Source organism: Kurthia sp. FSL E2-0154 (assembly GCF_038003625.1).
Taxonomy (GTDB): Bacteria; Bacillota; Bacilli; order Bacillales_A; family Planococcaceae; genus Kurthia; species Kurthia gibsonii.
Genome location: NZ_JBBOPO010000001.1, coordinates 1,095,754 through 1,153,424 on the forward strand (window position 1 = coordinate 1,095,754; position 57,671 = coordinate 1,153,424).

At 35.3% G+C, this 57,671-nt stretch carries 65 protein-coding genes, 3 riboswitches and 1 other annotated feature (2 of these 69 only partly in view); of the genes, 22 read left to right on the top strand and 43 right to left on the bottom strand.

The window, feature by feature from the left end; translation table 11 throughout:
- The 11 genes from MHB75_RS05305 to MHB75_RS05350 form a co-directional block, all read right to left on the bottom strand.
- A protein-coding gene (locus MHB75_RS05305; protein WP_340996304.1) for an ABC transporter ATP-binding protein crosses the window boundary here: on the bottom strand, positions 1-283 show its 5' portion. Its footprint begins 1,373 nt before the window's first position; only the first 283 of its 1,656 coding nucleotides appear in the window; it begins with the start codon at positions 281-283; its stop codon lies beyond the left edge, outside the window.
- Positions 256-1,137, bottom strand: coding sequence for an energy-coupling factor transporter transmembrane component T (locus MHB75_RS05310; RefSeq protein ID WP_141273991.1), 882 nt, complete (start codon positions 1,135-1,137; stop codon positions 256-258). The genes MHB75_RS05305 and MHB75_RS05310 overlap by 28 nt, the downstream gene beginning before the upstream one ends.
- Positions 1,138-1,141: 4 nt before the next feature.
- Entirely contained in the window at positions 1,142-2,041 is a 900-nt protein-coding gene (locus MHB75_RS05315) for a DUF4430 domain-containing protein (protein ID WP_340996307.1), read from the bottom strand.
- 81 nt (positions 2,042-2,122) lie between these two features.
- Positions 2,123-3,667 carry an Ig-like domain-containing protein gene (locus MHB75_RS05320; protein WP_340996309.1) on the bottom strand — a complete coding sequence of 515 codons (1,545 nt, stop codon included), beginning with the start codon at positions 3,665-3,667 and terminating at the stop codon, positions 2,123-2,125.
- Positions 3,668-3,791: 124 nt separating this feature from the next.
- Positions 3,792-3,973: riboswitch (cobalamin riboswitch) on the bottom strand.
- Between the two features lie 125 nt (positions 3,974-4,098).
- The gene (locus MHB75_RS05325; protein WP_087680783.1) at positions 4,099-4,260 is read right to left on the bottom strand and encodes a transcriptional regulator; all 162 of its coding nucleotides are present in this window, start codon (positions 4,258-4,260) and stop codon (positions 4,099-4,101) included.
- A gap of 207 nt (positions 4,261-4,467) precedes the next feature.
- Positions 4,468-5,223: a cyclase family protein gene (locus tag MHB75_RS05330; protein WP_141273988.1), complete on the bottom strand. Its 756-nt coding sequence runs from the start codon at positions 5,221-5,223 to the stop codon at positions 4,468-4,470.
- Positions 5,224-5,295: 72 nt separating this feature from the next.
- A riboswitch (SAM riboswitch) is annotated at positions 5,296-5,399 on the bottom strand.
- A gap of 65 nt (positions 5,400-5,464) precedes the next feature.
- The gene (locus MHB75_RS05335) at positions 5,465-6,430 is read right to left on the bottom strand and encodes an NAD(P)H-dependent flavin oxidoreductase (protein ID WP_340996315.1); all 966 of its coding nucleotides are present in this window, start codon (positions 6,428-6,430) and stop codon (positions 5,465-5,467) included.
- Positions 6,431-6,876: 446 nt separating this feature from the next.
- Positions 6,877-7,725, bottom strand: coding sequence for a MurR/RpiR family transcriptional regulator (locus tag MHB75_RS05340; protein ID WP_141273986.1), 849 nt, complete (start codon positions 7,723-7,725; stop codon positions 6,877-6,879).
- Between the two features lie 316 nt (positions 7,726-8,041).
- Positions 8,042-8,302: a phospho-sugar glycosidase domain-containing protein gene (locus tag MHB75_RS15085; protein WP_445667019.1), complete on the bottom strand. Its 261-nt coding sequence runs from the start codon at positions 8,300-8,302 to the stop codon at positions 8,042-8,044.
- 219 nt (positions 8,303-8,521) lie between these two features.
- On the bottom strand, positions 8,522-10,216 hold the full coding sequence (locus MHB75_RS05345; protein WP_340996318.1) for a sensor domain-containing protein: 1,695 nt from the start codon (positions 10,214-10,216) through the stop codon (positions 8,522-8,524).
- A 169-nt stretch (positions 10,217-10,385) separates the two neighbouring features.
- Positions 10,386-11,330, bottom strand: a complete 945-nt coding sequence (locus MHB75_RS05350) for a tyrosine recombinase XerC (RefSeq protein ID WP_141273984.1) — start codon at positions 11,328-11,330, stop codon at positions 10,386-10,388.
- A gap of 917 nt (positions 11,331-12,247) precedes the next feature.
- Here MHB75_RS05350 and MHB75_RS05355 point away from each other — a divergent pair.
- Complete coding sequence (locus MHB75_RS05355) at positions 12,248-12,634, top strand: DUF485 domain-containing protein (RefSeq protein WP_340996320.1); 387 nt, start codon at positions 12,248-12,250, stop codon at positions 12,632-12,634.
- An 8-nt stretch (positions 12,635-12,642) separates the two neighbouring features.
- Positions 12,643-14,187 carry a solute symporter family protein gene (locus tag MHB75_RS05360; protein WP_141274014.1) on the top strand — a complete coding sequence of 515 codons (1,545 nt, stop codon included), beginning with the start codon at positions 12,643-12,645 and terminating at the stop codon, positions 14,185-14,187.
- Between the two features lie 328 nt (positions 14,188-14,515).
- On the opposite strand, the gene MHB75_RS05365 is transcribed toward MHB75_RS05360, so the two are convergent.
- The 8 genes from MHB75_RS05365 to MHB75_RS05400 all read right to left on the bottom strand — a co-directional run bounded on the left by MHB75_RS05365 (position 14,516) and on the right by MHB75_RS05400 (position 20,593).
- Positions 14,516-14,716, bottom strand: a complete 201-nt coding sequence (locus MHB75_RS05365; protein WP_141273982.1) for a cold-shock protein — start codon at positions 14,714-14,716, stop codon at positions 14,516-14,518.
- A gap of 174 nt (positions 14,717-14,890) precedes the next feature.
- Entirely contained in the window at positions 14,891-15,028 is a 138-nt protein-coding gene (locus MHB75_RS05370) for a hypothetical protein (protein ID WP_170214747.1), read from the bottom strand.
- A 112-nt stretch (positions 15,029-15,140) separates the two neighbouring features.
- Positions 15,141-15,926: a tryptophan synthase subunit alpha gene (gene trpA / locus MHB75_RS05375; RefSeq protein WP_141273981.1), complete on the bottom strand. Its 786-nt coding sequence runs from the start codon at positions 15,924-15,926 to the stop codon at positions 15,141-15,143.
- Complete coding sequence (trpB, locus tag MHB75_RS05380; RefSeq protein WP_340996326.1) at positions 15,919-17,118, bottom strand: tryptophan synthase subunit beta; 1,200 nt, start codon at positions 17,116-17,118, stop codon at positions 15,919-15,921. Before trpB ends, trpA begins: the two co-directional genes overlap by 8 nt.
- Entirely contained in the window at positions 17,119-17,736 is a 618-nt protein-coding gene (locus tag MHB75_RS05385) for a phosphoribosylanthranilate isomerase (protein ID WP_141273979.1), read from the bottom strand.
- Positions 17,736-18,518, bottom strand: coding sequence for an indole-3-glycerol phosphate synthase TrpC (gene trpC / locus MHB75_RS05390; protein WP_340996327.1), 783 nt, complete (start codon positions 18,516-18,518; stop codon positions 17,736-17,738). The genes MHB75_RS05385 and trpC overlap by 1 nt, the downstream gene beginning before the upstream one ends.
- Positions 18,515-19,540, bottom strand: a complete 1,026-nt coding sequence (gene trpD, locus MHB75_RS05395) for an anthranilate phosphoribosyltransferase (protein WP_340996329.1) — start codon at positions 19,538-19,540, stop codon at positions 18,515-18,517. Before trpD ends, trpC begins: the two co-directional genes overlap by 4 nt.
- A gap of 75 nt (positions 19,541-19,615) precedes the next feature.
- Positions 19,616-19,833 (bottom strand) — a binding site (T-box leader).
- Positions 19,834-19,948: 115 nt separating this feature from the next.
- Positions 19,949-20,593 (bottom strand): alpha/beta hydrolase, encoded by a 645-nt coding sequence (locus tag MHB75_RS05400; protein ID WP_340996330.1) that lies wholly within the window; start codon positions 20,591-20,593, stop codon positions 19,949-19,951.
- 149 nt (positions 20,594-20,742) lie between these two features.
- Between MHB75_RS05400 and MHB75_RS05405 the strand changes: the two genes are divergently transcribed.
- Positions 20,743-21,195: a hypothetical protein gene (locus MHB75_RS05405; protein ID WP_340996332.1), complete on the top strand. Its 453-nt coding sequence runs from the start codon at positions 20,743-20,745 to the stop codon at positions 21,193-21,195.
- A gap of 136 nt (positions 21,196-21,331) precedes the next feature.
- Here MHB75_RS05405 and MHB75_RS05410 read toward each other — a convergent pair whose 3' ends face one another.
- The 6 genes from MHB75_RS05410 to MHB75_RS05435 all read right to left on the bottom strand — a co-directional run bounded on the left by MHB75_RS05410 (position 21,332) and on the right by MHB75_RS05435 (position 26,721).
- On the bottom strand, positions 21,332-21,805 hold the full coding sequence (locus MHB75_RS05410) for a hypothetical protein (protein WP_141273974.1): 474 nt from the start codon (positions 21,803-21,805) through the stop codon (positions 21,332-21,334).
- A 53-nt stretch (positions 21,806-21,858) separates the two neighbouring features.
- Positions 21,859-23,271 (bottom strand): DHA2 family efflux MFS transporter permease subunit, encoded by a 1,413-nt coding sequence (locus tag MHB75_RS05415; RefSeq protein WP_340996334.1) that lies wholly within the window; start codon positions 23,269-23,271, stop codon positions 21,859-21,861.
- Between the two features lie 64 nt (positions 23,272-23,335).
- Positions 23,336-23,917 carry a TetR/AcrR family transcriptional regulator gene (locus tag MHB75_RS05420; RefSeq protein WP_141273973.1) on the bottom strand — a complete coding sequence of 194 codons (582 nt, stop codon included), beginning with the start codon at positions 23,915-23,917 and terminating at the stop codon, positions 23,336-23,338.
- A gap of 199 nt (positions 23,918-24,116) precedes the next feature.
- Positions 24,117-24,977, bottom strand: coding sequence for an RsiV family protein (locus tag MHB75_RS05425; protein ID WP_340996339.1), 861 nt, complete (start codon positions 24,975-24,977; stop codon positions 24,117-24,119).
- A gap of 1 nt (position 24,978) precedes the next feature.
- Positions 24,979-25,488 (bottom strand): RNA polymerase sigma factor, encoded by a 510-nt coding sequence (locus tag MHB75_RS05430; RefSeq protein WP_087680805.1) that lies wholly within the window; start codon positions 25,486-25,488, stop codon positions 24,979-24,981.
- Positions 25,489-25,599: 111 nt separating this feature from the next.
- Entirely contained in the window at positions 25,600-26,721 is a 1,122-nt protein-coding gene (locus MHB75_RS05435; protein ID WP_255314749.1) for a sensor histidine kinase, read from the bottom strand.
- Positions 26,722-26,867: 146 nt separating this feature from the next.
- Between MHB75_RS05435 and MHB75_RS05440 the strand changes: the two genes are divergently transcribed.
- The gene (locus tag MHB75_RS05440) at positions 26,868-27,269 is read left to right on the top strand and encodes a PadR family transcriptional regulator (RefSeq protein ID WP_340996342.1); all 402 of its coding nucleotides are present in this window, start codon (positions 26,868-26,870) and stop codon (positions 27,267-27,269) included.
- The gene (locus tag MHB75_RS05445) at positions 27,244-27,399 is read left to right on the top strand and encodes a hypothetical protein (RefSeq protein ID WP_340996344.1); all 156 of its coding nucleotides are present in this window, start codon (positions 27,244-27,246) and stop codon (positions 27,397-27,399) included. The genes MHB75_RS05440 and MHB75_RS05445 overlap by 26 nt, the downstream gene beginning before the upstream one ends.
- 45 nt (positions 27,400-27,444) lie before the next feature.
- Here the strand turns inward: MHB75_RS05445 and MHB75_RS05450 are convergent, their stop codons facing one another.
- On the bottom strand, positions 27,445-27,903 hold the full coding sequence (locus MHB75_RS05450; RefSeq protein ID WP_340996346.1) for a hypothetical protein: 459 nt from the start codon (positions 27,901-27,903) through the stop codon (positions 27,445-27,447).
- Positions 27,904-28,002: 99 nt separating this feature from the next.
- A riboswitch (TPP riboswitch) is annotated at positions 28,003-28,100 on the top strand.
- A gap of 143 nt (positions 28,101-28,243) precedes the next feature.
- On the opposite strand from MHB75_RS05450, the gene thiM reads away from it, so the two are divergent.
- The 8 genes from thiM to MHB75_RS05490 all read left to right on the top strand — a co-directional run bounded on the left by thiM (position 28,244) and on the right by MHB75_RS05490 (position 34,004).
- A complete protein-coding gene (gene thiM, locus MHB75_RS05455; RefSeq protein ID WP_340996349.1) occupies positions 28,244-28,999 on the top strand; it encodes a hydroxyethylthiazole kinase in 756 nt (251 codons plus the stop codon).
- Positions 28,999-29,823, top strand: a complete 825-nt coding sequence (thiD, locus tag MHB75_RS05460; RefSeq protein WP_340996351.1) for a bifunctional hydroxymethylpyrimidine kinase/phosphomethylpyrimidine kinase — start codon at positions 28,999-29,001, stop codon at positions 29,821-29,823. The genes thiM and thiD overlap by 1 nt, the downstream gene beginning before the upstream one ends.
- A gap of 25 nt (positions 29,824-29,848) precedes the next feature.
- Positions 29,849-30,463 (top strand): thiamine phosphate synthase, encoded by a 615-nt coding sequence (gene thiE / locus MHB75_RS05465; protein WP_340998576.1) that lies wholly within the window; start codon positions 29,849-29,851, stop codon positions 30,461-30,463.
- Positions 30,464-30,726: 263 nt separating this feature from the next.
- Positions 30,727-31,614 (top strand): LysR family transcriptional regulator, encoded by an 888-nt coding sequence (locus MHB75_RS05470; protein ID WP_340996353.1) that lies wholly within the window; start codon positions 30,727-30,729, stop codon positions 31,612-31,614.
- Between the two features lie 81 nt (positions 31,615-31,695).
- Positions 31,696-32,073: a CidA/LrgA family protein gene (locus MHB75_RS05475; protein WP_340996354.1), complete on the top strand. Its 378-nt coding sequence runs from the start codon at positions 31,696-31,698 to the stop codon at positions 32,071-32,073.
- Positions 32,057-32,728 carry an LrgB family protein gene (locus MHB75_RS05480; protein WP_141273966.1) on the top strand — a complete coding sequence of 224 codons (672 nt, stop codon included), beginning with the start codon at positions 32,057-32,059 and terminating at the stop codon, positions 32,726-32,728. Before MHB75_RS05475 ends, MHB75_RS05480 begins: the two co-directional genes overlap by 17 nt.
- A 403-nt stretch (positions 32,729-33,131) precedes the next feature.
- Positions 33,132-33,878: a pirin family protein gene (locus tag MHB75_RS05485; RefSeq protein WP_340996355.1), complete on the top strand. Its 747-nt coding sequence runs from the start codon at positions 33,132-33,134 to the stop codon at positions 33,876-33,878.
- 9 nt (positions 33,879-33,887) lie between these two features.
- Positions 33,888-34,004, top strand: coding sequence for a pirin-like C-terminal cupin domain-containing protein (locus MHB75_RS05490; protein ID WP_340998577.1), 117 nt, complete (start codon positions 33,888-33,890; stop codon positions 34,002-34,004).
- A 75-nt stretch (positions 34,005-34,079) separates the two neighbouring features.
- Here MHB75_RS05490 and MHB75_RS05495 read toward each other — a convergent pair whose 3' ends face one another.
- Both MHB75_RS05495 and MHB75_RS05500 read right to left on the bottom strand, forming a co-directional pair.
- Entirely contained in the window at positions 34,080-34,373 is a 294-nt protein-coding gene (locus MHB75_RS05495; protein ID WP_340996356.1) for a hypothetical protein, read from the bottom strand.
- 67 nt (positions 34,374-34,440) lie between these two features.
- On the bottom strand, positions 34,441-34,854 hold the full coding sequence (locus MHB75_RS05500) for a hypothetical protein (protein WP_340996358.1): 414 nt from the start codon (positions 34,852-34,854) through the stop codon (positions 34,441-34,443).
- A gap of 403 nt (positions 34,855-35,257) precedes the next feature.
- Between MHB75_RS05500 and MHB75_RS05505 the strand changes: the two genes are divergently transcribed.
- Positions 35,258-36,019, top strand: a complete 762-nt coding sequence (locus tag MHB75_RS05505; RefSeq protein WP_170214746.1) for an alpha/beta hydrolase — start codon at positions 35,258-35,260, stop codon at positions 36,017-36,019.
- A gap of 65 nt (positions 36,020-36,084) precedes the next feature.
- Here MHB75_RS05505 and MHB75_RS05510 read toward each other — a convergent pair whose 3' ends face one another.
- The 3 genes from MHB75_RS05510 to MHB75_RS05520 all read right to left on the bottom strand — a co-directional run bounded on the left by MHB75_RS05510 (position 36,085) and on the right by MHB75_RS05520 (position 39,767).
- Entirely contained in the window at positions 36,085-36,723 is a 639-nt protein-coding gene (locus tag MHB75_RS05510) for a LysM peptidoglycan-binding domain-containing protein (RefSeq protein ID WP_285216108.1), read from the bottom strand.
- Between the two features lie 411 nt (positions 36,724-37,134).
- On the bottom strand, positions 37,135-38,535 hold the full coding sequence (locus MHB75_RS05515) for a YfcC family protein (RefSeq protein WP_340996361.1): 1,401 nt from the start codon (positions 38,533-38,535) through the stop codon (positions 37,135-37,137).
- A 200-nt stretch (positions 38,536-38,735) separates the two neighbouring features.
- Entirely contained in the window at positions 38,736-39,767 is a 1,032-nt protein-coding gene (locus MHB75_RS05520; protein WP_340996362.1) for a glucosaminidase domain-containing protein, read from the bottom strand.
- 199 nt (positions 39,768-39,966) lie between these two features.
- On the opposite strand from MHB75_RS05520, the gene MHB75_RS05525 reads away from it, so the two are divergent.
- Together MHB75_RS05525 and MHB75_RS05530 are read left to right on the top strand one after the other, a co-directional pair.
- Positions 39,967-40,536 (top strand): undecaprenyl-diphosphatase, encoded by a 570-nt coding sequence (locus MHB75_RS05525; protein ID WP_340996364.1) that lies wholly within the window; start codon positions 39,967-39,969, stop codon positions 40,534-40,536.
- Between the two features lie 177 nt (positions 40,537-40,713).
- Entirely contained in the window at positions 40,714-40,911 is a 198-nt protein-coding gene (locus MHB75_RS05530) for a hypothetical protein (protein WP_068453309.1), read from the top strand.
- Between the two features lie 168 nt (positions 40,912-41,079).
- Here the strand turns inward: MHB75_RS05530 and MHB75_RS05535 are convergent, their stop codons facing one another.
- The 8 genes from MHB75_RS05535 to MHB75_RS05570 form a co-directional block, all read right to left on the bottom strand.
- A complete protein-coding gene (locus MHB75_RS05535; RefSeq protein ID WP_068453307.1) occupies positions 41,080-41,346 on the bottom strand; it encodes a hypothetical protein in 267 nt (88 codons plus the stop codon).
- Positions 41,347-41,456: 110 nt separating this feature from the next.
- A complete protein-coding gene (locus tag MHB75_RS05540) occupies positions 41,457-42,092 on the bottom strand; it encodes a DsbA family oxidoreductase (RefSeq protein ID WP_340996367.1) in 636 nt (211 codons plus the stop codon).
- A 9-nt stretch (positions 42,093-42,101) separates the two neighbouring features.
- Complete coding sequence (locus MHB75_RS05545) at positions 42,102-42,452, bottom strand: rhodanese-like domain-containing protein (protein ID WP_340996370.1); 351 nt, start codon at positions 42,450-42,452, stop codon at positions 42,102-42,104.
- Between the two features lie 13 nt (positions 42,453-42,465).
- Positions 42,466-43,239 carry a sulfite exporter TauE/SafE family protein gene (locus tag MHB75_RS05550; RefSeq protein WP_340996372.1) on the bottom strand — a complete coding sequence of 258 codons (774 nt, stop codon included), beginning with the start codon at positions 43,237-43,239 and terminating at the stop codon, positions 42,466-42,468.
- A 29-nt stretch (positions 43,240-43,268) separates the two neighbouring features.
- On the bottom strand, positions 43,269-43,496 hold the full coding sequence (locus MHB75_RS05555; RefSeq protein WP_141274377.1) for a sulfurtransferase TusA family protein: 228 nt from the start codon (positions 43,494-43,496) through the stop codon (positions 43,269-43,271).
- 56 nt (positions 43,497-43,552) lie between these two features.
- Positions 43,553-44,674: an MBL fold metallo-hydrolase gene (locus MHB75_RS05560; protein ID WP_340996375.1), complete on the bottom strand. Its 1,122-nt coding sequence runs from the start codon at positions 44,672-44,674 to the stop codon at positions 43,553-43,555.
- A gap of 84 nt (positions 44,675-44,758) precedes the next feature.
- Positions 44,759-45,154 (bottom strand): DsrE/DsrF/DrsH-like family protein, encoded by a 396-nt coding sequence (locus MHB75_RS05565; RefSeq protein WP_340996378.1) that lies wholly within the window; start codon positions 45,152-45,154, stop codon positions 44,759-44,761.
- A gap of 19 nt (positions 45,155-45,173) precedes the next feature.
- On the bottom strand, positions 45,174-45,728 hold the full coding sequence (locus tag MHB75_RS05570) for a sulfurtransferase TusA family protein (RefSeq protein ID WP_340996380.1): 555 nt from the start codon (positions 45,726-45,728) through the stop codon (positions 45,174-45,176).
- 250 nt (positions 45,729-45,978) lie between these two features.
- Between MHB75_RS05570 and MHB75_RS05575 the strand changes: the two genes are divergently transcribed.
- The gene (locus MHB75_RS05575) at positions 45,979-47,673 is read left to right on the top strand and encodes a methyl-accepting chemotaxis protein (protein WP_340996382.1); all 1,695 of its coding nucleotides are present in this window, start codon (positions 45,979-45,981) and stop codon (positions 47,671-47,673) included.
- A 99-nt stretch (positions 47,674-47,772) separates the two neighbouring features.
- Here the strand turns inward: MHB75_RS05575 and kdpC are convergent, their stop codons facing one another.
- Genes kdpC through MHB75_RS15090 form a run of 4 tightly spaced genes read right to left on the bottom strand, consistent with a single transcriptional unit; the run spans position 47,773 to position 52,224 of the window.
- Complete coding sequence (gene kdpC / locus MHB75_RS05580; RefSeq protein WP_340996383.1) at positions 47,773-48,375, bottom strand: potassium-transporting ATPase subunit KdpC; 603 nt, start codon at positions 48,373-48,375, stop codon at positions 47,773-47,775.
- A 12-nt stretch (positions 48,376-48,387) separates the two neighbouring features.
- Positions 48,388-50,424, bottom strand: a complete 2,037-nt coding sequence (gene kdpB, locus MHB75_RS05585) for a potassium-transporting ATPase subunit KdpB (protein ID WP_141274382.1) — start codon at positions 50,422-50,424, stop codon at positions 48,388-48,390.
- A 12-nt stretch (positions 50,425-50,436) separates the two neighbouring features.
- Positions 50,437-52,137, bottom strand: a complete 1,701-nt coding sequence (gene kdpA / locus MHB75_RS05590) for a potassium-transporting ATPase subunit KdpA (protein ID WP_340996385.1) — start codon at positions 52,135-52,137, stop codon at positions 50,437-50,439.
- A 12-nt stretch (positions 52,138-52,149) separates the two neighbouring features.
- Positions 52,150-52,224, bottom strand: coding sequence for a potassium-transporting ATPase subunit F (locus tag MHB75_RS15090; RefSeq protein WP_368634018.1), 75 nt, complete (start codon positions 52,222-52,224; stop codon positions 52,150-52,152).
- Positions 52,225-52,489: 265 nt separating this feature from the next.
- Between MHB75_RS15090 and MHB75_RS05595 the strand changes: the two genes are divergently transcribed.
- The 5 genes from MHB75_RS05595 to MHB75_RS05615 form a co-directional block, all read left to right on the top strand.
- Positions 52,490-55,102 (top strand): sensor histidine kinase, encoded by a 2,613-nt coding sequence (locus MHB75_RS05595; RefSeq protein WP_141274384.1) that lies wholly within the window; start codon positions 52,490-52,492, stop codon positions 55,100-55,102.
- Positions 55,102-55,800, top strand: coding sequence for a response regulator transcription factor (locus MHB75_RS05600; RefSeq protein ID WP_087680842.1), 699 nt, complete (start codon positions 55,102-55,104; stop codon positions 55,798-55,800). The genes MHB75_RS05595 and MHB75_RS05600 overlap by 1 nt, the downstream gene beginning before the upstream one ends.
- Before the next feature lie 4 nt (positions 55,801-55,804).
- Complete coding sequence (locus MHB75_RS05605; RefSeq protein ID WP_340996387.1) at positions 55,805-56,503, top strand: response regulator transcription factor; 699 nt, start codon at positions 55,805-55,807, stop codon at positions 56,501-56,503.
- A complete protein-coding gene (locus MHB75_RS05610) occupies positions 56,500-57,483 on the top strand; it encodes a sensor histidine kinase (protein ID WP_340996390.1) in 984 nt (327 codons plus the stop codon). The genes MHB75_RS05605 and MHB75_RS05610 overlap by 4 nt, the downstream gene beginning before the upstream one ends.
- 80 nt (positions 57,484-57,563) lie before the next feature.
- Positions 57,564-57,671, top strand: partial view of an ABC transporter ATP-binding protein gene (locus MHB75_RS05615; protein WP_087680822.1) — the 5' portion only. Its footprint extends 654 nt past the window's final position; only the first 108 of its 762 coding nucleotides appear in the window; the start codon lies at positions 57,564-57,566; the stop codon falls past the right edge of the window.

Here is a 57,671-nt window from a genome sequence, read left to right on the forward strand (position 1 = left end):
TTTGTAGTTCAGGTTTTTGAAGTACATAACCAATTTGACTGGCTGCTTCACGCTGAGGCAAGTCTTGTAAAGCGACACCATTGAAATGAATCGTTCCAGACGTTTGACCATGTGGCGTTAATTCACGTTTTAAATGCTTTAATAATGTACTCTTACCACATCCTGATGTTCCGCATAATACGACGAATTCACCTGCTTCAATTTCAAGAGAGATGTCTTTTAAAGTTGGTTTTGTTGCAAGTGGATAACTAAACATTAATTGATTGATTTCAATGAGCGCCATTTGAATGCCTCCAGTACTTCAATAAAAATAGGTAGTGACACGAGTATACCATAACTAATGGTCATGAAAATCATCGGACCATTCCAAACGATTGGTGAGAACGTTGGATAGTAGTAGAATTCATTCCAACCGAAATAGCTACATAGTAATTGAATGATAAATAAAATAAAAATACCGCTGAGTGCAAATCCATCTAATCGATCAAAGCGAAATAATGAAAAAGTTGAGCGCCCCTTTAATCCGTAGCCGCGTGCTTTCATCGAATCGGCTGTTTCAATTGCACTTTCTAAAGCCCAAGAGATAAGGATGGATAAAATACGAGTTCCAGCTTTAATACGATGCCAAACCGAACCTGAACTAGGGTCCATGCCAATCGCACGCTGCGCATACATAATCTTCTTAATTTGATGACCAAATAAAGGAACGAGGCGCATCGTTAATGAGATCAGTAATGCCACAGCAGGGGATATTTTCGTAAATAAATATAAAAATTTATCAGATGTCATGACCGCATTAAATGCACTAAACCAAAAGATAATGGCGATTAACATGACAGAAGCAGCAAATCCATAAACAATAGCTTCGACTGTAATCGGTTGTTCATTGATATAGAGAATCGCTGTTTCGCCTTCATGAATGAGTAAAGGGTTTAAAATAGCTGCTACCAACATGAATGGAAGCAGCCATTTAATCGATTTCAAAAAACTTTTCTTTAATAAAAGAAAGCTTGTGACAGTTGCACCCGTAAAACTAATTATAAGCAGAATAGGATGCATATAAAACATTGTTAAACCAATAACAGCGAAAAAGTAACTGAAAATAACGAGCGGGTGAAAATCATGAAGTGATTTCATCTAACTACCACCCTAAGTCCGTTCCACCATTAGTTGTATATTGCAACTCAATGCGGTCACCATCTTCAAGTTGATAATTACCTACGCCAACAGGTGCTTTTACACCGTTAACTGTATACATCCAGCCACTTAATGAACCTGCTTGTTTTTCGTTTATATGATTAATCCCGATAATATAAATACCGTACATTGGATTTTTTTCGTAATTAATATAAATACCGTATTTTGAACGTAGTTTTGAAATGGCATCCCAAGCTGTATCGCCTTCTTTAATTTCAATTTTTGCGTTATTTAGTAGTACGCCACTTGCTGGTACATATTGTTCACTTTGTAGGTTTTTCGGTAATAGCTCATAATGATCAGGATTTAGTAATGTACGCATGCCAATTGTAATCGTTGCATACTCTTTTTTCACTGGTTTTTCTATAGGTTTTTCAGGTGTTGACGGTTTTGGTGTCGATGGCTTCGGTGTAGAAGTCGTTGCCTCCGGTTTTTTCGTTACCGTCGTTTCTTTTTTCGCTTCGTCTTTTTTGACTGGTTTTTCTTTTTTTGTTGGTTGTTCTTTAGAGGTCTTATTAGATGTTATTATTTCCTTTTTTGCCTCTGTTTTTTGTGTTTGAGATGGTGTCGATGTTGGTTTCTCTACTGTAGAAATGGACGAATTCGTTGACGTTGTCGTGTCGTTTTCAGATGTAGTAGCCACTTCTTTCGTTACAGAACCTTTATCATCTTGCGCCGTTTCTTTTGTTTTTTCTTTTACTTTTTTCTGTTCTTCGTCATTTAGAACAACGACTTTTTTCGCTTCTTCCTCTTGCTCATTTTCATATTGCTGTGCGGTTTGCACTTTACAGCCTGTTAAAAGTAAGGTTGCAGATAGCGCAAATAGTATAATTTTACTTTTCATGTTGTCCCTCCTTTTAAGATAGCAATAGGGCTGTTCCAAGATTTACATCTTAGAGCAACCCTTATTCGCTATGTGTAAATCTTATTTGCTTTTTACTGCAACTGTAACGGATTTACTTGTGTAATTTGATTTTTTCGCATACACTTTTACTTTTGTTTTTTCTTTTAATGTTGGCACTTTAATTGAGAAAGAACCTGTTTTTGTGCTGGCAGTTGCTTTATATGTTTTGTTTCCAATTTTCGCATATACTGTTGCACCTTTTGTTGTTGATCCGGTTACTTTTTTAGCGCCTTTTACAAGTTTACTTACTTTTGGTGTTGCAGGTGTTAAACGATCAGCCACTTTTTGTGTAATGGCTTTGCTCTTATTACTAGCTAAGTCGGTTACATAGAATTTCACTGTCGCATTCGCCTTGAACGCAGTTTTTACTGGATATGAGAATTTACCTTTTGCATCTGCTTGAACTGCTGCTAATTTTTTCGAACCATTATAGATTGTAACCGTTGCATATGGTTCTGTCGTACCTGAAATTGTTTTTGTTGTGTTCGCCACTTTTGTAACACTTAATGATTTTGGTGCAGTTGTATCATACTTTAAAGAAGAAGCTTTTGCATCTGTTAAATCAAAGAATGTATTTTTATCTGATGCATAGCGATCATACGCAACAAGACCTAAAATTGCACTTGTTGTTGCAAATAGTTGTGGACTTTTTTGATCTGGTGTTATTTTAAAACCACCTGTTGTTGCATCAAAGTTTAATAACATATTTGACACAGCCCATTGACCATTTTTAATAAATGAACGTGCTGTTTTTGGATTAATGCCATTCTCTGTTAGAGCGATGACCACTTGTGCTTGTGAATCGACACTATTACCGCCCCATGGACTGTAACCTGCAACATCTGTTAATTGACTTGACATATAATCTAAACCTTTACGAATTGACGCTTTAACGGCTGGGTCTGAATCATAGTTCGCAAGAGCACTTAACACCATAGCAGTCATGTCGACACTCACGCCGTTTTCAACGTCTTCAGCCCATGAGAAGCCGCCATTTTCAAATTGTGTGCTTACTAAATAATCAACCATAGATTTACGTGAGAAGTCAGCGTATTTTGTACCTGCTGGGAAGCTATAATCTTTCGCTTCTAAAGCACGTAATACATATAAATAATCTGTGATGTATAAACTTTTCGCTGCTTTACCTGCTACTAATTTATCACCTAATAAGTTAATTAAGTTATAACCCGCCACATTTTTCGGATCTTTACCGATGGCAGTAATCGCTAAAATTATTTTTGATAATGCGCCTGGCGAGCTATTAAATTGACCTTTTTGCTTCTTTAATTCACGTTCAACATCTTTATAGAATGTTGTGTAGTAATCTTTACTTACAGCGTAATTTGAACGCGCAAAATTAAGTACTGCATCTGAACTTTGGTAAGTTGGTGTTGATACATCTGGTAATGAATAATAATAGTTCGATGTTGCTTTTAATGTATTCGCTACATCAACTTTTTTAACTGTTGGTACTTTTGCTTCTGCTTGTAAAGCCGTTGCTGGTACAGCTGAAACGACTAAAGCTGCTGATAATGTTGCTGGAATCACCCATTTTGATTTAAACATAAAAATAACCCCCAAATGGTTTTGATTTGGAGGATTAGCTAACACGAAAAGCTCACGTTCCGAAGACATGAAGAATTATGTAACAACAATTATACATACGTGCGTCTAATCCACCCCTCGAAGATTGAAACGAATGATGAAAGCAGGTCTCCTGGCTCTATGATCATATTACTTTGACAACTTCCCGTATAAACACAGTGTTTGTATGTCATTTCATCCCATATTACAGTAGCGGGGCTGCATCGGATTTTCACCGTTTTCCCTATTATCTAGCCTAAAACTAGTACTCTCACCTGAAAGAATATTCAATTATCTTAATAGAAAGTATTCCATACTCTATAAAAAAAGTAAATAACTTTTCGTAAAAGAAGGTCTTAGGACATACAAAAACCTCTACTTTACACATTAAGTGGAAAATAGAGGTTTAATACCTAGCTAATCTCTTGAATTGTGGCGTCTCTCTTATACTCATTAAATGCATACAATTGCTCCTCTGTTAATTGTTTGACATATAAATGGTAATTCATCGACTCCAACCCATAGTTTTCGCAAGCTTGACAATACGTCTGATAACCTTCCATAAAGTGTTCCATTAAACATCTCTCCTTTTGTTATATAACAGTTTTACTTGTTGTATTTAATATATAACAGAAGAAAAGAGGTGTCAACTAATTTTCTGAAAATTCAACAAAATATTTAGTTTACATAATAATATTATTTTTAAAACAAAAAAACACCTTGAGATGACAAGGTGTTCCACGACAAATGAGTCTGTATAGTTTAAGGCGAATGAGCCATTATTAATTCGGTGTAATCGCAAATGAGCGTACGGGAAAACCGGATGCTTTTTCAGGTTTAGCCACGATATTAAAGATAACTGCCCCCTTTGCCGGAAGTTGATCTAAATTCGTTAAAAGTTCGACTTGATACGTATCTTGTTCTAAAACGAAATACTCTGCGGCTAATGAGCCATGTTTTCGATATTCTTCACTCGAATCTGTATCAAATGTTTCATGACCAATCGCTTTAATGCCTCGTTCTTTGAATAAAAAAGATAATACTTCGACAGACCAACCTGGCACATGAGCCACGCCTGCTTCATCAATATTATTAAAGGTATCATGGTCGGGCCAGCGCTTCGACCAGTCTGTGCGTAATGCGACAAATGAGTCGGCTTCAATGATGCCATTTTGATCCTCAAATGAGAGGATGTCTTCAATCGTTACCGTGTGACCTGGATTCTTTTGTACTTGAGCTGTAATATCTACAACAATAAGTGGCAGTACTAATTCCTGAAGATGAAGTTCCTCAATATAGCGTGTATCTCGTACAAAGTGTATCGGTGCATCAAGATGTGTTCCATACTGACCTGCAAAAGAAAATTGTTGTGCAAAAAAGCCATCATCATGTGTAAAAAGTGTATCAAATTTTGCTGGATTGAATGCATGGAAGTGAGGTGACTGGCTATTAAATGTATGTGTCAAGTCCACCCATTTCTGCTTTTTCAATGTTTGTAATGCTTGTAAAACATCTTGCTGTAAAACCGATTCGCTCATAACATCACTCCTTTTTAATCTACAAAAAAACCTCTCCTGATAAGAAGAGGTTTTGAATAGTCAAAGGAACTCTTCTTATCTTTTAGCTTACGCTACAGGATTTAGCACAGTTCATTTTAACATTGTCTGTTGCTGAAGGGTCAACGGGCCAGTCCCTCGCCTTCTCTTGATAAGAGATACGATTTTTTTGTTAACTTTATATTACAGTAAGCAAATCGGAATTGCAACTGTTTTCTGAATATTATTTTATTTTTAGATTTAATTGCGTTCTTGCTTCTTCAATTTGCTGTTCAAATTGCTCAAATAAAGCTGCAACAGTTGGAATGGAATGAATGAAACCAATACTTTGACCTGCATATCCAAAACCATCTTGCTGCTCTTCATAAATATAACGACGATTTGCTGCGCCGCTAATATAATCTTTTAATGCCTCATATGTAGGCGTCTTTTGTTCAATTTCTAAAATTTTATCTGTGAATGGTGTGTGTAATACACGCGCTGGACCACCAATGGAACGTTTAATAACGACCGTATCCATTTCATCATGTTCAATCAATGCTTGTTTGTACAGTGGTGCTGCATCTACACATTCTTCTGTCGCAATAAAACGTGTCCCAATCTCAACTCCGTCTGCTCCTAGTGCAAAAGCAGATAAGATACCACGACCATCTGCAATGCCTCCTGAAGCGATTACAGGGATGTTGACAGCATCGACAACGCGCGGAACGAGTACATGTGTCCCTAAATCATTTAAACCGAGGTGACCGCCCCCTTCTTGTCCAACAACGACAACAATATCTGCCCCTTTTTCTTCGGCCTTTAAAGCCAATTTAACAGAAGAAACGAGTACAAGCTTCTTCATATCGGTGTCTTTCACCATTTCTAATATAGGACTTGGATTTCCTCCTGTAATCGAAATGATTTGAATACCTTCTTCTATTGCTACTTGTACAAAAGGTTCGTAATGTTCACGGTGTCGTCCAATCGCAAAGTTCACACCAAAAGGACGATCTGTTAATGTGCGTGTTTTATGAATTTCTTTTCGTAAATCTTCTGGAGAATCTAAACTGAGTGCTGTCACTTGGCCCAGTCCTCCAGCATTCGAAACTGCTGCTGCTAAATCTGCATAACCAAGATAGGCGAGACCTCCTTGAATAATTGGTTTTTCAATTCCTAATAATTCCGTTACACTTGTTTGCCACTTCATCTCAAAATCCCCCTTATGCTATTCTAAATAGAAATCTTAAATATCTTTTTTCGTTTGTTCATCAATATGATATTCTTCTTTTAAATACATCTCAATCGTACCATATTTTTTAAAATCTCATCATGTACTTGGTCGAACAATATTTGATTGACTCCTGCTAATACCTGCAGAATTTCTGAATCCTTTACAGCTAATTCAAGAGGTTTCTACCAATATATGTCATACTATTACCTGCTTTTATAGTTCAATCCATGTATAAACACTAATTGTATATACCCCAAAATCATTATTGTAAATAAAAACCCTTCCTTGCAATCTATTAATGATTTTAGATCTTTGTAAAAGACGTGCATAATAGCTCCATATTACATAGTTTTTTAGTTTACATAATATAATTATTTATTAATAAAAAAGAATTACAAAACTGCAATTCTTTTCACATCTGATTATTCAAAGTGATGATGTATAATTTGCTTAGTTTGATGTAACATATCCGCATGTATTTCATAATTATCGATAAAATAATGATAATACAATAAATTTACAATATACTGTTGAGCAATAATTGATGTAATCGCAGCAGTACGAATAATATCAATACCTTCTATTTGACTATGAACTAAAACAACTGTCGATTTGGAAGCTAAACGACTTGAAGGGTTAGATACAATACTAATGAGCGGAATGCCTAATTCATTACACACTGTAGCCAATGTATTCGTTTCTTCTCTTTCTCCTGAATTCGAAATGAAAATTCCTACTTTTTTCTTCTGCTTAGCAGTTAATGCTGTCGCAATCAAATGTGCGTCCTCTGTGTGAAGTACGGATTTTCCAAGTCGAATAAATTTTTGAGCTATATCTTGTGCGATAAGATTAGAAGAACCTACACCATAGACGATAAGTTCATCAGCATTCTTTAATAACTTCGTACAAGATTCAATGATATGATCACTCATTAATTGTTCTGTTTCATTTAGCGCTGCAGTCATACGAAGATTCAATTGGTGTTTAATTTGCTTAAGTGAATCGGTCGTTTTAATCTCTTGTTGTACTTGATTCCCATGTGAATTTTCTGCGGACAATATAATTTTTAAATCTGGAAACCCTTTTACCCCAACTGATTTACAAAATCGTGTAATCGTCGCATTACTTACTCCTACGCGTTTTGCTAATTCTTGTGTTGATAAATAAATGACTTCTTGTGAATGAGCTATTACATATTGTGCAACAGCTTGTTCTGCTTCGGATAGTGTAGATAATTTAAATTGTATTTGAAAAATTAAGTTATTTGACATCTCAAAAGTCCTCCTTACAAAACTGCTCGTTCTACATGATTTCTAACTTCTCTGCATGAATCAGTAAATGTAAACCTACTATAATATGCATACATAATCCTATTATATAGGACAAAGTATGTCCTTGTGTAATGAAATTAAATTTACTCTAATGTGAAAAAGGAATCTCTTACGCAAAAGCGACTCCTTTTCTTATAGACGTATTCATTTCTTCTAGCTTAATCTTCTGATTACGTGGGCAAATTGATAATAAGGATTGATTTTTTTTCGAATTTTTCCGATTGTAAAGACATGCTCACTCTATGGTAAATATCCTTTAACTGAGATCTACTTCCCTAACATACGAACCCATGCCAAGTATATCCATCGTAATATCTCCCGCTTTTTTCCCTCTAGATTTACCAAATAGAACATTTTCGGAAACATAAGAGCGACTCTCTTGTAAGCAAATAACGTCGCTTGAAAGATCAGAACGCGTATGAAAGGTGAATTGATGTATTAACTGGATTGCATGCGCGAATATAGAGCTTGTACGATGTTTTTCGAGCGTTGGTGCATTGTTTAAGGTAGTAGAGATATCGCTCTAGAGGAATATTTTCACGCTGTATCAACTGATACTACTGTTAAAAGAATGAATCATCTAACACGAAGGATTGAATGGGGATTTCTTTTAGTCCAGATAGTAAAGCTTTTGCTTGTTTTGTCATTTGTACATATCGTTGTAAATCGAATTAAGGATTTTTCATAAACATAAAAAAACAATTCATCGCTACTAAAAGGATGAATTGCTTTTTTATTAAACAAGTAGTGCTTCAATTTCTTTGGCTGGAAGTGGTTTTGAGAATAAATAGCCTTGTAGATAATCACAATTTGATTTTTCAACAATGCTTTGTTCCATAACCGTTTCAATACCTTCAGCTACCACCTTCATATTAAAGATTTTAGCTAATCCTATAATGGCACGAATCATATTTTCCTCATTCGTATTTTCATGGATACCACGTATAAAGTCACGATCAATCTTCAATGTATCAATCGGAAACGTTTTTAAATAACTTAATGAAGAATAGCCCTTTCCAAAATCATCTAGCGCAATTGTTACCCCAAGTTTTTTTAATTCACTAAATGTTTTTGTTAAAATGTCGCTATTATGCATTAAAGAATTTTCCGTAATTTCAATTTCGATTAATGTAGGATTACAATTATTTTTCTTTAGAATACACTCTAATGTATCGACGAAATTTTTCTCTTTTAAGTGTAGTGGTGAAATATTAATCGCGATTTTTATTGGTTCTGGCAAGGTCTTTTGCCATAATACAGCCTGTCTACAAGCTGTCTCAATTACAAACTCATCAATTGCTGTTGAAAGCCCTAATTGCTCAGCGAAATGAATAAATAACTCGGGAGAAACCCAACCAAAATCTTCATCATACCATCTAATCAGTGCCTCTACGTCCACTATCTTTTTCGTATGTACATGGTACTTTGGTTGGTAGTAGAGTAAGAAGTCTTGATTACGAATGGCATTGCGCAATTTTTTTTCAAATAAAATATGATTTTGAAACTTTGTATTCATGATTGTTTGATATTCTACATAGTAATTTCCTTTGCGTTCTTTTGCATTCATAAGTGCGATGTTAGCTGTACGAATCACTTCATCAAACGATGCAACTTCAAGGACAGAATAACGAACGCCAATACTAACCGAACTATAAAATTCAAACCGATCTACTTCAAATAAATCATTAAAACGAAATAAAATAGCATTAATTAAACGAAGTGCGTCTTTATTTTTACACATTACTACAAATTGATCGCTACCATAATGATAAACTTGTCCATATATATTCACAATTTCTGTAAGAATCGAAGCGACATTTACTAAGAATAAATCGCCAATATGATGACCAAAGCTTTCGTTAATAATCTTAAAACGATTAATACCGATTAGTAAGAAGGCGTAACCTTCTTTACGCTTTGAATTTTTCATCATTTGTTCGTAAGTCATACGTAATTTCCGGCGATTTTGTAGTCCAGTTAGTTCATCATGGTAAGCTAAATGCTCATAATGTTGTGCATTCTTTTGTTCTGTAATATTTGTGCGAATCGAGATATATTGATAAGGCTTACCCTTTTCATTTAAAAAAGGCACAATGGTCGTCTGTACCCAATAAAGCGCCCCATCTTTTGCACGATTACAAATCTCACCTTTCCATACCTTACCGTTACCGATTGTTCGCCACATTTCTTTAAAGAATGTTTTAGAATGATAGCCGGAATTGACAATTTTATGGTCTTGTCCAATCAATTCAGAAGTTGAATACTTCGAAATTTCGCAAAAGGGTTTGTTGACAGAAATAATTTTCCCTTGCGCATTTGTAATCGCAACAATGACAGATTGATCAATGGCTGCTATGATATCAGCCATTACTGACTGATCAAATTGTGCATTGTCTAATAGTTCTAAAGTAGCGTTCATTGAAACATCCATCTGCAACCCTCCCCTAAGTGACGTATAATCGAACCTATTTTACCATAAACTTACGTATAAATGCTCATTTCACATTTAATTTTTAGGAAATAAAATATTTATTTATATTTATTAAATAAATAGACCCGCAACTTTTTACTTATTTTTTACAAATGGTGGTTTTTAATTTTTATTTCTTATTCAAAGGATGTTCCGTCATTACACGCTGAATTTCTTTATTTTCAACATGTGTGTAAATCTGGGTTGTTGAAATATTCGAATGCCCTAAAATTTGTTGTAAACTTCGAATGTCTGCTCCTGATTTATAAAGGAGTGTGGCCGATGTATGGCGTAATTTATGCGGCGTGAGTTTCTTTTTTTCAAGACCAGAATCTTGATTGATTTTTCGTACCAAATTCGATATGGCTTGTCTTGTTAAACGCGTCCCTTTTTGTGATAAAAATAACGCCTGCTGTTCTCCTCTTACTTGTAAATAGCGTGAGCGAATCTTCATATAAGAAGAAAGAGCTTCTAAACATTGCTCATTCAAATATAAGTTACGTTCTTTATCCCCCTTTCCACGTACTGTTAGAATATCATTGTGTACGGAATCCATATCTAAAGCGCATAACTCGCTCACACGTATTCCTAAATTCAAAAAGAATGTCATCATGCAATAATCACGTTCAGGGTGTCTCGAGTGTTCTACGCCCTCTAAAAACTGATGTGATTCTGTAATATTCATATAAACAGGTTGTTTTTTACTTAACTTAGGTGCCTCTAATTCATCTGCTGGGTTTTGCGTAATTAAACGTTTTTTCGATTTTAAATAGTTGAAGAATGATTTAAGTGTCGCTACTTTGCGCGAACGCGAAGCAGCTCCGTTCCCTCGTTTCACTTCACAATACTCTAAAAACAGATAGAGATCTTCCAAGGTTAATTGTTGTAAATCCTCTATTGTAAAAAGATTCGAATCTACTTCATTTATTTTATCTAAATCTAAATCATGTGAGATTGCAATTTGAAATCGTAAAAATAATCGTAAATCATATTCGTATTCTTTTCTTGTTCTTTGGGATTTTCCTTTAATCGCTGTTAAATAAACTAAGAAGTCGCGTACATATTTCGGAAGCATTCTTCCACCTCTTTTACTAAATTCTAGTCTATTATATCATTAAAAAACTTTCCCAAATGTATATTTGGGAAAGTTTTTGTGTTTTAAAGCTCTTTTAACCTATTTCCCCGTAAAATGGTGCGTTAAATACAGTAAATCTATTGCATCCAAATGAACTCTGTTTTACTTATATGTGATGTTTTTCACATAGTGATTTACTTTTTCTAAAACCACTATCTAATTTAGCAAGTAGTATTACCTTTCATTTAACGAATGATTAGTAATTCGTTAAATGAATCATATTCCTAAAAAGTATACACAAAGAGCAACTCTATTATATGAAGTTGCGTTTAAAAGTAATCCACGCAACTTCATTTGAATATTCAGATAATTTATCGTGGAAGATAATAATTTTAAAATCAACATATATGGTAATAAATGTTTTATGGAAAATAGATAAAGGGTATGTAAAAAGAAAATAATTTTTCTTTTTACATCTATCGATTTAAAAAGTTACTTTTCCTTTAATTAGTAAATAAATCAAAAAAATATCATTTGTTGTTTTCGTTCTTTTATGTCTTTTACAATAAATAAAATACGTTCATTCGATTTTTTTATGCTTAGAACTATAAAAATCTCGTTAAAAACAATTTTTTCTCTGATTTTTTTCGTTTTTGATACAAAACAGGGAGTGATCGAAAAACTGTCATAAAACAGCTAAAATTTGCTTTTTCGACTAACAGACATCATAAAAACATCATATATTTTGAGATATTTTTCTCTTTAAATAGAATTTTAAGTACCTATTAAAGAAAATTTTTAATTTTTTAAAGAAAAAAGTGTTGCATTTTAAAGCGCTTTCAAATAATATTAACTCAGAGCTAGGAAATAATTACCTTGCTCGCCAAAAAAACTATATAAAAAGGAGGCATACTTTTATGGATCAAAACTTAAACGGTTCTGATGTTCTAAATGTAAAAGCAACATCAACTGAAGTTGATAAAGCAGTTGAGTTAACAGAGCAAGAGTATGTGAAAATTTCAGAAAGCTCAGAATATCATGCGCTTGTGAAAAAGAAAAACAAATTCCTTGTTCCAATGACGATTTTCTTCTTAGTATTTTACTTCACGTTACCATTACTAACTTCGTTTACAAAAGTATTACACGCAAAAGCAATTGGAGGTATCACTTGGGTATGGATTTTTGCTTTAGCGCAGTTCATAATGGTTTGGGCATTTGCTATGATTTATGTGAAAAAAGCAAACGCATTCGATAAAGACGCAGCAGTTATTATCGAAAAGGCTAAGGATGGTGGATACAAATGACAAGTGGCATGAGTGGAATTGGTATCGCGTTTTTCGTCGGTATCGTAGGGGTTACATTACTTGTAACATACTTTGCTTCTAAAAACACAAATTCAGCACAAGATTTCTACACAGCTGGTGGTGGATTAACAGGTTGGCAAAACGGGATTGCAATTGCTGGTGACTATCTATCAGCTGCTTCATTCCTAGGTATCGCAGGTGCGATTGCTTTAACAGGTTTCGACGGTTTCTTCTATTCATTAGGTTACTTAGTAGCTTATCTAGTTGTGCTTTATATTGTAGCTGAACCTTTACGTAACTTAGGTAAATATACTTTAGCAGATATGATTACAGCTCGTTTCAACCAAAAGAAAATTCGCGGAACTGCAGCAGTAAGTTCAATCGTTATCGTTTTATTCTACATGATTGCACAATTAGTAGGTGCAGGCGCTCTTATCCAATTATTATTAGGTATCGATTACAAATTTGCTGTATTAATCGTAGGTGTAATGATGACAATCTACGTATTATGGGGCGGTATGGGTGCCACTTCTTGGGTACAAATTATTAAAGCCGTTCTATTAATGTTAGGTACTGTTATTATCTCGGTATTAGTTCTTGTGAAGTTCAACTTCAATATCTTAGAAATGTTCTCTTATGTAAAAACACATCAACCACATGGTGAAGCATACTTAAATGCAGGTGTAAAATATACAAATGGTATTGACACAATGTCAATGATGATCGCACTTGTACTTGGTACAGCAGGTCTTCCACATATTTTAATGCGTTTCTTCACTGTAAAAGATGCAAAAACTGCACGTAGCTCAGTTGTTACAGCAACTTGGATTGTAGGTATCTTCTATATCTTAACAATCTTCTTAGGTTTTGGTGCTGCAGCATTCGTAGGTACTGATGCAATCTTAGCTGCTAACCCAGCTGGTAACATGGCCGCACCACTGTTAGCGGAAGTATTAGGTGGCGACATTCTAATGTCCTTCATTTGCGCGGTAGCGTTCGCAACAATCTTAGCCGTAGTAGCAGGTCTTGTATTATCAGGAGCTTCTGCATTCGGACATGATATTTATGGTCAAATCATTAAAAAAGGTAAAGTAACTGAAAGACAACAAATGTTAGCTGCTCGTTGGGCTTCATTAGGAGTATCAGCATTCTCAATCCTTTTAGCACTTGGTGCACAATCATTAAACGTAGCATTCTTAGTATCACTTGCATTCTGTATCGCCGCTTCTGCGAACTTACCAGTAATTATTTACACAATTTACTACAAAAAGTTCAATACAACAGGTGCGATGGCAGCAATGTTAACAGGTTTAATCACTGCATTAGTTCTTGTAGCAGTAAGTCCGAATATCTGGAATCCTGAAGGTACTGCAATTCTTACAGGTACACCTTTATTCCCTCTTACTAACCCAGCAATCGTATCAGTTCCACTTGGTTTCTTGGCAGGTTGGATTGGTTCATTAGTTGGCGCGAAAGCAGACGCGAAGAAATACGCTGAAGTTGAAGTACGTGCAAACACTGGTATCGGTTCTTCTGGTTCAGTTGATCACTAATTCAACGCAAAAAAGGAATCTCCTCGGAGGTTCCTTTTTTAATATACGAAAATGATTTATCTACCATACACAGGATTACTAATTGGTTACATCAATGAAACGTATAACGATTCCCTACCGAACATGACCTTGTCTCCTACTACAAGCAAGATACAAAGCTCTCTTGATTTTACTTCAACTGTTAAAATAGACTGTAAATATACAACCGCATTTCATTTAAAGATCTATAATGATTATTTTCGCTTTATTGTGTAGCATTTTAATAAAAGAAAACACAAAAAAAGGAAACTGCCGAAGCAATTTCCTTTTTGATTGTAACTCGTTAAAATTAAAATTTTACGATGTTTACTGCTTGTGGTCCGCGTTGGCCGTCTTCGATTTCGAATTCAACTTTTTGACCTTCGTCTAAAGATTTGAAACCTTCGCCTTGGATTGCTGAGAAGTGAGCGAATACGTCAGAACCGCCTTCAACTTCGATGAAACCGAAACCTTTTTCTGCGTTAAACCATTTTACTGTACCTTGTGTCATTTAAATGACCTCCAATTAAGTTATTAATACATAAGCTTTTAAAAAACAAAAAATTCACATATTACAAAAAGTACCGAACAAACACGATTACTCTTTGTAATATGCGAATTCATCTCTAATAAGAACTATTTGATTAATCTTATTATATAACACTTATTACGGTTTGTAAAGCATTTACTGAAAGTTAATTATACCAAAGTTTTTTCTAATATCCATTCCATCTTGAATTGCAATTTGATTCGTAGAAAATAATGGAATGGTCGGTTTGATTAAACGTGCACGCTTAACCGCATCTAATCGAATCTCTGTCACGCGATACCCTTTCTTTTGATAATCGCGAATTGTATGTAAATTATCATTTTTGCATACTTCGAAGTCCCTTTAATAGAAAAAGAACCGCATAAATGCGATTCTCTCCTTTTATCTATGAATTTGTTTCGACTGGTTCTTTTTGAAAGAATTGCTCAATTGTATCATAATCTTTACGGTGCAATGCGTCAACAATCGCACTTCCTACAATCACACCATCAATTCCTTCACTCATTTTCTCTGCTGTTTGTCGATTCGAAATACCGAACCCTGCAAGGACAGGTAAAGATACCAACGATTTAATCTCTTTTAGGTGTTGCATAACATGATCTTGGAAATCTCTTTGTTCCCCTGTCGTTCCATTGACAGTTACCGCATAAATAAATCCTTCTGCTGCTTCCGCAATTTCTTGAATACGCGCTTTAGAACTTGTTAATGATACAAGCTGTACAAGTGCGATATCCGTTCCTTCTAAGAATGGCTGAATTATGTCGCATTCTTCCAGTGGCATATCAGGAATGATTAATCCTTTTACCTTCGCTTTTGTAGCTGCCTTCACAAAATCTTGTAAACCAAAATGAACAAGCGGATTTAAATATGTCATCAAAATAACTGGTGTTTGCACATCTTCTTTTATTTCTTCTAGCATCGCTAAAATAGTACGTAAATTCGTTCCTTCTGCTAAAGCACGCAATCCTGCTTTTTCGATAACAGGCCCATCTGCAACAGGGTCCGAAAAAGGAATCCCTACTTCAATAGCAGTTGCACCCAGTTGTTGTAGATAGCGAATCGTTTCTTTCGTGTGCGTTAGTCCCTCGTCTCCTGCCATAATGTAAGGAATGAATGCTTTTTCACCTTGTTCATTTTTTTGTTCAATTACTTGTTGTAATGTTTTAGTCATGTACTCGTCCTCCTAATGCATCACGTACTTGTGCAACATCTTTATCGCCACGGCCTGATAAGCAAATCACCATGATTTCATTTTTTGTCATCTCTTTCGCTAACTTACTTGCAAAAGAAATCGCATGCGATGTTTCTAAAGCAGGAATGATTCCTTCGATTTTCGATAATAGTTTAAAACCTTCTAATGCATCTTCATCAGTAGCAGATTTATATTCAACGCGTCCAATATCATGTAAATAACAATGCTCTGGTCCAACACCTGGATAATCTAAACCAGCTGATATCGAAATTGCTTCTTGTACCATCCCGTGATCATCTTGTAGTAAATACATATAAGAGCCGTGTAAGACACCTTCTTTTAAATCAGCAAATGCAGCTGCATGTTCCCCAGTTGCAATACCATGACCTGCAGCTTCTACACCATATAAACGAACATTCTCATCTTCTACAAAAGGTGTGAACATACCAATCGCATTACTTCCCCCGCCAACACATGCGACAACTGCGTCTGGTAGGCGTTGTTCTTTTTCTAAAATTTGACGACGTGTTTCGTCACCAATAATACGCTGGAAATCGCGTACAATCGTTGGGAACGGATGTGGTCCGAGTGCCGAGCCTAAAATATAATGTGTGTCTTCTACATTTGTAACCCAGTAGCGCATCGCCTCGTTACATGCATCTTTTAATGTAGCAGAACCTGAATCAACTGGTTGAACTGTCGCGCCAAGTAACTCCATACGAAATACATTTAATTCTTGTCTTTTGACATCTTCTCGCCCCATAAATATTACACATTCCATATCGAACAATGCACAAACCGTGGCAGTTGCTACACCATGTTGTCCTGCACCTGTTTCAGCAACAACTTTTTTCTTCCCCATACGTTTTGCGAGTAAGACTTGCCCTAGTGCATTATTGATTTTATGTGCGCCGGTATGATTTAAATCTTCGCGCTTAAAGTAGATTTTTGGTCCACCTAGATGTTCTGATAATCGCTTTGCAAAATAAAGTGGATTTTCACGACCTACATAGTTGTGTAAGTAATCTTGTAGTTCTTCTTGGAAGCTCGAGTCTTGTCTTGCTTCTTCATATGCTTGTTCTAATTCATTTAAAGCTGTCATTAATGTTTCGGGTACAAATTGACCACCGAATTTACCAAAACGCCCTTTTTTCTCTGTTGTTGTTACCATTTATACCACTCCGTTTCTTGTTTGATTCATAAATGCGCGCATACGCATTTCATCTTTTTGTCCGTCTATTTCAACACCACTTGATACATCAATTCCGTAAGGTTCTACTTGTTCAATCGCACGTCCTACATTCTCAGGGCTTAATCCACCTGCTAGGATGATGTTTTGTCGATTGATTTTCGTATTTTCTAATAATGTCCAATCAAACGTATTACCACTACCACCTTCATATTCAATGCCAGGTGCATCGAATAGATAGTAATCGACGTTATATTGTGCTGCTTTTTGTACATCTTCTTTTGTTCGGACTGAAATGGCTTTAATAGTCGTATATGGTTTTAAAGCTTCAACGACTTGTTGGGGTTCTTGACCATGTAATTGAATCACGTCTAGAGGCACTTCTTTTGCAATGTGTAACATATTCTCCACTGTTTCATTGACGAATACTCCCACTTTTTGAATGGGTTCAGGAATCGACTGAGCTAAAACTTTTGCTTGTTCAACGGTTACTTGGCGTTTACTCTTCGCGAATACAAATCCGATATAATCCACTTGTTCTTCAACAGCTACTTGAATATGCTCTTTTTTAGTTAATCCACAAATCTTCACGCGTACCATTAATAAACACCTTCTTTTTGAACTTGAAAACTTCGAAGTGTTGATTCAACATCTTCTGCGCGCATCAATGTTTCACCAACTAGGATGGCATCTGCACCGTCTTTTGACACAAGTTCTGCATCAGCAATAGTTTGAATACCACTTTCGCTAATAAATACATGTTGATCCATTTCATTACGTGCTGATGCAATTGTTTTTGTATGTTCTAAGTCCACTTCAAATGTTTTTAAATTTCGATTATTAACTCCGATGATTTTTGCACCGATTCTTTTAGCAATCGCATATTCTTCTAAATCATGTACTTCGACCAGAACTTCTAATTGTAATGATGTTGCATAATCATGTAGTTTTTTTAATCGCTTTTCAGGAAGAGTCGCCACAATAAGTAGAATAACGGATGCACCTGCTGTTCTTGCATCTTCAATTTGTACCTCATGTAAGATGAAATCCTTTCGTAGAACAGGTATCGTCACTTCATTTGCGACAGCTTCTAAATCATCTAATGAACCTTTGAAAAATTGCTCATCTGTTAGTACCGATACACATGCTGCTCCCGCACGCTCATATTTTTTCGCTTGCTCAACAGGATTGATATGCGATTGAATCATTCCTTTAGAAGGTGATGCTCTTTTAATTTCTGCGATGACTTGTAAATGAGGTGTTTGAAGCAGTTGATTATATAAAGAATAGACCGGTTTGTCTGTTCCTACTTTCTTTTCCGTGCGTAATCGCTTTTGAATTTCAATCTCTTTTTGTTGTAAGATTTTATCTAAAATCGTCATTTCGTCATCTCCAGTCGTTGATGGTACTGTCGAACTGCTTGTAATTTTTCATATGCTTTTCCTTGTTCAATCGCATGGTTTGCACGATGAATTCCTTCTTGAATCGTCTGTACTTTACCAGCTGCATATAAACCAAGTCCCGCATTAAAAAGTACTGCATCATAATAAGCATCCTTTTTACCAAGTAACAATTGTTCTAATATTCTGGCATTTTCAACTGGCGTACCACCTTTAATTGCTTCGAGTGGATACTCGGGTAAGCCAATTTCTTGTGCGGTAATGGTAAACGAAATAATTTCGCCATCATCGAGTAAGGCGCATGTCGTTTCGCCGCAAAGTGAGGCTTCATCCATTCCTTGTTCACCACTAACGACTAATGCACGTTTTCTTCCTAACTTCTTTAAAACTTCTGCATAGGGAATGACAAAATCAGGACGATTAATGCCTGTTAGTTGATACGTTAAATCAACAGGATTCACAAGAGGACCCACTAGATTAAAAATTGTAGGTGTTCCTAATTGACTTCGAATTTGTCCAATTCGCTTTAATTTTGGGTGCGCAGCAGGTGCGAAAATAAAAGCTAATTTCTCTTGTTTTAATAAAGGACTTACTTTTGACAAGTCCATCGTAGCTGGAATGCCTAGTTCTTCTAATAAGTCTGTACTGCCAGAAGCACTCGATACTTTTCGATTACCATGTTTTGCGATTGGAACATCACAAGCAGCTAAGACAAAAGCGGCTGTTGTACTGATATTAAAACTTTTTAAACCATCGCCACCCGTTCCACAGTTATCTAAATAAGCTAGTGACTGTACACCTTGAACTTCATTTGCATGTTCTTTCATCGTTTTAGCGAGAGCAGCGAGTTCTTGTGCTGTCTCTCCTTTTTTAGCTAGTGCTACTAAGAACGACATAATCTCTTGTTCGGGTGTTTGTTCATCCAACATCTTATGTGCTGCAATCGTCATTTCTTGATTTGTTAAGTGTTCTCTCTGTTCCACTTTTTCAATGAATGCTTTCATACACTTCTCCACTCTCCTCAACTCAACTTTACTTTTGAAAGAAATAAAAAAAGTCCCCATGAAGGAAAAAACCTTCATGAGGACGATATTATTCGCGGTGCCACCTCAATTTCAGATTGCTAAACAATCTGATCTCGACATCCGTAACGAGGATGATTCGTTATCTACTACTACAAAATGGTTCATAGATACTCTCATAAGTCCATTCATATAGCGACTAGATCAGTTTTCACCAACCACTGATTCTCTATAACTAGCTTAACTATACTACTACTCTTACTCTTCAATTTCTCGGCTCTGCTATTTTGATGAGACTGACACTGCTCTCAGTGCCTTCTGCTCATATACGTTCAAAAGTATTGCTTACATCTTATTCCATAGAAAATAGAATGTCAAGTGATTCATTTATTAAGATATATGTTGTTTTAAGAAACGAATAATTTCACGTTGTACTTCAGGTGTAACACCGTGACCGTCTTCAAATGCCATAAATGTTACATTAGCTTGTTGGTCTTTATAGAAGTCGCGTGCTTCTTCACCCCATTGATATGGTAGTACATAGTCCATCTTACCATGTGAAATAAAGACTGGTAGCGATACAACGCTACGTTTACTATATTCTTCTTTGACATGTCCTGGTAAATAACCACTTAATGCGATGGCTCCAGCTAAGCGTTCTATTCCTAAAACAAATGGTAATGTTTCAGCTAATGCTGCACCTTGGCTAAAACCGAGTACGAAAACTTTTGTTGCATCAATTGAATACGTTTGAATGGCTTCTTCAATAAATGCTTGAATATGTAAGACGATTTTATCGAAAATTTGACGATCTGGTTTGCCGAAATCTTCATCAATGAAGAACGCATAACCAGGTGCTTGTGTAATTGGTCCACGCAAGCTGAAAATATGGTATTCATCTTGAAGTTCTGTTAATAAGCCTGGTAAATCCTTCTCGTTACTTCCCATACCATGTAACAAGAAAACGGCTGGATATAACTTTCCTGCTTCTTGTTCTTTTGGTGCAGTGTGTTCAAATGTAAATGGCGATTTCATCTATAAATCTTCCTTTCAAAACGAATTACTTGTATCATAGCATATCGCTCGATTCCACGTAAATCCATTATGCACCAGACACAAAATACCGTATTAAGTGCAAACTTTTTGCTTGGTTCATGCGTCTAATGTATAAAGGAGGGACTCTTGTGGTGAGAAGATGGTTTTCAAAGCGAAAAAAACAGCAGCGTATGGTTGAGCAGATATTACAAAATAATCGTCACATGCTATATAAAATTCTCTATTTGTATGTAGGTGATGAGCAGACAGCACTTTCTATTTTAGAGCAGAGCCAGACAGCTTGTTTGAATGCGCACTGGTCAATTGAACAACCCGACTTGTTGTTTAGAAAGATTGTGCAAAAGCATATCGAGTATGCGATGAAAGCTGCACCACTTCCAGCAACCCAAGAGCCATATCGTGCAATTGCTTATTTATATTTTGGCGCACAGTTACATGACGAATTGTTAAGTCGCTTACTGCATTGCGATGAAGATGCACTACAACAAATGATTTTACAAGTGATGGTCAATGCAGAGGGTAAACCACAAAAGATCCAACAAGCTTATGAACATATTCAAGTACCAGCAAATCTTACATAGCAAAAACAAGCTGGGATATCGGTGTAAAAAACACCATCCCACATCATATAAGCATAAGAAAAACTAGAATCGCGCTTTGGTGCGATTCTAGTTTTTCTTTGTGAACTCTTAGTGAGATATTTTGTCCCAGCTTGTTTTATTTTTCTTTCGCATTAAATGCATCTACTAAACGCTGAATCGCTTCATGTTGTGAGAACATCATTGGGTAGCCTTGCCACTTCACAAGTAAATGTTCATTCATTAAAAAGTCATTCAACCGATCATTCGGTAACTTCTTTTTCAATTGTAGCAATTCTACTACGTAAAGTGTTTTACCCTTTACTTTATAACTCACAATAAAGCGTGGCTCTTTCTCAAAATAATTATGGTCTGTTCGTTCATACTTTTCAATATGAACAAGTGGTGTAGACTCAATAAAAGGTGTTGCTTCTTTCCCTTTAAAAGTCATGCTTTTTTCACCATTTGAAATCGTTACCTCATCTACTTGTTGTACGTGATTCAGAATATCTTCTGTGGCTCTTTGTTGTTTTTGATTCTGATTGTACATATTCCAAGCAGCAATTCCAATAACAACAAGTATCGAGATAAAGATCATCCATCTTCTTTTCATTCTATCTACTCCTATATGTAACACATCTTTTACGATTGTATCACATCTAGTCGTTATTCAACATGCACACGTTTTACAAAGAATGTTGAGATGAAGCCAATTAACGCAATTCCAGCAATATAATGGAATACATGGTTTGTTCCAGCTGCAATCATCTCTGTTGGTAGTGATTGTGGATTTTCAGACATGAAGATTTTTTGACCTTGTACCATTAAAGTAATCGCAACTGCTGTTCCCGCTGCACCTGCGATTTGCTGTAATGTGTTCATCACGGCTGAACCATCTGAATAAAGCTGTCTCGGTAATTGATTTAAACCGTTTGTTTGAGCAGGCATAATAATAAATGAAATACCTGCAAAGAAAACAATATGCGAACCAATTACTTGCCATAATGCTGCATCTGCTTTTAGTGAGAAGATGAATAAGATACTGCCGATAAAGGCAAGTGCAAAACCAATTGTTAGTAGCGTTTTTGCACCGATTTTCTCAAAGTTTTTTCCAATGAATGGAGCTAAAATGGCATTAATTGAACTACCTGGTAATAAGATAACTCCTGCTAGAGCAGCACTGTATAGAAGTGCTCCTTTTACATAAAGAGGTAGTAAAATCGCTGTTGATAAAATAAGTAACATCCCAATGAATAATTGTAATGTACCCAGTGTAAACATCGGTTGCTTAAAGACAGCTAAATTTAACATTGGAATCTTCATTGTAAATTGTCGAACGACAAATAACATGATTGCGATGACACCTGTTACAAGTGTTACCCATACTTCAGGTGCTGAAATTGATTTTTCAGCAATCGTACTTAAACTAAAGATTAGACCACCGAAACCAATCGTTGATAATACAATCGATAAAACATCAATCTTCGGTTTTGTAATCGTTGCGACATTGTCAATTTGCTTTACACCGAATACCCCTAAAGCAATAAATAAAATAACGCTTAGCCAGAAAATATAAGCCCATCCAAGTGAATCGACAATTAAACCGGCGATTGTAGGACCTACAGCTGGTGCTGTTGTAATAACAAGTCCCATTAAACCCATAACAATGCCGCGTTTATAAATCGGAAAAATTAATAAAATAACGTTCATTAAAAGCGGTAAAAGAATACCCGTTCCTAACGCTTGTATAATACGTCCGATTAATAAAATCGCAAAGCTCGGTGCTAACGCTGCGATAATTGAGCCAATAATTGAGAAAGTAAATGATGCGATTACGAGTTGGCGTGTCGTAAACCATCTTAAAATAAGTGCGGATACAGGAACAAGAATTCCAAGTGTTAATAAATATCCTGTTGTAAGCCACTGTGCGGCAGATGCATTAATCGAGAAATCTGCCATAATATTTGTTAATGCCATGTTTAATGCTGTTTCACTGAATAGACCAATGAAAGCTCCTAACATCAGCACAAATGCCATTCCTTTTGGACTTCTTACTTTTACTACTTGTGATTGTGTCAATTGTATAACCTCTCCCTTGTAATTAGACCAGTCTATATAATTCGATGGAAAAATGTTACCTTTACTATTTTTGTAATAATAAAGGTAACATTTTTACGATATCTTGAAGTGGTTGATTTGATTTTTTAGTGAGGCTAAGTGTTACTGCCCCCTCAATCAACGCATTCAATGTACTGCTAATTAAACGAGCTTGTTCTTTTGAATAATCAGATGCGACTAGTTTTTCAATATAAATTTCTTCAAAACGTTCAAAAACAGCTTCACATTTTAAACGAAGACGTTCATTCACTAATGCTGTTTCGGCAGCCATCAATCCAATTGGCAATGAATCTGCACAAAGCGGTATATTTTCAACCACTGCAAATTTATCTGCAATTTTTAAAATATGTGCTTGAAAAGCTTTTAATGGCTCTACTTCGTTTTGTGTGTCTTCTAAAATATTTGCGGCAACCATCGCACCGAATCGTTCGATTGCTTCGCTCGCTAACTGTTCTTTACCATTTGGGAAGTGGTAATAGAGCGAACCTTTTGGCGCACCGCTCTCTTTAATAATCTGATTTAATCCTGTTGCATGATAACCATTCATATGAAAAAGACGCGTAGCTGTTTGTAAAATTCGTTCACGTGATTGATTTTTACTTGTCATCGTAAGGCACCTCGAAATTATAGTGATTGGTCTAATTAATGATATTAAATACTTTTTAAATGATTGTCAATGTGCTTTTCTTTAGTACGTTTTTTTTAATTTTTATATATAGACTAGAGAGGTTTATTTATATTTAAAATAAATATGTAATATAAAAACCTATCACTTGTTTTAAAAAGTGATAGGTTTGCGTTTGAATTTATCGAATATATTGGTTTGATACAAGTAATGATTGAATAGCTTTTGTTGGAATAACAAATTTCACTGGTCCCATACTACCTGGAGCTACTTCATATTCGTTGAATGAAATAACTAATTCATGTTTCTTGTTAATATAGAACGATTGATTTGCTTGAATTTGATCAAAACCATCTGTTGATTCTGAGTTCATCCCTTTAATAAAATAGACTTTTTCGCCTTTGCTATCAGCCATTTGTTTTTTCATTTGTTGCTTAATTTCATCTGAAATCACTTGAACATAGTCTTTATTTTTAAATAGTGACGGTAATGTAATCACTTGTTTTAATGTAGGATCTACTACATCATACTGTAATGTTGTTGCACTACTTGCTTCTGTCTCCGTTGTTTCACGTTCAATTACAAGTAATTGTTTTGTATCTTGTAATACACGATAATCACTTGTTACACTCGCATGTCCTTCACCTTTTAATGCTTTCATACGTTGTTCAAACTTTGTATATTGCTCTTTTGCTTCTTTTTCATATTTTTCATTCAATGTTTGTTCAACGTCTTTATTTTCTAAGTCTCGTACTTTTGGTGTTTTAATGTCTGCTGCATACTGTTCATCTTCATATTGGAACGTCATCGCTTGGAACACATGACCAACGACAGGCATTCCTCCCATCGCACGTGCAACTGATGCATTGGTATTTAATGTAACGAATAAAGCAATAATAGCTGCTGCAATTGCTGCACTCATCCAATACGGACGATAGTTTTTCTTCTTTGTCCCTAATTCTTTTCTCACCATTTGTTGTAGTTCTGGTGGAATCGGTGTATTTTTATAAGCTGTTTGCTCTTTTTTTAATTTTGGATTCATATTAGAATTCCTCCTCCGTTTTTAAATCAGCACGTAATAGGCGTAATGCCTTATATAAACGTGTTTTAATCGTATTTGTATTTTCTTCTAAAATAAAAGCAATGTCTTCAATTTTTAAGTCTTCAAAGAATCGTAAAATTACAACTTCACGATAAATCGTCGGTAAGTCGTCAAGCGCGTGCTCTAAATCAACATTTTCATAAGCATCATGAAAATTTCTTTGATTCGCTTGTAATTGTTCATCTTCCATCACTTGAACTCGTTTATGTTTTCTTAAAAAATCGAGTGATGTATGTACAACAATTTTATAAAACCAACTTTTTAATTTTTCTTTTTCGATTAGCTTTTCATAAGACTGCATTGCTTTTTGGATACTATCTTGTACGACGTCCAATGCATCTTGCTCATTTTTTGTATAACTATAAGCAAGGCGATAAAAATCGTTTTGATAGCGTTCGATTAATTGGATCAGCTGATCATCGTAGTGTAGCTTTTTACGCGTAAATTTCATGCTAAGGGCTCCTTCTATGTTTGTATACGTGTAATAGACGTATGTCCTTCTATAAAAAGTTTGCATTTAATATAAAAAAATGAGGTACGCTTTTCTGCGCCCCTCATTTCTTTATATTTCCTGATACACAATAACAAAAGGTACAATGATTGTAACCGTTGTTCCTTTGTTTTGTTCAAACTTCACTGTACCATTGACGAATTGAATCCGTTCTTGGATGCCTTTAATTCCATTCCCCTGCTCACCTTGCTCTTGATTATAACCAATACCATCATCTGAAATCGTCATACGAATTTCTTTATCTGTTTGTTCAATACGAATCGTACATTTTTTTGCTTGACTATGACGCACGATATTATTAACGACTTCTTTTAAACACATACTTAATGTATTTTCTAAAATGAGTGGTACTTCTTCAAGTTTTAATTTTCCTTTAACTTTTAAATCGATATTAGCAATTTCTAAAATCTGTTGGACATGCAATAATTCATCTTCAATTTTTATTTTTTTCATATCGGATACCATTTCACGCACTTCTTTTAATGCCATACTTGCCGTTTTACGAATATCTGATAGCTCATTTTTCGCTTGTTCTTGATTTTTATCAACTAAACGAATCGCTAAATCGAGTTTAAGACCAATCATTGATAATTTCTGTCCAAGTGTATCATGTAAGTCACGTGCAATTCGTTGTCTTTCTTCTACAACACTTAATTCAGAAATACGATTCTCTGCTGATTTCAACTTATTTTCTAAGCGGTCACTCTGTGTACGGCTGAATAAATAGAATGGTGCTAAAATCGTACCGAACACGATGACAACCATGAATGGAATTTGCTGAATATAAATAGCCGTTTCAATGAAAAAGCCACCAATAATCGCACCAACTGTTGCCGCAATGTGTAAGCCATACATAATATAAAAGCCGACTTTACTACGAATACGTCCAATTAAAAATGACGTAAAAATAGAAAAATAAAAATAGCCATATAAAATCGACATAACGGCATTTATAATCATCTCAAATGATAGCCACATATACGTCAAACCACTTGGTAGTTTGAAATCTAAATACACACAAATCAAATATGTAATCAGAATGGCTGCTGCAATGCTTTGCGTCGTATGATCTTGATTTTTAAATACTGAATAAAATGGAATAAAGCAAATAAATACCCATGCTAAAATACTTTGAATGGGATGTTTCGGTATAATAGAATACCATTTTGACACACGCGTTCAACTCCTTAATTCTCTGTCTATCATATAACAAAATACTGTTTCAAGCTAGAAACATCTTGTTTTCTGTAGTTTCCTTTTACAATATCGTGTACTATTAAAATGACGACGTAAATTTCATTTATTGGAGGCATCAAGTGATGTTAATTCAACTTTTTATTTTAGGGATTTTATCTGAAAATAATTACCATCCCTACTTTATCAAAAAGCTCTTCACAAATATTGTTGATATTGATCCAAGTTTTAAATTAAGTGATGGAAAACTTTATTATCATTTCGACTCGTTAGAAAAAAAAGGATATATTAAAAAAATCGAAGTCATTCATACAGAAAATCGTCCTGAAAAATCCGTTTATGCCATTACAAATGCTGGACGTGCGTATATGGTAGAACTCATTTATAAAACATTCGACTCGATTAATTTAGCAGATGTACAAAGTCTCTATATTCCTATTTTATTTTTAAAGTATGTTGATTTAAAACGTGTAATTGGTCTATTAGATCAGGCAATCGAGCGTGAGAGTAAGCGAATCGATTATTGAAGCTGGTTCACATCCTTCTGTAAAAGATGTTGATTATATTCAATTAATTATCCGACATGCAGATCGACAATTTAACGAAAACTTAAAATGGCTACAAGATATTCGTGACGCAATTGCAGAACATATTTAAGCATACAAAAAAGACTTAGGTACTGAGCCCAAGTCTTTTTGTTATTTAATCTGTCACTTTACTACGGAATAAACTTCCTAACGAAAAAGCAATTGTATGAATGATTAAAAAGACAGATTCATTAAAATACCAATCATTTGTATAACTATTAAACGGTGAACGACCGTAAATAATCGATTTCGGATCATTCCATGTTCCGCCAAAAACTTCAATTTGGCTTGTTACATATTGATATTCTGTACCGCCTGCTAAAATAAAAATCACGACTATAATAAGAAGTGCTGATGCCAGCTTACCTTTTGTTGCTGTTTCAAAAAAAGATACGCCAACGCTCCACGTAATAAACAGACTGACACACAGGAAAGGCACTAATAAAACAATTAAAAAGAAAGCGGGATTTAAGTTTCCAACTTTTTCAGTAGGGCCCAACGTAAAATAATAATTGATGACCATGAAACCTAAAAAACTAATCCCTAAAGAAATATACCACGATAGATTTTTCACACAATTTCCCTCCATACTTGTTCTCATTATACAAGACAACCTATTTTTACTAAAGCGGAACCTTGCAAAATGATCTAAATATGGTATGCTCTAACCATACTAGATTTGCGGGGGGACTCTTAGGAGTTGAGAAGGTAAAACCTGACCCTTTGAACCTGTCAGTTAATACTGGCGTAGGGAGCAGCTGTTTTTCGCATGTAATGCTGTTCTACGATTAATTCGTTGAGCAGCTTTTTTATTTTTATAGTGAAAAAGCAGAAACCCGTCCTCTAATTTAGTGAAACTGAGTATGAGAAGCTTCATGAATTTGCTTTTCATTCATCAATGGAGGTAACTAAAAATGAGTATCCAATCAATTCATTCAACGAAACCAATTGTTCACTGTATTACGAATTATGTCGTAACAAACTTTACTGCAAATGGACTTTTAGCAGTAGGTGCATCGCCCATCATGGCGGATGAAATACAAGAAATGCATGATATTGTTCAAATCGCAAATGGATTATTAATTAATATCGGTACGTTAAATACACGCACAGTCGATGCGATGATATTAGCTGGACAAGCTGCAAATAAAAAAGGGATTCCAGTCGTTTTAGATCCTGTAGGCATCGGTGCTTCTAAATATCGTAAACAAACAGTCGAACAACTATTACAACATGTACAATTTACAGCCATTCGCTGTAATGCTGGTGAGTTAGCGGCTCTTGCGGAAATTAAAGTCACCTCTCGTGGTGTCGATGCAGGTGAGGTGTCTTTTGAAATTGAAGAAGCAGCTAAACAAGTCGCAACACGCTACAAAACGATTGTTGCTGTAAGTGGTGTAGAAGATTTAATCACAGATGGCACGACGGTGCACATAATAAACGGCGGACATGCATGGATGGAACAAATTACAGGAGCTGGTTGCTTATTATCTGCTCTAACAACTGCTTCAATCGCATCACATACAGACGCACTACAAAGTGTTATCACAATTCACAAAGACTATAAACAAGTCGCAGAAACTGCTCATCATCACAGCAATGGTATTGGCGATTTTCAAATGCACATCCTAAACCAATTACAACAAATGAGTTTTGGAGGGATTAAATAATGTTTCCAATTACACTGACGATTGCCGGATCTGATTCAGGTGGTGGTGCTGGTATTCAAGCTGATTTAAAAACATTTCAAGAATTGAAAACATTCGGTACATCTGTTTTAACAGCTGTTACAGCACAAAATACGTATGGCGTACAAGCTGTTCACGCGTTACCCGAAGATTTTATTGTGGAACAATTACAGTCGATTCAAAGCGATTTTAATGTGAATGCACTAAAAACGGGGATGCTTTTTTCAGCATCTATTATTGAAGCTGTTTCAAAACAACTAGAGAATATACAAGCACCTATTATTGTCGATCCCGTCATGATTGCAAAAGGTGGTGCTACACTACTGCAACAAGAAGCGGTTGATGCGATGATTACTCACCTATTCCCACTAGCGACTGTTCTCACACCGAATATTCCAGAAGCAGAGACACTGACAGACATGAAAATTCAAACTTATGATGATGTTGAACAGGTAGCTAAAAAATTACTCGCTATGGGACCTGAAGTCATTGTGATGAAAGGTGGACATTTTGCACCTGAACAACAAGCTGCGATTGACCATATTTTCTTTAAAAATGGCGATAAACTATCCCTTTCTACTCCGCGTGTTCAAACGAAAGACACTCATGGTACAGGATGTACGTATTCAGCAGCACTAACTGCCTTCTTAGCAAAAGGTCTACCAATGAAAGAAGCACTCATTGAAGCAAAAAGATTTATCCATGCGGCTATTTCACATGGTTTAGGTATTGGGCATGGCCATGGTCCGACGAATCATTTCGCTTATAACACAAAAGCAAAAGTGGAGGTCGAGATAATTGAATAAACAATTACTTGAAACGTATTTTATTATGGGAAGTCAAGATGTTGTAGGTGATCCTCTATTAGTTTTAGAAGCTGCATTACAAAATGGGATTACTTTATTTCAGTGGCGAGAAAAAGGTGAACAGTGTTTAACAGGTGACGCTTATCTTCAATTTGCAAAAGATTGCCAAACTCTTTGTAAACGCTATGACGTTCCCTTTATCGTAAATGATGATGTTGAATTGGCAATCAGACTCGATGCAGACGGGATTCATGTTGGACAGAATGATGTCGATGCAAAGAAAGTACGTGAACAACTACCGCATAAAATACTCGGTGTGTCTGTTCATACACAAGATGAATTACAACGAGCAATTCAGGACGGTGCTGACTATGTTGGAATCGGCCCTGTTTTTTCAACACAATCTAAAAAAGATGCAAAAAAACCTGCTGGCACAACATTTTTAACAGAAGCTGCAAAAACTACTCCTACCTTACCGATTGTCGCAATCGGTGGTATTCAACCCGAGCATGTTTACGATTTACGTCAAGCTGGCGCTGATGGTGTATCAATTATTTCTGCCATTTCAAAAGCAGAAAACCCTGGTGAAGCGACACAGGCTTTTCGTAAAGAAAATGAACGCTTTTTACAACAACTTTAATACTTATGTAAACAGAATGGGACAAAGCATTTCAGCTCCTTCTCAGCGTTTACAATAAAAAACTGGAACCATAACTACAGTGTGATTCCAGTTTTTCTTATGCTCATGTAGGATGGTGTTTTTTACACTTATGTCTCAGCCTGTTTCTTTTTCATCCAAAAGTCTTAAATAAAATATTTTTACAGAAGATTTAGAGCATTTCATTATTTTTTCTATACAAAATGTTACAATAAATGTATTCTAATGCATTTGGAGGCTTACATATGGACGTTAGACAATTAATTTATTTTACAGAAGTAGCAAGACAACAAAGCTTTACAAAAGCTGCTGCTTCCCTGCATGTAACACAACCAACACTGAGTAAAGTTGTGAAGCTACTTGAAACAGAGTTGAATACGACTTTAATTGATCGTTCCCAACGAAAAAGCGTACTAACAGATGCAGGCGAATTAGTTTACGAGCGAGCACTCAAAATTATTCAAATGGTCAATGAAGTACATCTCGTATTAGAGGACTTAGAAGATTTAAAAAAAGGACATATTAAACTCGGTATGCCACCGCTTATTGGCATTTTATTTTTCCCTGAAATGATGAAAGCTTTTCAAAAAATCTATCCTGAAATTACGATTACACTAGACGAAGTGGGCGCAAATATCGTAAAAGAGCGTGTATTTGATGGTGATTTAGATGGTGGGTTTGTTATGTTACCTGCACATGAAGAAGATTATGACTTACTTCCATTCACTACAGAACAAGTACAGCTTATTGTTCATCACGATCATCCTCTTGCTGCAAAAGCGAATGTATCAATGCTCGATTTAAAAAATGAAAAAATGTTGTTATTTAGTGACGACTTCACAATTCATGACCGTATTACCGAAGAATGTGAAAAAGCAGGATTCATGCCAGATGTCGCATTTATTAGTTCACAGTGGGATTTCATTAGTCAAATGGTCGAACATAATTTAGGGGTAGCTCTTTTCCCGGAATCCATCGCTGCAAAAGCGAATGCAGACGTCATTAAAACAATCCCTGTGTACCCTGTCATTCCTTGGGAGATTTCATTCATTACGAAAAAAGGACGCTACTGTTCACATGCAATGAAAAAGTTTATCGAATTTATTAAAGATAATTATTCCGAAATGGAATAGAAAATATAAAAATATTTAATTTTACGAATGGTTAAAACAGGTGTACAATTAATATAGACTTATTAGATAGAAGGAAACTATATGAAAATTATACAAATTTGTGTGCAAATTTTAATCATTACAACTTTTTTACTCATAGGGAATACGATACATTCGTATGCACACTTACCAATTCCGGGAAGCGTCATCGGTCTCGTACTTCTTTTTTTAGCACTGTACCTCCGTATTATTCCATTAAAAGCAGTAGATGTTGGTGCGAAATTATTAACTGCGGAATTACTTTTATTTTTTATCCCTTCAGCAGTGGGAATTATGAATTACCCTGACTTATTCGGTATAGTGGGTATAAAACTTATTATTATTATTTTTATAAGTACAGTTTTTGTCATGATGGGTACAGGCGTGACAGCTCACTTTCTTTCCAGAAAGAAGGTGCAAACAGATGATTTCAAGTCTTAGTCTCGGTATCGTTTTAACTTTATTTATTTATATGCTCAGTAAAATGCTCGCAAAGCGTTATCCATATCTTTGGCTTTCACCTCTTATTATCTGTCCTGTTACGCTCGTACTATTTTTAAGTGTGTTTCATGTTAACTATACGACATACGCGCGTGGCGCACACTATATTAGTTTATTATTAGGTCCTGCAACAGTGGCTTTTGCAGTTCCTATTTATAAAAATCGCGCGTTAATTAAACAATATGCTACTGCTATTCTTGGTAGCCTCGTTATTGGGGTAATCATTGCTTTCACATCATCTTATTTTTTAGCAAAATCATTAAATTTTTCAAGTCAGATGGTTCATAGTATGATGCCACGCTCAATTACAACACCGATTGCCATGGATCTTTCTACCATGCTAGGTGGACAACCCAATCTAACAGCGATTTTCGTTATTGTCACTGGATTAGCTGGTAGCATTGTTGGGCCGCTAGTTATTCGATTCATGCGAATTCGCAGTGCTTCAGCTCGGGGTTTATTACTCGGTATGGGTGCGCATGGTTGTGGCACATCAACTGCTTTTTCCATTGGTGAATTGGAAGGATCTTTCGCTTCTGTTGCGATGATTTTAGCAGCGCTTGTTAGTATTATTTTATCCATCTTTTTCTTTTAAAACTAATATCCAATAAGAAAGAAGTCGCCCTAATATACAAGGCGACTTCTTTCTTATTAATATATATTAATTTTTCAACAAGATTCTCAATTCATTCTTCTTGAATAATTTTTCAAGTAAATTATATTGATTTCCGAAGTATCAACAAAAAGTCGCACGATTAATCCTCACTTTTTTGTTATTTGGTCAAACTTAACTTCTTCTAACATTTGTAGATACTTTCATTCTTTATACGTCTCTATTTCTATTTTCTTCAGATTAATGATGTAAATTGTAGCTTATACGACATATCTGAAGTTTTGTTGCTAGGTTATTTAATCAATTCAAACTATAATAAATTAAACGATGGCTATTCAAATAAAAAGTAGAAATAGCACTACTTTATATCGAAAGAAGGAATTTCATGACACAAACATCACGCTTCATACGAGAAATAAAAGACTTTTGGTATCCTACTTATAATCAAAATGGTTACCCGCATGTACAACAAGCTTTTCTTTTACCACCTGAAAGACAAACAGAATTTGATCCCTTTATTTTATTAGCTGAAGATTGGTTTAAACGTGGCGTATTCGGTGATCATCCACATCGTGGTTTTCAAACTGTAACGTATGTAGTAGATGGACGTTTAGAGCATATCGATAATGGTGGAGGATACAGTATATTAGATGCTGGTGACATACAGTACATGAATGCGGGATGGTCAGCACGTCACGCTGAAGAGGCTTATGAAGATGATTTAATTCACACTTTACAGCTTTGGTTGAATTTACCCAAGGCTTTAAAAAATACCGAAACAAGCTATCAAAATATTCGTTTAGAAGATGCACCAGTTGTTGCCATCGAAAAAGGCTTCATTCGAATTTATTCTGGTGAGTTTTTAGGTGTAAAAGGTCCCATGAATAGTTTAGTTCCGATTACAATGACCGAAATTACGTTATATGAAGGAGCTGAATATACCCATATTCTTCCAGAAAACCATAATGCTTTTCTTTATATGTTAGCTGGTGAGATGACTTTTGGTGAGTCATCTACTTCTCTTAACAAAACAGGTGTTGCAACGATTTCTTATAATGAAGATATAAATGCTTCAAAAGAAAGTGAATTAAAAATAACAGCGAAAACACGTGCAAAGGTACTGATTTATTAAGGTGTACCTATTCGTGAACAAGTGGCATTAGGTGGTCCTTTTGTGATGAATACACGCGCAGAGATTATGGAAGCTTTTCAAGACTTACAGCGTGGCGTATTTGGTCCACCTGCTATTAAAAAATAATCGTTTGAATCAGAAAAAGAGCAGAAAGGCATATGCCCTTCTGCTCTAAATTTTCGTTCTGTATTTATTATTTCTCTACTTATTCTTTTTGCGTTGATCGGCATGTGTTGCTTGTTTACGATTTCGATCATTTTTATGCTCAATTGCAGTAGCTTGTAACTCAATATAGAGTGATATGACGACAATGGCAATAACCGAAATGATGACAATGATTTGGAACCAAAACGGCCAATCAAAACCTAGAATATACAATGTTGCTGAAATAATAAAGAAAAAGTAAGCGATAATTCGTGCTTTTTGTCTCCACCAAATCTGTAGTACAACAAATACTAGAAATAATATGAGCGCAATCACTTTTACATATTCCATATCAACACCTCGTATTCATCATACCATGTTTTAATACAGGAAGCTAAAGTTTTAAAATTGATACACACTATGTAAAATATGAATTGGCTTTTAAATATGAAAATGACTCAGCAAATGACTTTCTCAGTTCATCTCGCATAGAACCGTTTGTTGTTTTAACAATTTGTCCAAAAATTTTATACTGTGTTAATTCTGGGTCTTTTAACTTTACGATATCTGTAGACATTACATGAATTAGTGCTTTTTCATTTTGTTCACGGATTCCTTTAATTAATTCAATTGCTGGCATTGTTTCAACTAAATCTAAGCTGATGTAATACAACTCTGCTTGATCTGCCCCTAAAAAGCGTATAATGCTTGACGGCTTTCTTGTTGTCAAATTAAATTCTGCATTGATACCTTTTACTTTAGCAAATTTAAATAATGTACTATGTACCAATTCAATATATGAGTAATCTTCTTCACAAATTATTACTTTCATATTACTTTCCCCCAAAGCGATGTTAAATCGTGCTTTCTCTATATACAATCTATATCATAATATCGTTAATATTATCACTAAGATGGTATTTCTTTCAACAAAATTCGACAAATTAATCTTTTATTTTTTATTTTTTACATTATATTACACTTTTTTTAACAATAAAGGTTATAAAAAGTTATTTTATAATTATTTACGTTTATAAAGAAAGAAAATCTAACCATTTATTTTATAAGATAAAAGTTAAAAAAACTCTTGTTTTTATAGGTGTTTTTTTTATTTTTCAATAATTTTTAATTACCATAATGCAACTTTATATTAAAAATACATTTTTCGACAATTCCATTTCGTTAATAATTCTCTTTTTTGGGGTATAATAATGAAAAGAGGAGGGATTATTCGTATGACTGAATCAACAAAAATTCATGCACAACCTTTCGAAAAGACCGGGAAAGATGTAGGCATCTTTTTAATTCATGATTTTGGTGGCTCCCCTGCACATTTATATCCAATCGCCACTGCTTTTGCAGATGCGGGTTATTCTGTTAAACTTCCTCGCTTACTTGGACATGATACGTCCCCAGAGGAATTAAATCAAGTAAATTATACGGAAATTTTAACATCTCTTGAACTAGAATTTGAACCATTCTTTGAAGAAATGGAATACATTATTTTACTCGGCTTCGCAACAGGTGGCGCACTTGCTCAACAACTTGCTACAAAATATGAAGTTGAAGGACTTATTTTAATCAACTCTCTCTTCCAACCACCTTTAAAATTAATGGAGGATGCTGAAACAGCTTTAAAACGAGATGTTGACTATGTTCCACGTGGTACAGTAGATGTTAAAAATGAACGTGCTGAGCATGCACTTTATGCTAAATATCCAACACGACTCATTTTAGAATTAAAAGAAGTAAGTGAAAAAATTCAAGAACAAGCTAATCTCATTACAACACCCGTCTTAGTATTACAGTCTATTGAAGATCATGTATATCCACCTTCGAATGCAGATCACCTTGTGAACGCTTTTAACTCACGTGAGAAGCATTTAATTATGTTATATGATAGTTATCACTACGCTGTAATTGATTATGATCAACAACGCATTTTTAAACAGTGTTTATATTTCGTGAAGGGATTGGACCCTACACGCGAAGATTAAATAGTATGTAACACAAAATGAGAAGTGGCTAAAAGCCATTTCTCATTTTTTCTATGGAATTTGAATTAGTACCAGCCGTTTGAAACCCAGAATTGTTTTGCTTTTTCCCATGAACCATAACGTTGTTTTACATAGTTATCCGCTACACGTTCTTGGTTAGCTGCTGAATAGTCACCATTTAAATAGGATTTATCTAATTGGTATTTACCAATATATTTACCTGTTGCACTTCTTGCTTCATATGAGTTGCTTGATTCTTTTTGTGCAATCCATGATTTCGCTGAAGATGATGAACCTTGGTATGATGATGCATTACTTGCTTTTTGTGTTGATTGATATGACTTTGTTTGTGTTTGTGCTTGTTGTTTTTGTTGTACTGGCGCTTTATATGTTGATTTTGCTTGTGTTTGTTGTTGCGCTGGTGCTTTATATGTTGATTGTGTTGTTTGTTGTTTTACAGGAGCTTGGTAAGTTGCGTTGCCATTGCCGTCACCAACTTCTAGTTGAGCGCCTGCATAGATTAAGTTCGCTGATTTAATATGATTCATATTTTGAAGCGTACGCACTGTTGTATTGTGCTCTGCTGCTAATTTCGATAGTGTGTCACCTGATTGGATCGTAATTGTCTTCGCTGACGCTGTACCTGCGAATGCTGCTGTTGATAATGCGATGGCACCTGTCAGTGCGATAATTTGTTTTTTCATAATGTGAAATGTCCTCCTCGGTTTTTCTAACTGTCACTACTATACCAAACATAAATTTCAATCAGATGTCAGTTCATTCTCACGCATGTTACAACAACATTACACATAGTGGTATAATTTGGATGCAAAAACCTTGGATTGCTGCATTTTCACTAAAAACCGTATAGAATCAACATTTTAAACATCCATTTTTTTACTTCAACATTCTTTTCATTCAAAAATAAAACTACTTTTTTTATTTATTTTCTTATAAAATAATCGAGATTTCATAAAATTTTATCGTATTTTTTATAAATAACGGACTCTTATATGACAAAAACAGCTTCTATTTCAGTACATATAAAAAAAGATGAAAGGGAAATCCCTTCATCTCTTTTCTACATTATTTGAGTTTCTACTATTATATATTGGTTAAAACGGGCCGTAATTCATCGCATGTGCCACAATTAAAATAATAATGCTGACAATTACTTGTGCGATAAAGAATGGCATATACCATCTTACCCATTTATTCCACTGGATTCCCGCAACTGCAAGTGCAGCGATTAATGCACCATTTGTCGGGAACAGTAAGGCTGCAATCCCATCGCCTAGTTGGAAAGCGAGAACTGCCGTTTGACGCGTAACATTCACTAAATCAGCAAGCGGCGCCATAATTGGCATTGTTAAAGCTGCTTGTCCACTTTGTGATGGAATTAAGAAATTAATCACCATTTGAATAAACATCATCGCAACTGCTGTTAAAGCAGATGGAACACCTGATAACATATTGCTCATATAATGAAGGATTGTGTCTAATAAACCGCCTGATTGGAAGATAACAAGGACTGCCTGTGCTAAACCGATAATCAATGCACCACCAAGTAGTTCACTGGCACCTTTTACAAAGCTGTTCGCGATTTCTGATGGAATTAAACCACCAACAATCCCCATAATAATACCTGTCAATAAGAATAGACCTGCTAATTCAGGAATAAACCACTCATACAGTTTGACACCTAAAATAAGTACAACAAAGTTTAGCATGAATACGGTTAATACTAATTTATGACGTAATGTCATTTTTAACGTTTTGTCTTTATCTTTTGGACTAAACTGACCGAACTTACCGTAAATACCGAGTTCTGGATTTTTTTGGACTTTTGAAGCATGACGATAAATGAAAAAGCTCGCCATTAATACAAAAATAATAAATACGACAATACGAAGTCCCATACCTGAGAAGGTTGGAAGTTCTGCAATGCCTTGTGCAACTGCGGTTGAGAATGGATTTAAAAACCCGGCTGTGAAGCCCATCCATGCACCCATTACAACAATTGCAAAACCAGTCACTGCATCAAAACCAAGTGCAATGGTCAAAGGAACGATGAGTGCTACATAAACGGCAACTTCATCACTCATCCCCATTGTTGCACCACAAATCGCAAAGAATAGTACGAATACAGGGATCATCAATTTTTCTTTACGCTTCATTTTTTCAGCAAATGTCACAACAAATGTATCAAGCGCACCTGTTGCGTTCATAATACCGAAAACACCACCGATAATTAGTACAAAGAAAATCGTTCCTGCACCATTTACCATACCTGCATGAATACTTGTAAAAATATCTAGAAATCCAACAGGTGTATTGTCCACAAATTGAAAGGAATCGGCTACTAATATTTCACGTCCATCCTTCTCTACCTTATCAAACTGACCGGCAGGCACAAAATAAGTTAAAATAGCTGAAATCACAATTAAACTAAAAATTAATACATATGCATTAATCCCTTGTGCTGCTCTTTTTTTTGCTTTATCTCTCTTAAACATCTTGATGTATAACTCCTAACGATTGATTGAATATTTATGATATAAATTGTTTTTAAATGCAGTCATAATTATACATTCAAAAAATTTTTTATACAATACTATTTCAACTTTTTTCGACAAAAAACAAAAAAGAATACGTTTATACACTAATATTATCCACTTAAACGAATAATTGGCATAAACATATTCATGTACATACATTATTTTAAGGATTGTAAATAGATGATTTGCCCTTCATATACAAAAGAAGAGTCTAACTGATTCAAAATTAACAAGTTTTGTTCTGTTGTTTGATACTTTGCCGCGATACTCGATAACGAATCACCTTGCTGAATCACATAACGTAATGGTGTATTATTTTGTGCTAGATTTTTCTTATTCCCTCTTACATCAACAACTAATTTTTGTTTAATTTGAATGGTCGCATGTGTTAAACCATTCCATTTCTTTAATTGTGCTGTCGTAATACCATGTCGCGCAGCAATACTTGTTAATGAATCACCTTTTTTTACTCGATAGTATTTAGTCGGTGTATAAACAATCTTTTGAGTAGATACACCTGCTAAAACTTGTTGTCCATTTTGCTTTCCTACATTTTCTAAAATACTTTCTGGTTTCGCATTCGCTGTAGTTTCTGTTTCACCAGCTACAGTAGTCGATTTTAAATGATCAAATTTTGTTAAATCATAACGTTCAATAATTTGATTCAGCTTTTTACTATAGCTTAAGTCACTTGCATATCTTCCTGCTAAAATAGCTGTCGCATCTCTGTAACTTTTTGTATTCTCCTTCCAAGCTCCTGCATAGTATCTCGGGTTATGCGTTAACCCATTTCGAATTAGTTTTGCATAGTCTTCTAGAGATTCCGTATAGGATGTATATTTTTTGAATGTAGAACGTATTTGATATGTGCCGCTATCTTTATACTCTTTCGTTTGGAAGTTTGCACCTTGACCATTGTATTTTCCTTTCATACCAAAAAGATTATAAATCGGTGCTTGGCTTAACCTACTATTGCCATAATTACTTTCTAAAATAGTTTGTGCCAACATAACAGAAGCATAAATACCATATTGATTACTTAATCTGACAACCTCAGGTGAGATTTGATTGATGAATGGATGACTTGTAGATATTGGTGAGAGGCTTTGCTTTGGGGTAGCTTGCGCGTATAAAGATGAAGTCGTTAATGGTACAGCTAAAATACTGACCGATAATATCAAGCTAGACAACCTTTTTTTCTATACAATTAAAATACCACCTTTTTTACAAATAATGTATCATTCCACTTGTTTACATACCCGATATTTTTTTATCTTAACCTTTTTTACAAGAATGGAACCTTTCTCAAATTTTATAGTCTATGTAAAGAGATTGGCTATAAACTATGCTACAATAGCTATTGAAATTTAAAGGAAAAGAGTGACATCATTGAATTATGAATTACTAAAAGCCATTAATGATTTGGCTGGAAAATCTTCTATTGTAGATGCAATCATGATTTTCGCAACAAACTACGCAGTTCCTGTTTTTGCAACCGTCTTACTAATGATGTGGTTCTTTGGAAAAGAGTATATGAAAAAAACCGTTGTTTACTCCGCTCTTTCAGGTGTTCTTGGCATTTTAATAAATGTACTAATTAGTAAAATTTATTTTGAGCCACGTCCATTTGTGACACATGATGACTTAAATGTATTAGTAGATCACGCAAGAGACGCTTCATTCCCAAGTGACCATACGACAGGTGCAATTGCACTTGCTTTTGCGATTGCACTACGCAACAAACGAATCGGTATTGTCATGATGGTATTTGCACTTATAACAGGCTTTTCTCGCATGTATGTTGGAAACCATTATCCTGGTGATGTAGTAGTAGGTATCGTAATCGGTTTATTAGTCGCCTATACTATAAATAAACTGGCATTTTTAGTTGAACCACTTGCTAACTTTATTGTTACAGTTTATCGTGCGTTACCATTTGTACCAAAGAAAACAATATAATTGTTTTCTACTACAAAAGGGTAAACAATTTTCATACCGAAAGTTGTTTACCCTTTTTTATATGTTTTGTCAAATAAAAAAACTGAATTAATTGACAATTCTAACGATTAGATATATGATTAATTCACAAAGTTGACACAGTTTACGGAATGCTTCATACAAAAGGAGGAAATCATCATGAACATCTATGACATTATTTTAATTGCCGCAGGTTTGATTTCAATTCCCGTCGTTTGTGCAATCTGGTTAGACTTCTCTTATAGTAAAGGTAAAAAAGTTTCATTTTCTCTACCACGTATGTTAGGTTGGTACGCTGCAATCTTCGTTATTTCTTATGTACCAGCTGCATTTATGATTTACAACATGAAAAACTAAAAATGGTGATACATTTCAAACATACCTACCATAACGAAAAAAACCAAGCAGTGACTTGACGGACAAGTGACTACTTGGTTTTTTTGGCTCTTCTAACAAAAAAAGAAGCTACTTTATCGTAGCCTCTTTCATTTTATTGTTAACTTTTTCTTCCTTTGCGCTATGATTTTAAACACCAAGTGCTGTAGATAGCATAAAGATAAAGAAAATACCCCCAAGAATACCTAGAATATTTACAACAACTAATACATTTCTTTCTCCTTTATACACACTAACTGCAGTTAAAATTGCACCAATCATATATAAGAAGAAACCTAGAAAAATAAATACATTACTTGATAAAAAATCAATTGCTTGATCTGTAAATGGTGGCACTAGTAAAAATAAACCAACAAATACAAAAAAGAACGATGCTCGTGAAAATGCGCGTGACATAGTAACACTCCTTTTTTAAATCGTACAAAATCCCACTAGATAGCATACCATGAAACACATAGTAACTCCTAGTGGGATTTCAGAGATGACAAGAAATCGTACAATTTTTGTTAATTTTCACCAGCTGTTTGTTTTAACGTACGAATGAAGACTTCTTCTTGTTCCGCACCGATAATACCAAAGCGATTATCAAACACAAAGAAAGGTGCGCGGTCTACACCAATTTGTTGTGCATCATATGCATCTTGGTCAAGTTCTTGTTGGTAGTCTTGCTCATTTAAAATTCGTTTTGCTTCTTCTTTTGAATAGCCGAGTTCTTCAATTAAGGCAAATAAATATGCTCGATCTGCAAGATTTTCCCCTTCAACAAAGTGCCCTTGCATTAACCTTTCTGTCCATTCGTGTTCTTTTTGCTCTTTTGCCATCCATTTTGCAAGACGATGTGCATCTGCTGTATTGGCTGGAATCATTGTATCAAAATGATACGTTAATCCGACTTCTTTCGCATGTTGTTGTAATTCTGCTAAAAATGTATCAACTTTTTCAGCTCGTCCATCCATACTTTCAAGCAAATAATCTTTATAAGGTTGTTGAACGGCGCCTTGAATTTCTGGATGTACTTCGTAATTTTTATATTGAATTTCAATTGATTCTTGTATATTCGCTTTTTCAATTGCTTGCATAAGTTTTTGCTTGCCTATATAGCAAAATGGACACGTATAATCTGTAAAAACTTCAATTTTCATGATGTACCCCTATCTCCAGGCACTCATACCACCTCGTACATTTGTGATGTCTGAAAAGCCTAGTTTTTTTAATTGTTTACATGCCTGCATACTACGCATACCGCTCTGACAAATTACAACGACTTTTTTCGATGAATCGAGTGTACTGTAATTTGATCCCAGTGGCATATTTTTAAATTCTTTAATATGACGACTCTTATATTCTGCTGGTGTTCGAACATCTAAATAGATCGTATTTGCTGGTTTCTTTTTTAGTTGTTCTTTTAAATCGGCTGTTGTCATTTGATTTAAGCCCTTCGTCCCTTTCATACGTAGGACAAAAAATAATACAACGACAGCAGCTATAATGGCCCAAACCATATTGTTCCCCTCCTTATATTAAAATATCCAACCAAATTTTTGCGGCTGTTGCTAAAATCAGAATAGCTAGGAAAATTTGTAATGCTTTAATATTCATTTTTTTACTTACTTTTGTTCCAATAGGTGCTGCAATTAGACTTGCTACAATCATAATAATCGCGGGAATCCAGTCCACTTGCCCTGTTGTAATCTTGCCGATTGAGCCACCAATAGACGCGATAAACGTAATGGCAAGACTAGATGCAATCGTAATACGTGTTGGAATTCCTAGTACGACTAACATAATCGGTACGAGGATGAATCCTCCACCTGCTCCAACGATTCCTGATGCGACACCAACTAGAATAGCTAAAAAGAAAGCTAATCCCTTATTAAAAACAATGTCACCTTGTTGTTCAACTTTTTTCTTTGGTATAACCATCATAACAGCAGCTAATATTGCGAGTATACCATATACCATGTTGACACTTTCTTCATTAAAATAGCTTGAACCGAAGCTCCCGACAAAACTACCAAGTACAATTCCTGTACCCATCGTTAAAATGAGTGGTTTATGCAGTAAATTACTACCACGATAAGCAAGTACGCCCGCAACGGAAGCAAACATAACTTCCACTGCGCTAATACCTGATACTTGATGTGATGTAAATGCTGCAAAACCAAATAGTGGTGGTACATACAGTAATAATGGGAACTTAATAATCGCCCCGCCAATACCGAGCATACCTGAAATGAAGCTCCCAATTAATCCAATCCCAAATATGGTTAAGATCCATGCTATATCCACGGGAGTCCCTTCTTTCTAGATGAAGGTATTTATGCTTTTTGTAAGATAAATACGTATTCATCTCCATTTTCTTGTTGTTTCACAATCTTGTTGCCACTTGCATTTGCCCATGCTGGAATATCTGCTAATGCACCTTTATCTGTTACAGTTACTTCTAACACTTGACCTGATTCTAATTGGTCCATTGCTTTCTTCGTACGTACGATTGGCATTGGACAAGATAAACCTTTTGCATCTAGTTGTAAATCAATTTTCATTTTTATATCCTCTTTTCATTTTAATTATATAGAACTAGTTATTAACCCTCAAATACTTATCTTACTGCACAGCGGTTCGGTCCGATTTCCATCTCTGTTTGTTCATCAGCTGATGGCGTTAAACGTCCCATATTCACATGGCGAATTTGTGTATAAGCATTTGGTTGTGGTGGTAAGTGATCTGTTACTGTTTTACGGAATTCTTCTTCATCTTCGATATTCAAACCATGATTTTCTGCTAGTAAATCACCGAAGCGTTTACCTACTGTACCATCTTCATTTAATTCTTCAATAATCATAAAGTGCGCTGGTAACACGTATAAATCCGTACTTAATTGGCGATAATGATTGTAAAGTGTTGTACGTAAATCACCCACCCAATCTTCTGCTAAACCAGCTAAGTCTGGACGACCAATTGAATCAATGAATAAAATATCACCTGTTAAGAAATATTTTTCATCAATAATGAATGATGTAGAACCAATTGTATGTCCTGGTGAATAAATCGCTTGAATATCGATTTTAGCTTGACCGATTTTTACAGTTGTTGCATCTTCAAGTGGTACATAATCGAACACAACTTCTTCTGCATCTTTTGGCGGTAAGTAGTATGTTGCACCCGTTTTTTCTGCTAGTAAGCGACCTCCTGAAATATGGTCTGCATGTAAATGCGTATCGAATACGTAACGAATAACAGCATTTTTTTCTTTTGCAAAGTTTTCAAATACATCTGCAAAACGTACAGCATCAATTACTGCTGCTTCCCCTTCTGAAATTACCATATAAGACAGACAGCCTTTACCTAGACGAACGAATTGATACAATTCGCCACCCTTTTCTAAATCAGCTACTTTTAAAGGCTCTAAATAGCTACTCCAAGCTTTCATACCGCCTTCTAAATAACCTGCTTTTACGCCTGCTTCATCTAACATTTCAGTTACCATGACAGATGAACCTTCTTTTGCACATACAACTAAAATCTCTTTGTCTTTTGGCAATTGAGGTACTAATTTTTCGACACCATCTAGTAAATCGAAGTAAGGAATATTCATATATTCGAAGTTTTCACCGTCAATTTTCCAATCTGCAAATGCATCTTGATTACGTACATCTAAAATAAATAATTGTTTTTTATGAATGACATAGTTTGCTACTTTTTGAGCTGTCCATTTTTCCATTTTAGATTCCCCCCATAGGTATTATTTTTTCGTAAATAAAAGGGATGTCTATCTAGGGTAGACAAAACCCTGTTTGTCTTGTAATTAGAAGCTTAATGATGGTGCGGCATCTTTTGCAAATTCTAAGAATGTTACAGCACCACCTACATCGATTCCGTCAATTAAATCTTCTTTTTGAATATTCATAACGTCCATTGTCATTTGACAAGCGATGAATGTTACACCTAGATCTTGTGCCATCTCTACTAATTCAGGAATTGATGGTGCGTTGGCATTCGCAAAGCCTGCTGCTACTTGCTCACTACCTGCTGGTGCTGCTAAGTGGTGCATACCTTGTTTATGGATTAAATTTAAACCTTCGAATGTGAAGAAAATAGCTACTTCTTTTTCTGTTGCTGCTGCTGCAGTTGCGATATTGAATACTTTATAAGCGTCGAAAAGACCACCGTTACTTGCGATAATTGCTACTTTGTTGGACATAATTGTTTTCCTCCAATAATTAAATAGTTTTTTCTAATTCACCTGTGTATGCTGTCATACCAGGTAAAACATTATATACATGTTTAAATCCATGTTCTGCTAATTGTTGGCACGCTAAATCACTTCTTGTACCTGTTCTGCAGATTACATAGTATGTTTTTGTTTTGTCTAATTTATCCATATTATCAAATAATTTTCCAAAAGGAATTGATGTTGCACCTTTTATATGTCCAAAGGCATATTCAACTTCTTCACGAACATCTAATACGATTGAATCATTCGAAATATTCTGCACTTCTTCAAGTGAAGCAGTTTGTTCAAATGTTTTTTCACGTTCTTCTGCTTCGTTACATTTACGTAGGTAATGTTTTAACACAGAACCTTCTTCAACTAAACCAATGTACTGATGTCCTGTTGAAGCTGCCCAAGCTTGCAAATCCGCTTTTGAGCCCGCATCCGTAGCAATTACTTCTACTGTTTCGCCAATCTCCATTGTATTCATCGTTTTTTTTGTTTTAACGATGGGCATTGGACAAGCTAAACCTTGTACATCGAGTTGATAATCTGTTCTCATTTCTCTGCCTCCATATACCACTATGGGTATTTTTCTTTCTAAAAAAATAGGTTTGCGATAACGCATAACCGATTTCCTAGTTACACTATAGTATACCCCTATAGGTATTGTCAACAATTTAATTCAAAAGAAAAGAGTCACACTTCCAATAAAGCTATGTTGAAACTTTATTTATATTATCAAAAAAAACAATAGAATTATTTTTATGATTCCTTTATACTATTTTCATCGACAGTCAGGAGGAACCACAATGAAAAAGCTATTAAATTTTAAAACAATCAAAATGCGCATTTTATTTAGTTTTGCGATTGTTTTAGTTCTATTTTTAGGCTATGGGTATTATAGCCTAACCGTAATTAAGAATGTCCAAGATGGTATGAATGTTATGGTATCAAAAGATTTAAAACTACAAATTGCAAATCAACGCGTTGCATCGGATTTCTCTGTACAAATTGCAGCTGCACGCGGCTATATTTTGTCTGATGATCCAAATTATAAAGATATTTTCGAAGAATACAATAAGTCGCGAATGGAGAATGAACACATAATCAATCAAATTAGCGATAAAAAAATTGCAAAGGACTTAGTAGACAAAACAGACAGTTGGTATACATATATTCAAGATAAAGTATTTGCTGTATATGAAAAAGGTGATGTCAAAACTGCTGCAAAAAATTTAACTTCTGTTGATGAAGCAGGTACAGAAATCCGAAAAGGTTTTGAAGAATTAGCTGATTTACGTTCAGATGATATGAAAAAAAATGGTGAGGAACTTTATAAAATTGCTAAAAAAGGTAAAGTATATACATTTATTCTGGCAGTTATTATTATTCTTTTAACCATTGTTATCTCTATGCTTTCTGCTCGTGTTATTTCACAACCAATTATTACGATTACTGCTCGTCTGAAAAAGATTGCTTCTGGAGATTTAACTGAAAAGACAGTATCTGTTACACGCCGTGATGAAATTGGTCAATTAGGTTATGCTTCAAACGACTTAACAGAAAAATTACAACATACCATTGCTTCTATGCAAGATGTGGCACAAAACGTGGCAGGTCATAGTGATTCATTAGCACAGTCAGCCGATGAAATTAAACAAGGTTCAAATCAAATCTCTATAACGATGCAAGAATTAGCTGAAGGTACAGAAGAACAAGCATCGCACGCAAGAGAACTCTCTTCTTCTACAGATGCTTTCGTACAAGTGATTCGTACTGCAAGTGACAAAGGAAACGAAATTTATAATCATTCTACACAAGTACTTGATTTCACATCAAATGGTGCTGAACTAATGGAAAAATCAACAGACCAAATGAAAACAATTGATCAAATTATGAATCATGCAGTTGAAAATATGCAAGAATTAAATCAGGAATCGAAACAAATTTCCATGCTTGTGAAAGTGATTAATGGGGTTGCAGATCAAACAAACTTACTTGCGCTCAATGCTGCAATTGAAGCGGCACGTGCAGGTGAAGCTGGTAAAGGATTTGCCGTTGTGGCAGATGAAGTGAGAAAATTAGCAGAGCAAGTATCAAGTTCAGTAACGGATATTTCAAATATCGTTGAAAAAATTCAAGCGAATACAACATTAGTGTCCACTTCTTTAGAACATGGTTATGGCGAAGTTGTACGTGGCACCGAACAGATTCAAACAACGAGTGAAACATTCGAAACAATCCATAAAGCTGTGACTTCAATGGCTACAGGAGTTAAAAGCATCTCGAATGATTTACAAGATATTGAACAATCTTCACGTACAATTCAAGTAGCAGTCGATGAAATTTCATCGGTCTCAGAAGAATCTGCTGCAGGAGTAGAAGAAACAACAGCTACGATTCAACAAACAACAAGTTCAATGGAACAAATCTCTTCAAATGCTGATGAGTTAGCAACAATGGCACAACAATTAAATCAAATAGTACGTCAATTTAAGTTATAAAATAAGATTCAAATATAAAAAAAGCAGCAATCGCATCGTGACGCGATTGCTGTCTTTTTATTTCGAATTTGAATTCTCTCAATTTTTCATGATGTCTATTTAAGAATTAAGTTGACGGTAGATTTGTTGATTAGCTTTTAAAACATTCATTTTTTCTTCTCCAAAGATACCTAATGAACGTGAATCTGTAGCTTGTTCGATAATTTTTTTCAAATCATCTATTGATAAGCCTGTTGTTTCATGCAAGCGATCTAATTGAATTTTCGCCGCTTTAAGCGAAATATGTGGATCTAATCCAGATCCTGATGCAGTCAGTAAATCTGCAGGGATCTGTTGTTTTTCGACGGTTGGGTGCTGTTGTAAAAACTGCGCTACATCTTGTTCGATACGTTTCATCAATTCAGGATTGGAAGGTGCATAGTTTGCACTACCTGAGCGAACGCCCTCTTTATTTTCTGTATTTTTTTCATAGATATTATATGCAATAGCTGACGGTCTTGATTGAAAATATTGATCTTGTTCAAATGTTTGACCGATTAAAGCTGAGCCAATTACTTGTCCCTTTTCTTCTATTAAACTACCGTTCGCTTGATCTTTAAAGACGATCTGTGCGACTCCTGTCGTTATAAGTGGATATGCCAAGCCACAAATCCCCATCCATACGATTGTAATAAGTAATGCAACTTTCAATTGTTGCCACATCGACATGCCCTCCTATGATAACCCTAAACTTTTTAAAATAGGTGTAATGATTACGTCAATTAGTTTGATACCAATGAATGGGATAACTAATCCCCCTACTCCATAAATAAGTAAATTCTTGCGTAATAATCGATTTGCACTCATCGGACGATACGGAACACCTTTCATTGCGATTGGAATCAGTAATGGGATGATAAGTGCATTGAATAATAGAGCAGATAAAACAGCACTTATCGGTGAAGATAGATGCATTAAATTAAACATTTGCATCCCTGGAATTCCTATTAAAAAGATAGCTGGAATAATCGCAAAGTACTTAGCTACGTCATTTGCAATACTAAATGTTGTCAAAGCACCTCTTGTCATTAATAACTGTTTCCCAATTTGTACAATTTCAATGATTTTCGTAGGGTTTGAATCTAAATCCACCATGTTTGCTGCTTCTTTTGCAGCATTTGTTCCTGAATTCATCGCCACACCTACATTGGCTTGTGCAAGGGCTGGTGCATCATTTGTTCCATCGCCTGTCATCGCGACTACTTTACCTTCGCGCTGTGCTTTTCGAATCACTTCGAGTTTATCTTCAGGCTTACTTTCCGCAATGAATGAATCTACACCTGCTTCTTCTGCAATAGCAGCAGCCGTCAATGGATTATCACCTGTACACATAATCGTTTGAATGCCCATCTTTCGTAAGAGTTGAAAACGCTCCTTTAGCCCCTCTTTTACAACATCTTTTAAATAGATAGCACCTAAAATTTCTTTATTCTTTGTAACAACAAGTGGTGTTCCACCCTTATTTGAAATCATTTGAACAGCTGCTTCTACCTCATTCGGACAAGATCCTACATATTTTTTCACAGTGTCAAATGCGCCTTTTCGATAGGTTGTCCCGTCCTCTAAATTGATTCCACTCATACGTGTTTGTGCAGTAAATGGTACTTCCTCAAAAGTTTGAGTTGTTCGTGTTATATCTACACCTTTTTGTTCAATTAACGTTAAAATAGATTTACCTTCTGGGGTATCATCAGCTAGTGAACTATAATAAGCTGCTTCCATTAAATCTTGTAACTCTACTGTCTGCGCTGTATGAAAAGATGTAGCCATACGATTGCCGTATGTAATCGTTCCAGTCTTATCTAAAATTAAGACATCCACATCACCACAGGCTTCTACAGCTCGCCCGTCTTTCGCAATCACATTAAATTGTGTGACACGGTCCATTCCTGCAATGCCAATCGCAGATAATAAGCCACCTATTGTCGTTGGAATCAAACAAACCATTAATGCAATCAAAGTCGCTAGTGGAATCATTAAGTCGAAGTAATCTGCCATTGGCTTTAATGTTACGACGACAAGCAAAAAGATGATTGTTAAACTAACTAATAATGTACTTAAAGCAATCTCATTTGGTGTCTTTTGTCTTTTTGCCCCTTCAATTAACGCAATCATTTGATCTAAAAAAGAAGCACCTGGAAGTGAAGTAATTTCAATTATAATTTCATCACTTGTGACAATCGTTCCACCTGTTACCGAAGAAAAGTCGCCTCCTCTTTCTTTTACTACAGGTGCTGATTCACCTGTAATAGCTGATTCATCAACTGTTGCTACACCTTCAATCACTTCTCCGTCGTTTGGAATGACTTCTCCTGCCCGAACAATCACTCGGTCTCCCTTCATCAATGTAGAAGCTTCAACCCATTGTTCTTTTCCTTCTTTTATAATTCGCGCTCGCATCGACGTTTTGGTTTTCTTTAACGTTTCGACTTGCGCTTTTCCGCGTCCTTGTGTCATCGCTTCTGCAAAATTCGCAAACCAGATGGTGATTCCTAAAATAATAGCGATGATTGCATTATATAGACGCGGCGAATCATCATGTAACATTTGTGGAAACAGCGTAAATAGAATTGTTGCGAAAAAGCCAATCTCTACTACAAACATCACTGGATTCTTCACCATGTACATGGGGTTAAACTTTAAGCATGCTTGCCAACAAGCCGACAAAACAAATTTTTTAGAAAAAATCTGTTCTTTTTGCATAGTTGTCATTTTCTTCACTCCTTAACGTATCGTTAAAAACTCTTGAATGGGCCCTAATGTTAGTGCGGGTAAGAATGTTAATGCACCTACTACAAGAACAATTGTGAATAAGAATGTTCCGAAAAGTGGTGTATCTGTTTGTAAAGTACCAACTGAATCTGGTTGTTCAGGCTTTCTGGCGATTAGTGTCGCAATGGCTAACTGTAAAATAATCGACGTATACCGTCCGAAGAACATTGCTAAGCCAGTCGTGACATTCCAAAATGTCGTATTATCTGCTAACCCTTCAAATCCTGATCCATTATTTGCTGCTGATGAAGCATATTCATATAAAATTTGTGATAAACCATGCGCACCTGGATTGGTAATCCCTTCAACACCTCCTGCTGCTAAAACAGCAAGTGCAGAAAATCCTAAAATAATAAATGGATGAATTAAAATACATAAGGCAATAAACTTCATTTCCTTTGCTTCAATTTTTCTTCCTAAAAATTGCGGTGTACGCCCAATCATTAAACAAGCAAGGAAGATAGCTAATAGGACGTACATCATCATATTCATAAGACCCACGCCTTTTCCACCAAATACGACATTTAACATCATATTAAATAGCGGAACCATGCCTCCTATTGGCGTTAATGTATCATGCATATTATTAATCGTCCCTGTTGTAAATGCTGTTGTGACTTCTGTAAACAATGCAGATTGTTCAATTCCAAAACGAATCTCTTTTCCTTCCATACTGCCATTTGATTGATCGATGCCAAGTGCTGTAATGAGTGGATTACCTGCCTTTTCGCTTATATAAATTGCAGTAAGTCCAATTAAGAATAGAGCACCCATTACAGTGAATAACACCGCGCCCTGCTTTCCAATGACAACGTGCTTATGTGGTTGCTTTCGATAGGCAATCATCAAACCAAATGCTACAACGCATGCACCTGGTAATAACATCATCGATAATATTTCGATTACGTTCGTTAGAGCTGTTGGATTTTCAAATGGTGTAGAAGAATTAGCTCCATTAAAACCACCGCCATTCGTACCTAAATGTTTAATAGATTCCATCGAAGCAATCGGTCCTAACGCGAGATCCTGTGACTTGCCTTCCAATGTTGTAATCGTCTGGTTTTGTGCTAATGTTTGCGGAACGCCCTGCCATACGAGTGCAAGTGCAACAACGAATGAAAAAGGTAATAAAATACGGACGATAATTCGTGTGAAATCTTTGTAAAAATTACCGATTCGATCTGTTTTTGCAATAAAGCGACGACAAAATGCCATACATACTGCGTAGCCCGAAGCTGCAGAGGTGAACATCATGAAGGTAATAACAATCATTTGTGCAAAATAACTCATCGCTGATTCACCACTATAATGCTGTAAATTCGTATTCGTCATAAACGAAATGACTGTGTTAAATGCAAGCGTCGGTTCCATATTCTCAATTTGGTTCGGATTTAAAAATACATATTTTTGAAGACGAAGTATGAGATAACTCACTATAATCATGCAAGCATTACTTAATAGTAAAGCAATGACATATTGCTTCCCTGTCATCTCCTGCTGCTTCACACCTGTTATTTTATAAAGTATATTTTCAATTTTCTGAAAAAAAGAATTAAAAACTGTTTTTTGATTCATTGTTACTTGATATACATACCGCCCGACAAGTAATACGAGCGGTATGTAGATAATTAAAACGAACACAATCTGTAACATCATAAATCCTCCCTATCTTTCTGGATACAATAGTGCATAAAATAAATAGACAAATATACACAGACATACAATAAACAACTCTAGCATGTTATTCCTCCTATTGATTTTTCGACTTATGATTACACCATTGTGTAAAAGCAAATAACACGCCGAAACTACTGAAAACTAGAGCAATCATGAAAAGTTCTAACATATCCGTCACCTTCTTTCTTGTGTAAAACTACTATAAAATAAAAAAAATTAAGGTGACATTTAGATTCGCCAAGAAATATTAAGATGGCATTAAGATGTAAAGAGCTCGCTTTTTTTTCATAAAAAATGGTTATAATGAGGAAAAGGTGGTGTTATTCGAATGAATAAAAAAAGAGGGAAATTAAAGATTTTTTTAGGATACGCAGCAGGTGTAGGAAAAACATATGCCATGCTCAAAGAAACACATGAACAACTTGCACTTGGAAAAGACATTGTTGTTGGTTATATAGAACCGCATGACCGACCTGAAACAAAGAGATTGATAGATGGTTTGGAATGTATCAAAACAATTGATGTTCATTATAAAGGTCGCGTATTTCAAGAACTTCATTTGAATGCAATTATTGAAAGGATGCCAGAATGTGTCGTCATTGATGAATTAGCTCATTCTAATACACCTGGATTACGCCATGAAAAGCGTTTTGGAGATATAGAGGAATTATTAAATCGTGGGGTTGACGTATATACAACCATCAATATTCAACATATTGAAAGTTTGCATGACCTAGTCGAAAGTATTACAGGAATTCCTGTAAATGAGCGTGTACCCGATTGGATTATTGACCGCGCCGATGAAATTCAACTAGTTGATTTAGAACCAAGTGTACTTATTCAACGACTAAAGGATGGAAAAATATATGCGCCTGAGCGAGCTAAACAAGCATTACAAAATTTCTTCACCTTACCACACTTAATTGCATTACGTGAAATCGCACTGCGCAGAATCGCTGATAGTGTGCATAAAAGGAATCCACTCGAACATGCAAAAGAACATATTCTTGTCGGTATTAGTAGCTCACCTACGAATGCAAAGGTTATTCGCACAGCAGCTCGTCTTGTTCAATCACTGCATGCTGAATTTTCTTGTGTGTATGTAATGGATGACTCGAATGAACTTGAAGCAGAGGATCAAGAACGACTACAGAAAAATATCGAATTAGCTGAACAATTAGGAGGCACAGTCATTATATTACGAGAAAATAATCCATCTGCTGCAATCGCGAATTATGCAAAAATAAGTGGTGTAACCAAAGTCGTTCTAGGTAAAACAATGGGTAAAACAACATGGTTTACAAGACGAAAATTAACAGATGCTGTCAATGCTTTCATACCATCAATTGATTTATACATTGTACCTGATTATGAAAATGCGCAAAAAAAGTCAAAAAGAAAAGAAATTGATCTTTCCTTACAATGGCTGGACTTTCTTAAAATGATTTGTATCTTTACATGCGTCGCTTTACTCGGCATGTTTTTTCAGTACCTCGGATTAAGTGAATCTAACATTATTACCATCTTTATTTTAGGTGTATTAATCGTAGCAATTTGGACTACTAGTTGGCTTATGAACATTATTAGTTCTGCTATTGCTGTTTTAGAATTCAACTTTCTTTTTACACAACCTATTTTTTCATTTGAAGCTTATCATAAAGACTATCCCATGACATTTTTTATTATGTTTTTAGCAGGGCTTCTAACAAGTAGCTTAGCTAAAAAGATTCGCAAACAAGAGCAAACAGCGATTTATAATAGTTACCGAATCGAAACATTATTAGATGCCAACCGTACATTACAAAGTGCCAAAAATGTTGACGAACTGATGAACATTGGATGTCAAGAAATGATTAAAAATACGCAAGCACCCATTATGCTTTATACAATTGAACAAAAAAAGATACAAAGTGCAGCTTATTTCCCTTGCGCACATTTAACGACACAACAAAATGAGCATGCGAAAAAAAAGTTAGCGAATTCAAATGAACAAGCAATTGTACAGTGGTGTATCTATAATCAAAAAGCTGCTGGTCAGACAACGAATATTTTTAAAGACGCTTTTGCATATTATGTTCCCTTCTCTTTTCATGATGAAGTGCAGATAGTACTAGCGATTACATTTAAACAACAACAACCTTTTTCAAAGTTTGAAAAACAAATTATGTATGCTATTTTAAATGAACTTACGCTTTCATACGAACAGTTCTATTTACTAGAAGAAAATATGGTAGTAGCAAAAGAAAAAGAACTGGAACAAATTCAGTCGAACTTATTACGTTCTATTTCACATGATTTAAGAACACCACTCACTAGTATTTCTGGGCATGCTTCTTTATTAAAAACAGCTGGGACACAATTAACAAACGAACAAAAATATACTCTATACGAAGATTTAGATTATAATGCGAATCGACTCATTCAATTAGTTGAAAATTTATTAGCGGCTTCTAAAATTTCAAATGGACAGTTATCATTGCATATACATGAAGAATTAATTGAAGATATCTTTCAAGATTGTTTAGAGCAAATTGCGAAACATTCAGAGCGACCTATTCAGGTTGAAATACAAGAGCCAAACTTAAGTGCGAAAATGGACGTCCGCCTGATTAGACAAGTGATTTATAATTTACTTGATAATGCCATTCAACATACTGAGCCACATTGTCATATTTGCTTAAAAGCTTATGAAGAAAACGGATTGATTTGGATTGAAGTACGTGATAATGGACAAGGGATTTCTCCCAATATAAAAGAGGCTCTTTTCCATCCCACTACTTTTTACCACTTAAAACAACATGATGCAAAACGTGGTTTAGGGATTGGTTTATCACTTTGTCAAAATATTTTACAGATTCATCAGAGTGAATTACACGTAAAAGATGCGATCCCACATGGCGCTATTTTCACATTTTCTTTAGAGAAAGGAAGCGATATATGATGACACAACCTATTTTAATCGTAGAAGACGATCCTGCTATTACGCATTTTATACAAATGGCACTTGAATTACAGCACTACCCTTTTGAACATGCGCGCTCTGGTAAAGAAGCTTATGAAAAACTACTTACATCAAAGCCCATATTGATGATTTTAGATTTAGGGCTTCCTGACATGGACGGACAGGAAATTATCACTAAAACGCGTCAATGGTCTTCTATTCCCATCATCGTTGTTAGTGCTAGAGGGGAAGAACACGATAAAATCCAAGCATTGGATGCTGGAGCAGATGATTATGTGACAAAACCATTTAGTATGGATGAATTATTAGCGCGTATTCGTGTAGCACTTCGCCGAGTACAACATCCGCTACATGTACAAGAACAGCCGACTTTTCAAAATGGCCCATTAACCATTCATTATGATGCTAATCGCGTCTTTTTATATGAGGAAGAAATTCATTTAACGCCTAATGAATATATTTTATTAGAGACCTTCAGTAAGCATGTTGGAAAAGTTCTCACACACAATTTTCTGTTAAAGTCCATTTGGCAGGATGCTTTAGAAACAGATTTACCAAATCTTCGTGTATTTATGACAACACTTCGAAAAAAATTGGAGAACCCACATGTTAAGTTAATTCAAACGCATATTCGTGTAGGTTATCGTATGATTCATGTAGATGAAAGGAGCGAGTAAAGAGATGAAACGCATTTTTTTAATTGAAGACGATGAAGCCATCGCCAGACAAATTCAACAGCATTTTCAGCATTGGGATTTACAGACCACTATCGCAAACGATTTTCAACAAATTATGAAGGAGGTGCGTAGTGTAGATCCAGCTCTCGTTATTATTGATATTCAATTACCCGCATACGATGGCTTTCATTGGTGTCGAGAAATACGCGCAGAGTCGAAAATTCCAATTATCTTTTTATCTTCGCGCGACCAACCAATGGATTCCATTATGGCGATGCAATTAGGAGCAGATGATTATGTACAAAAACCTTTTCACATGGATGTATTACTCTCTAAAATCCAAGCACTTTTAAGAAGAACTTATGAGTATACACAAGTTGAAAAAGAAACGGTACATCAATGGAATGACATTCAAATTGATTATGCAAGAAGCGTTCTCCTACGCAATCACCGACAAGTCGAACTGACGAAAAATGAGCAATTCATTTTAAAAGTATTACTAGAAAAACCGGATGAAATTGTTTCAAGAGACGATTTAATGCGTCGATTATGGGATGATGAGCGTTTCGTCAATGACAATACCTTAACCGTAAACGTGAACCGTTTACGCCATAAATTAAGTGACATCGGTTTAGATAATGTCATTGAAACGAAAAAAGGATTAGGGTATGTAGCAGTGACGAAAGGAAACCTGGCAACATGATGAAACTATTTTTTAAAGATCATCTCATCTGGTTTTTATTATTATTTGTTTTATTTCTTTGGATGAATCTTTTATTTGTATTGGATACAGGCTTACAGACTGTTTCTGTTATTTATTTGAATGGGACATCATTATTTATTGTAGTAGTGGTTGTAAGTATTTATGCCCTATGGTGGCGAAAACAATTAAAAAAACAGGCCTTTTCTTCTTATCATGCTTCTTCTGTTATGGGACTTTATGAAAAAGAATATGAGCGGTTACGTGTAGAATTAAAACAAGCTGAAAATCAATTATTCACGAAGTTTCAAGAACAGGCTGATGAACAAATACGTTGGATTCATGAGATGAAAACACCGTTAACTGCGCAAAAACTCATGATTGATGCACTCCCCCCGTCCCCTGCAAAACAGCAAATTGATTTAGAGTGGCATCGCTTGCATTTTTTATTAGATCAGACATTACATACATTACGCATGGAAAGCCTAGAACAAGATTTAATTTTACAAGAGGTCTCTCTCCGTCCACTTGTAATAGACGAAATCAAACAGCTACGAAGTTGGTTTTTAGAAAAAGAGCTTGAAATTGATTTAGACGACTTCTCTACTTCCATCTATAGTGATGCAAAATGGTTACGCTTTATTTTGCGTCAAATTTTATCGAATGCGATTAAATATAGTCACGTTGGTCAATCCATTCATATTTACAGTGGGACATCACAAGATGGGCATACATTTTTAGCCGTTCAAGATACAGGTGTCGGGATTGAGCAACATGATTTACCACGCGTTTTTCAACGTGGCTTCACAGGAGGTTACGGACGTAAACAGCAGGCGGCTACAGGGATGGGTCTTTATTTAGCACAGAATATCGCGCGTAAACTAAAAATCCAACTACAAGTAGATTCAACTGTCAAACAAGGGACAACCGTTCGCTTATACTTCCCTCACCCGAATACATTTGTCGACCTTCAAGCAATATGACAAAAATGTCACGTAAAACGAACGATTGTCACATCGATTCGCTTTAAGATGAATATAAGACTTGAAGGAGGCAATATACAATGGATCTTGTAAAAGCACGTAAACTAACAAAAAGTTATGGTAAAAAACAAAACGTACAACAAGTATTAAAAGGGATTGATTTAGATGTACAAGCTGGTGAATTTGTG

Coding starts and splice junctions, on each gene's coding strand:
- MHB75_RS05310 (WP_141273991.1), bottom strand. CDS start 1,137: ATGAAATCACTTCATGATTTTCACCCGCTCGTTATTTTCAGTTACTTT.
- MHB75_RS05315 (WP_340996307.1), bottom strand. CDS start 2,041: ATGAAAAGTAAAATTATACTATTTGCGCTATCTGCAACCTTACTTTTA.
- MHB75_RS05320 (WP_340996309.1), bottom strand. CDS start 3,667: ATGTTTAAATCAAAATGGGTGATTCCAGCAACATTATCAGCAGCTTTA.
- MHB75_RS05325 (WP_087680783.1), bottom strand. CDS start 4,260: ATGGAACACTTTATGGAAGGTTATCAGACGTATTGTCAAGCTTGCGAA.
- MHB75_RS05330 (WP_141273988.1), bottom strand. CDS start 5,223: ATGAGCGAATCGGTTTTACAGCAAGATGTTTTACAAGCATTACAAACA.
- MHB75_RS05335 (WP_340996315.1), bottom strand. CDS start 6,430: ATGAAGTGGCAAACAAGTGTAACGGAATTATTAGGAATTGAAAAACCA.
- MHB75_RS05340 (WP_141273986.1), bottom strand. CDS start 7,725: ATGTCAAATAACTTAATTTTTCAAATACAATTTAAATTATCTACACTA.
- MHB75_RS05345 (WP_340996318.1), bottom strand. CDS start 10,216: ATGGATGTTTCAATGAACGCTACTTTAGAACTATTAGACAATGCACAA.
- MHB75_RS05350 (WP_141273984.1), bottom strand. CDS start 11,330: ATGCTTCCGAAATATGTACGCGACTTCTTAGTTTATTTAACAGCGATT.
- MHB75_RS05355 (WP_340996320.1), top strand. CDS start 12,248: ATGGATCAAAACTTAAACGGTTCTGATGTTCTAAATGTAAAAGCAACA.
- MHB75_RS05360 (WP_141274014.1), top strand. CDS start 12,643: ATGAGTGGAATTGGTATCGCGTTTTTCGTCGGTATCGTAGGGGTTACA.
- MHB75_RS05365 (WP_141273982.1), bottom strand. CDS start 14,716: ATGACACAAGGTACAGTAAAATGGTTTAACGCAGAAAAAGGTTTCGGT.
- trpA (WP_141273981.1), bottom strand. CDS start 15,926: ATGACTAAAACATTACAACAAGTAATTGAACAAAAAAATGAACAAGGT.
- trpB (WP_340996326.1), bottom strand. CDS start 17,118: ATGGTAACAACAACAGAGAAAAAAGGGCGTTTTGGTAAATTCGGTGGT.
- MHB75_RS05385 (WP_141273979.1), bottom strand. CDS start 17,736: ATGGTACGCGTGAAGATTTGTGGATTAACTAAAAAAGAGCATATTCAA.
- trpC (WP_340996327.1), bottom strand. CDS start 18,518: ATGACGATTTTAGATAAAATCTTACAACAAAAAGAGATTGAAATTCAA.
- trpD (WP_340996329.1), bottom strand. CDS start 19,540: ATGAAAGCATTCATTGAAAAAGTGGAACAGAGAGAACACTTAACAAAT.
- MHB75_RS05400 (WP_340996330.1), bottom strand. CDS start 20,593: ATGAAATCGCCATTTACATTTGAACACACTGCACCAAAAGAACAAGAA.
- MHB75_RS05410 (WP_141273974.1), bottom strand. CDS start 21,805: ATGAAAAGAAGATGGATGATCTTTATCTCGATACTTGTTGTTATTGGA.
- MHB75_RS05420 (WP_141273973.1), bottom strand. CDS start 23,917: ATGACAAGTAAAAATCAATCACGTGAACGAATTTTACAAACAGCTACG.
- MHB75_RS05425 (WP_340996339.1), bottom strand. CDS start 24,977: ATGAATCCAAAATTAAAAAAAGAGCAAACAGCTTATAAAAATACACCG.
- MHB75_RS05430 (WP_087680805.1), bottom strand. CDS start 25,488: ATGAAATTTACGCGTAAAAAGCTACACTACGATGATCAGCTGATCCAA.
- MHB75_RS05440 (WP_340996342.1), top strand. CDS start 26,868: ATGTTAATTCAACTTTTTATTTTAGGGATTTTATCTGAAAATAATTAC.
- thiM (WP_340996349.1), top strand. CDS start 28,244: ATGAGTATCCAATCAATTCATTCAACGAAACCAATTGTTCACTGTATT.
- thiD (WP_340996351.1), top strand. CDS start 28,999: ATGTTTCCAATTACACTGACGATTGCCGGATCTGATTCAGGTGGTGGT.
- thiE (WP_340998576.1), top strand. CDS start 29,849: ATGGGAAGTCAAGATGTTGTAGGTGATCCTCTATTAGTTTTAGAAGCT.
- MHB75_RS05470 (WP_340996353.1), top strand. CDS start 30,727: ATGGACGTTAGACAATTAATTTATTTTACAGAAGTAGCAAGACAACAA.
- MHB75_RS05475 (WP_340996354.1), top strand. CDS start 31,696: ATGAAAATTATACAAATTTGTGTGCAAATTTTAATCATTACAACTTTT.
- MHB75_RS05480 (WP_141273966.1), top strand. CDS start 32,057: ATGATTTCAAGTCTTAGTCTCGGTATCGTTTTAACTTTATTTATTTAT.
- MHB75_RS05485 (WP_340996355.1), top strand. CDS start 33,132: ATGACACAAACATCACGCTTCATACGAGAAATAAAAGACTTTTGGTAT.
- MHB75_RS05495 (WP_340996356.1), bottom strand. CDS start 34,373: ATGGAATATGTAAAAGTGATTGCGCTCATATTATTTCTAGTATTTGTT.
- MHB75_RS05500 (WP_340996358.1), bottom strand. CDS start 34,854: ATGAAAGTAATAATTTGTGAAGAAGATTACTCATATATTGAATTGGTA.
- MHB75_RS05505 (WP_170214746.1), top strand. CDS start 35,258: ATGACTGAATCAACAAAAATTCATGCACAACCTTTCGAAAAGACCGGG.
- MHB75_RS05510 (WP_285216108.1), bottom strand. CDS start 36,723: ATGAAAAAACAAATTATCGCACTGACAGGTGCCATCGCATTATCAACA.
- MHB75_RS05515 (WP_340996361.1), bottom strand. CDS start 38,535: ATGTTTAAGAGAGATAAAGCAAAAAAAAGAGCAGCACAAGGGATTAAT.
- MHB75_RS05530 (WP_068453309.1), top strand. CDS start 40,714: ATGAACATCTATGACATTATTTTAATTGCCGCAGGTTTGATTTCAATT.
- MHB75_RS05535 (WP_068453307.1), bottom strand. CDS start 41,346: ATGTCACGCGCATTTTCACGAGCATCGTTCTTTTTTGTATTTGTTGGT.
- MHB75_RS05540 (WP_340996367.1), bottom strand. CDS start 42,092: ATGAAAATTGAAGTTTTTACAGATTATACGTGTCCATTTTGCTATATA.
- MHB75_RS05545 (WP_340996370.1), bottom strand. CDS start 42,452: ATGGTTTGGGCCATTATAGCTGCTGTCGTTGTATTATTTTTTGTCCTA.
- MHB75_RS05555 (WP_141274377.1), bottom strand. CDS start 43,496: ATGAAAATTGATTTACAACTAGATGCAAAAGGTTTATCTTGTCCAATG.
- MHB75_RS05560 (WP_340996375.1), bottom strand. CDS start 44,674: ATGGAAAAATGGACAGCTCAAAAAGTAGCAAACTATGTCATTCATAAA.
- MHB75_RS05565 (WP_340996378.1), bottom strand. CDS start 45,154: ATGTCCAACAAAGTAGCAATTATCGCAAGTAACGGTGGTCTTTTCGAC.
- MHB75_RS05570 (WP_340996380.1), bottom strand. CDS start 45,728: ATGAGAACAGATTATCAACTCGATGTACAAGGTTTAGCTTGTCCAATG.
- MHB75_RS05575 (WP_340996382.1), top strand. CDS start 45,979: ATGAAAAAGCTATTAAATTTTAAAACAATCAAAATGCGCATTTTATTT.
- kdpC (WP_340996383.1), bottom strand. CDS start 48,375: ATGTGGCAACAATTGAAAGTTGCATTACTTATTACAATCGTATGGATG.
- kdpB (WP_141274382.1), bottom strand. CDS start 50,424: ATGACAACTATGCAAAAAGAACAGATTTTTTCTAAAAAATTTGTTTTG.
- kdpA (WP_340996385.1), bottom strand. CDS start 52,137: ATGTTACAGATTGTGTTCGTTTTAATTATCTACATACCGCTCGTATTA.
- MHB75_RS05595 (WP_141274384.1), top strand. CDS start 52,490: ATGAATAAAAAAAGAGGGAAATTAAAGATTTTTTTAGGATACGCAGCA.
- MHB75_RS05600 (WP_087680842.1), top strand. CDS start 55,102: ATGACACAACCTATTTTAATCGTAGAAGACGATCCTGCTATTACGCAT.
- MHB75_RS05605 (WP_340996387.1), top strand. CDS start 55,805: ATGAAACGCATTTTTTTAATTGAAGACGATGAAGCCATCGCCAGACAA.
- MHB75_RS05610 (WP_340996390.1), top strand. CDS start 56,500: ATGATGAAACTATTTTTTAAAGATCATCTCATCTGGTTTTTATTATTA.